This window comes from Pseudoxanthomonas sp. 3HH-4 (genome assembly GCF_006716465.1).
In the GTDB taxonomy this organism is placed as follows: Bacteria; Pseudomonadota; Gammaproteobacteria; order Xanthomonadales; family Xanthomonadaceae; genus Pseudoxanthomonas_A.
In genome coordinates this window covers 1-55,644 of the sequence record NZ_VFPB01000004.1, presented here as the reverse complement: position 1 = coordinate 55,644, position 55,644 = coordinate 1, and the positions used below count along the sequence as shown (strand labels likewise).

Below are 55,644 nucleotides of genomic sequence, written 5' to 3'. Positions count from 1 at the left end.
ATGGCGCCCACGCGCAGCTTCCTGATCAACGACTCCGGCCCGATCTTCCCCACGCTGAAGAACGGCAATCCGGTGGACTATCCCTCGCAACCGCTGATGGCGCTGATCCGCAGCGCCTGGGGCCTGGACCAGCCCAACGGGCCCCTGCCCTACCTCGCCAGCGGCCTGCCACAGTTCGATCTCAACGAACTCGGCACCCTGTACCCGGCCCTCTCCAGCAAGTACGTGAACGACCGCCTGGGCCACACGCACTTCTGGAAAGACCTCAACTACTCGTCCTATTCCTACGAACGGTTCTACCCCGACATCGCGAATGCGCCGGACCAGGCGACCAAGGAGGCGCGCATCCATGCACGCTGGGACGTCGATACCGCACGCCTGCGCGACCGCCTGAACACGTTGAACAACGTCGGTGGCTACTTCCCGCAGTACCGCGCGCTCAACGAGAGCCACTGCACCACCATCGTCGATTTCAAGAACGCCGACGTGCAGGCGCAGAACCTGGAACTGAAGCACTTCATCGACAGCGTGCTCGATGGCCAGGGCAAGGTGATCGATGCCAGCGAACAGGACGACAAGGCCGACAAGGCCAAGCCCTTCAACCTCCTGTACTGGCTGGTGGACCAGTTGATGGGCTGAGGCCGATGTCCGGGGCCGCCCTGCCGCGGCGGCCCCGGCGTGCGAGGGATACTGCATGAAGAAGCTGCTGATACTGCTGGTGCCTTGCCTGGTCTTCGTGGCGGCCGTGCTGTGGTGGAAGCGCGATGCCGCGGGCATGCCGTCGGACGCACGACGCCCGCAGGCCGAAGTGCCTGATGCCTCTTCATCGGCACCGTCGTCGTTGCAAGCCACGCCACAGGCGCAGGCGCACCGCGAACGCCAGCGCTTCGAGGCTGATGCGAAGGATTTCTTCGCGCGCGCCCCTTCGCTGCGGGCGGTGGAGGGCAGCGAGCGTGCCGGCAGGCTGTCGCGACAGATCGACCGCTATGAGGCAGAGGACGGCCTGTCCGCGGGAGAAGCGCTGCTGCTGCGCACTGCGCTTGTGGAAGCGACCGTCGACGACCCGGTGCGTCAGGCGGAAGAAGTCGCGGCCATCGCCGACCGTTACCGCGCTCACGCCGACCAGCGCATGGCCGCTTTCGCCGCGCAGCAGCGCAACGACCCCCGCTTCCAGTCCTACAAGGCGCGCGAAGCGCAGGTCGTCTCCGAGGTCATGGCCGCCACCACGATTCCCGCCGGACTCACCCGCGACCAGTACCTGCGGCAGCGGTTGCAGCAAGAGCGCGAGCGGGCGTATGCGCCGTAGGATTGCGCTTCTGTAGGAGCGACGTGAGTCGCGACCGCACACCGTCAGCGTCATGATCCATGCCGTGCATTTCGTAGCGTCGGAACCACCCTGGTCTTTCGTCTGAGGACCGGGGCTTGTCGCTGCTGCAGTCGCGACTTACGTCGCTCCTACATGAAGTGCGGCGCAATCACCGCACCTGCCACGGCCGCTCGCGGATGCGGTACAGCACCAGGTAAACGCCCGAGACCCAGGCGATGCCTGCAGCCCAGCCGCCGAGGATGTCGGACGGATAATGCACGCCCAGGTAGATGCGTGAGGCGCCGACGGTCAGCGTGAACAGCACGGCCAGCCCGGCCACCAGCCAGCGGAAACGGGTATGCCAGCACAGCAGCACGACCGCCATCGCCAGCGTCGCCGACCCCATCGCGTGGCCGCTGGGGAAGCTGAAGGTGTGCTCCGGCGCGATGGGCTCCCACAGGCTGGGACGGTCACGCTGGAAGAACTGCTTGGTGGCCAGGTTCAGCAGGGCCGAGCCGGCGAAAGACACCCCCGCGAAGGTGGCCTCGCGCCAGCGCCTTGCGATCAGTAGGGCCATGGTCAGCGCGATATCGACGGGCACAACGCCCCATTGGTAACCGATCGCCGACATCAGGACGAAGAACCGGTCCAGCGCAGGGCCGGCCAGCGCGTGCGCACGCCACAGCAGCGGATCATCGAAGTAGAAGGCCTCGAGCTCGTGCACTTCGTCGGCCAGTTCGACGAACAGCCACAACGGCGCCAGCAGGCAGAGGAACAGCAGGACCAGGCGCCCGCCGTGTTCGCGGAACAGGCCGGCGATGAAGCGCCGGCCGTTCGCCAGCGTGTCAGCCGGCAGCACGCGCGTACTTGGCCTCGACATAGTCGTCGATCAGGGCGACGAACTCGTGCGCGATGTTCTCGCCGCGCAGGGTGATCTTCTTCTCGCCATCGACGAAAACCGGCGCCGCCGGTGCTTCGCCCGTACCCGGCAGCGAGATGCCGATGTTGGCGTGGCGCGACTCACCCGGCCCGTTCACCACGCAGCCCATCACCGCCAGCGTCATGTTCTCGGCGCCGGGATGGGTGACCTTCCATTCCGGCATCTTGCCGCGCACGTGCTCCTGCACGACCTTGGCCAGTTCCTGGAAGAATTCGGAGGTGGTGCGGCCGCAGCCGGGGCACGCGGTGACCATCGGCGTGAACGCACGCAGGCCGGTGGTCTGCAGCAGTTCCTGCGCCACGATGACTTCCTGCGTGCGGGACTGCCCGGGTTCCGGCGTCAGCGAGATGCGGATGGTGTCGCCGATGCCTTCCTGCAGTAACACCGCCAGCGCGGCGCTCGAGGCGACGATGCCCTTGCTGCCGATGCCGGCCTCGGTCAGGCCCAGGTGCAGGGCGAAGTCGGTACGGCTGGCCATGTCGCGGTAGACGGCGATCAATTCCTGCACGCCGCTGACCTTGGCCGACAGCACGATGCGGTCGCGCGGCAGGCCGATCTCGACGGCACGTTCGGCCGAATCCACCGCCGAGCGGATCAGCGCCTCGCGCAGCACGCGGCCGGCATCCCATGGCGTCTCGCGCGTGTGGTTCTCGTCCATCAGCTGTGCGGCCAGCGCCTGGTCCAGCGAGCCCCAGTTCGCACCGATGCGCACCGGCTTGCCGTAGCGGATGGCGAATTCGATCAGCTGCGCGAACTGGGTGTCGCGCTTCTTGCCGAACCCGACGTTGCCCGGATTGATGCGGTACTTGGCCAGCGCCTCGGCACAGGCCGGTTCGCCCGCCAGCAGCTGATGGCCGTTGTAGTGGAAGTCGCCGATCAGCGGCACCGACACGCCCATCATCTCAAGCTTGTCGCGGATGCGTGGGATGGCGGCGGCGGACTCGGGATTGTTGACGGTCAGCCGGACCATCTCCGAGCCGGCGCGCCAGAGTTCGGCCACCTGCTTCACGCTGCCGGCGATGTCGGCGGTGTCGGTATTGGTCATCGACTGCACCACCACCGGGCGGCCGCCGCCGACGACGGCGTTGCCGATCTGGACAGCCTGGGTGATGCGGCGCGGCCAGGGCGCGGCGTCGGTGGGGGGCGTGGGGCGGGTGACGGCGTCGTGCATGCGGGCATTGTAGCGTGGGCGCCCGTCCCGCCTGCGACGCGATGCCGCAGGCCGCCCGGACTCGCTTGCACTAGCATGTCGCCATGCCCAATACCCTCTTCATCACCACGCCGTCGTTCCTGCGCACGCTGTGCAACCTGCGCTGGGTGGCCATCGTGGGCCAGGCGGTGACGGTACTGGTGGCGCTGGGCCCGCTCGGCATCGCCCTGCCCCGCTGGCCGTTGTGGGGCGGTATCGGCGCGCTTGCGCTGTTCAACGTCTACGCCACGTGGCGCAGCCATCGCCCCGGAGAGGAGGCGCCGGCCGAGGCTTTCGCCCACATGCTGGTGGACGTGGCGGTGCTGTCCTGGCTCGTCGCCTGGAGCGGCGGCATCGGCAACCCGTTCAGCTCGATGTTCCTGCTTCTGATCGCCGTCTCCGCCCTGGCCCTGCCGTTGCGCTGGGTACTGGCCACCGGGGTGGCCTGCCTGCTCGGCTACATTCTGACGGCGGTGTTCGGACGCCCCTTGCCGCACCTGCATGGCAACAGCTTCAACGTGCATCTGTGGGGCATGGCGGTGAACTTCGTGCTGTCGGCCGGCGTGGTGCTGTACTTCTCCACGCGGTTGGTGGCCGCGCTGCGCTTGCGCGAACAGGAACTGGCCCGTCTGCGCGAGCGCTTTGCGCGCAACGAGGGCATCGTGGCGCTGGCTACGCACGCGGCAGCGGTCGCGCACGAACTCAATACCCCGCTGGCGACGATGACGTTGCTGACCGAGGACATCCGCGAGCATGCGAGCGAACCCGACATCCGCGAGGACGCCGGTACCATGCGCCAACTGATCGACCTGTGCCGCGACCGCGTGCGCGCGCTCGCCGCGTCGGCCGACATGGGCGTGCGCCAGCGCGTCGACCTGGACGAGGTCGCGCAGCGCTGGCAACTGGTCCGCCCCACGGTGGAACTGCAGCGCACCGGCGCGCTGCCGCCATGGCTGGCGACCGACGCCTCCACCGGCCACCTGCTGCAGGCGCTGCTGAACAATGCCGCCGACGCCAGCCGCCAGGCGGGCTCGCAGCGCGTGGACCTGGACCTGCGCTGCGAGGGCAACGAACTGGTGGGCACCGTGCGCGATTACGGCAATGGCTTCCACGAGGCTCTGCCGTTCCAGTCCGAACAGCTTTTCCGCACCAGCAAGCCCGAAGGCATGGGCGTGGGCCTGGCCCTGTCGCATGCCACCATCGAACGGCTGGGTGGGCGCATGACCATGCGCGCCGTGCCGCCGAAGGGCGTGCAGGTGCAGTTCCGCCTGCCGGTGGCGGCCCATGACGAAACTCCTTGACGAGAAACATCCGATGAAAGGCCTGCTAGTCGACGACGACGAACTGTATGCGCGCACACTGCAGCGCAGCCTGGCGCGCAAGGGCATCGAGACCGAAATCGCGCTGGATGCCGCCAGCGCGATTGCGCGGGCACGCGAGTACCAGCCCGACTTCGCCCTGGTCGACTTGAAGCTCGGCAGCGATTCCGGCCTGGCCCTGATCGAGCCATTGCGTGCGCTGCGCGCCGACATGCAGATCCTGCTGGTAACCGGTTACGCCAGCGTCGCCACCGCCGTGGAGTCGATCAAGCGCGGCGCGGACGATTACCTGCCGAAACCGGCGACGGTGCCGACCATCCTGCGTGCGCTTGGGCTGGAAGCGCCCGCCGCTGCGGAAGACACCAGCGCCACCGACGACACCATGACCCCGCTCAGCCGGCTGGAGTGGGAACACATCCAGCAGGCGCTCGCCGAAACCGAAGGCAACATCTCCGCCGCCGCACGCCTGCTGGGCATGCACCGGCGATCGCTGCAGCGCAAGCTGGCCAAACGACCGGGGCCCGAACGGCGCTGGATCGACGAGTAGCCGTCAGCGTGACGGCTCGCGGTCCGGATCGACCGTCGCCCCGACGCCCACGCCTGCGCCGCGCGCACCACCGCCACCACCCTGGCGTCCCCCGCCTTTCGCGCCATCGCCCTTGCCCTTGGCCGCGACCGATCGCGCCGGTCCCTGGCGGGGAACCAGCAGCGACGACGCGATCGGTTCCAGGTCCAGCGCGCGCAGGTCGCGCACGTCAGTGATGCGGCGATGCGCCCGACGCACTGAGCGGCCGGACCTCGAACGTGACGGGTACGCGTCCGGCACGTTCGAAGACCAACGTGGCTTCCACGTGTTCGCCCGCCTGCAGCGGACGCTGCGGCTGGATGAACATCAGGTGGTGACCGCCCGGCTGCAGTTCGACCGTGGCACCGCCAGGCAGCGGCAGGCCGTCGGCCAGTTCGCGCATGCGGGCCACGCCACCCTCGTCCCGCATCGCGTGGATCTCTATCCGCTGCGCCAATGCACTTTCGACCGCCAGCAGCCTGTCGTCGCCCGACGATGGATTCTGCAAGGTGAGGAAGCCGCCCACGACAGGCGCACCGGGCGGCGTCTCGCGCAACCAGGGTGACGCCACGGAGATGCCGCTGGCATGTCCGCCGTCACCGGCAGCACCTTGCGGCGTGGGCTGGCATGCCGCCAGCAGCAGGGCCAGCAGGCTGGCAAGAGGAAGTTTCATGTCGTCGTCTCCATATCGGATGCGGATGAAGGGGTGTCGAACAACGTCAGCGGACGTGCGGCCACGGCCGCCCGTGCGAGCCACTGAAGGCCGAGCGCGGATGCCCACGCGATCAGCCAGCTGCCAACACCGAGGAAGAAGATCGTGCTCATGGGAATCTCCTGGTCGCCGCACTCAAAAGGTCTTGCGCAGCACGACGTCCCAGCTGCGCGGATCGCCAAGGTAGGCCATCGTGCTGCCCAGCGCGTACACCACGTGGGTGCGGTCGCCGAGGTTGCGGCCACGAATGGTCAGCTCCGTGCTGGCGTTCCACTTGAAGCCCAGGTGCGCGCCCCAGGTGGCATAACCGGCGGTCCACAGCGTGTTGGCGGCGTTGGCGTAGCGCGATGAGACGCCGCGGACATCCAGGCCCGCCGACCAGCGCGGGCCGAACGCGTAGTCCACCCACAGGTTGCCCACGCGCGAGGGCGTGTTGGTGGGGCGATTGCCGGCGCGCGACACCGGCACGCCGCCGACGTTTTCGTAGAAATCATCGAGCGTGGCATCCACCCAGGCCAGGTTGCCCTCGACCTTCAGCGCCTCCAGCGGTCGCCAGCCGAACGTCGCTTCGATGCCCCGCGAGGACTGCTGGCCCACCGGCAGCGTCTGCCCCGGATTGGCGGGATCGGTGATGGCGAGGTTCCGCCGTACGATGCGATACGCGGCCAGCGTGGCGAAATGGCGCGCGTCGCGTGACTGGAGCTTCGCGCCAATCTCGCCCTGCCGTCCCGTGGTCAGATCGAAATCGCGCAGCGTGGCGAAGTTGGCGGTGCTGAGGATGCCCGCAGGCGGATCGGCCGCGGTGCTGTACTGCGCATACACGCTCGCCTGCGGCGCGATGGCCCAGTTCAGCGCGACACGTCCCGTGGTGGGCGTGTACTCGCGCTCGAAGCGCGCGGGATTGGTGGCGGTGACCGCGCGGTGGTTCACTACATCCAGCACGATGCGGTCGCGGCGCAGTCCGGTCAGCAGCGACAGCGAAGGCGTCAGCTCGGTCAGGTTCTCCAGGTACAGCGCCTGCGTGTGCAGCCGGTTGGTGCGGTCGGGCGTGTAGACGATCGAGGTGCCGGGCACGTCGAGGAAGTGTCCCGGCGTCACGGCGTCGAGCGGCACGGTGTCCACCGTGGCCGACAGCGACAACGGAAAGCGCGTCTGCCGGTTGTAGCTGACATCCAGACCCGTCGCCCATTGCGTCGGCAGGCCCAACAGCATGCCATCGTGGCTCCACTCCAGCCGGTTGCCGTAGACCTGCTGGTCGTGCCGTTGCAGCAGCGTGCCGGAGCGGATGACGCCATCGTTGTCGACCGTCAGGCGATAGCTCTCGACGTTGCGGTAATCGCGCAGGGCGTCGTAGTGGTAGACCGTGTTGCGCACGGTGTCGTGCTCGCCCGGCGTCCACTCCAGCAGCGAGCGCGCCCATCGTACGTCCTGCCCGTAGTAGCCATCCGCTACGTTGTAGTTGTGACCGATGGTCTGCGGCAGCACCGACAGACGGCCGGTCGCCGGCTGGCGCACGGGCGTGCCCCAGTAGGGACGATGGCTGTCTTCCTGCTGGTATTCGACGGCCAGCGTGTGGCGAAGCGTGGGCGCCCATTGCACCAGCCACGATGCGGCCAGCGTCGACGCCTCGCGTTCCTGGCCATCGATCCAGCTCTCGGCATCGCGCGTGCTGGCGTCGATCCGGATCGCCTGGCGTGCAGCCTCGCCGTCGATGCGAAGATTGGCGCCCATTGCCAGCGTGCCGTCGCGGAATGAGCCCCACGACGCCTGCACCGCGGCTTCGTCGCGATCCAGCCGCGCCAGCCGCGTGACGTAGTTGATCGTGCCGCCGACCGCACCGGCACCGTACAGGAAACTCGACGGACCGCCGATGGCTTCCACCCGCTCGTACTGCCACGCATCGACCGGTCGCGCGGCGATGCTGGCGTACTGCACGTCGATGCCGTTGAACAGCTGGGTGATCTGGCTGCCGGAAAAACCACGGTAGGTCACCGCATTGCCGTTACCGGGCGGCGAAGCCACGGTCAAGCCCGGGATACCGGCCAGGGCTTCCTGCGTGGTACGCACGCCACGGGCGTCCAGCGTGCCGCGGTCGATCACCGTGACGGACGCCGGCGTTTCCATGACGCTGAGTGAAAGCCGCGTGCCGGTGCCGGCCGCCTGTTCGAGGTCGGCCTTGTGGCCTTTGACTTCGATCGTATCGAGCTGGGTGGCGCGGGAACCATCGGGCGGCGCGACGCTGTCTGCCGCATGGGCGGAAAAGGAAAGCGAGAGAGCCGCGGCGACGGCCACGGACAGGCATGACGCACGCGGCGCCACGCAGACAAACAGGGACATGGGAACTCCAAAGCACAAGGACACGGCGCGCGGGCCGCACGATCAACGGAAGGTCTTGTGGTTCAGAGCAGGATGGGCGGCCCTTGCCCGCCAAGACCCCGCAGGCGCAGCCGCCTGGCGTGTGGAAGCGCTACAGCGCGTGTGATGACGTGCCCGGAGAGACGCGGGAACAGCAACGCGATGCAGAGCAGCAGCAACGGCAGCGCAGCGGCCAACGTGCAATACGCGCAATCGGCGCCCATCGGCATGCCGGCAGGCGATGGCGATTTTTCGACCGGAGATTCCGCGCGGGTGTCGACCCACTTGATGCCATCGGTGGTGCACAGCTCGGTCCAGCCGGTCAGCACCTGCGTGCCGGCGCTGGCCACCCAACGCGTGACCGACGGCGCGAACGCCATCAGCAGCGCCGCCAACAGGGCCAGCTGCAGCATCGGTCGGAGGAAGGCGTGCGATCGGATCACGGCTGACATTCTAGTCGCAGCGGCGCGGAGGGGTCAGGTGCGACGGAATGTCGCATCCCTGCGCATCAGCGAAACACCACGCGTGCGCCGCTCAGGCGCGGCGTTTCGCCGGCCACATCGGTCCACGCAAGCCACGCGGCATCGCCGCTCCACTGCAATCGGGGAATCCCACTGGCGCGCCCGCGCGCGGACAAGGTAGCGACCTCGACCCGCTGCAGCGGATGCCACGCGCCGTCGTAGCGCCCGAGGATCAACATCTGGCGCTCATCCGGCGACTGTTCCAGCCAGCTCACCAGCAGGTGGCCGTCGCCGAACGCCAGACCCAGGCGACCCAGCACCTGCTCACCCTTCGCCAGCGTCACCGGCGGACCGAACGTATCACCCGCATCGTCGGAACGTGCGGCGCGAAGCTCCGGCAGACCGTCCGCTTCCGTGTACCAGGCGACCCACACCACGGCACCGTCGGCCACCGTCACCGGCCCGTTGACCGGGCATCCGGCGATCTGCCAGCCATCCGCATGCACATCGCGCGGCGGTGTCCAACGCTCGCCATCGAAGCGCACGATGCGCGTGTCGCGGATCTCGCCGTCACTCCGCCCGCGGTAGACGACCACCACGCCACGATCCGTCACGGCGGACGACGTGGTACAGCAATCGCAGGTCGACGTGTCCAATGGCCACTCTCCGCCCTGCTTCGTCTCTGCGCCGTAGAGCGCGGCGCGCAGCATCATCGGGGCGCCGCCGCTATGGTGACCGTCATCGTGGTGCGCATGCACGCCATCGATGGCTTTCTGCCGACTGTCCAGCCAGGCAATGCCGAGCCGGTCGTGCGCCTGCGGCCAGAACGTCACGAAGCCATGGTCTCCCGGCGTGCCGGACGGATGCACCAGCTGCGGTGCACTCCACGTCGCGCCGCCGTCGCCGGAACGGACCAGGTCGATGCCGTAGTCCATGCGCGAGGGACCCGTGCTGCGCAGCCAGTGCGCCCACAGCGAGCCGTCCGCCAGGGCATAGACATGCGGTGTATCGGCCCAGTTGACGAACCACTTCCTGCCTTCGGCAATCGTGTGCGGTGCCTCCCAGTCCCCGGATGGCGCGGGACGCCGGCTGAAGCGCAGGCGGTGGCCCGCCTCGCCCATCGGCTCCACCCAGCTCAGCAGCAATGCACCGTCGGGAGTCGCCACGAGGTCCGGCTGCGCGGCGCCTGCGGGGGCAGGCGGCTGCCAGGCCTCGACGACAGGAACCACACCGGCCTGCGTCGTCTTCTCCGTGTCGCCCTCCGCTGCGCATGCGGCGATGAGACCCGCCGCGGCCAGCAGGATGGCTCGACGCCAGATGTCAGTGCAGGAGTAGCAGAAACTGGCCATGCGGGAGGTTCCAGGCGACGGGGCCGCCTCATTCCATCATGGAATCCCTCCACCCGGCTGCGACCGGCTGACGCAGGCAGACCGCAGCGTCGATGGCGACCAGCGTTTATCCTTGTCGCATGACCGACACCGCCCGCGACATCCTCACGCCCACCCAGCTCAACACGCTGGCGCGCGACCTGCTGGAAGGCGCGTTCCCGCTGGTGTGGGTGGAAGGAGAACTGGGCAACGTCACCCGCCCTGCCTCCGGCCATCTTTACTTCACCCTGAAGGACGCGCGCGCGCAGGTGCGCTGCGCCATGTTCAAGCCGAAGAGCCAGTGGCTGAAATTCGCACCGCGCGAGGGCCTGCGTGTACTGGCGCGCGGCCGCCTGACGCTGTACGAAGCGCGCGGTGACTACCAGTTGGTGATCGACAGCCTGGAGGAGGCTGGCGAAGGCGCACTGCGGCGCGCGTTCGAAGAACTGAAGGCGAAACTCACCGCGGAGGGCCTGTTCGACGACGCCCGCAAGCGCCCCCTGCCCGCGCACGTGCGACGGCTCGCCGTACTCACTTCGCCCACCGGCGCGGCCGTGCGCGATGTCCTGAGCGTGCTGCAGCGCCGCTTCCCGTTGCTGGACGTGGACGTGCTGCCTGTGCAGGTGCAAGGCGAATCGGCGGCCGCACAGATCGTCGACATGCTGCAGCGCGCCGCGCGCAGCGGCCGTTACGACGTGCTGCTGGTCGCCCGTGGCGGAGGATCGCTGGAAGACCTCTGGGCGTTCAACGATGAACGCCTCGCGCGCGCCATCGCCGCCTCGCCGGTACCCGTCGTGTCCGCGATCGGCCACGAGACCGACTTCACCCTCGCCGATTTCGCCGCCGACCTGCGCGCGCCGACGCCCTCGGTCGCGGCGGAGCTGCTGGTGCCTGACCGGCGCGACCTGCTGGCGCGCGTGCAGGCACTGCAGCGCCGGCTCGCCACCACCCAGGCGCATCGGCTGCGCAACGCCATGCAACGCGTCGACCGCGCCGCCCTGCGCCTCAATGCGCTGCGACCCCAGGCACGGCTGGAGATGCTTCGGCGTCGCCAGGAAGACGCCGCACGTCGCCTGCATGCGCTGTGGCGCGACCAACTGGCACGTCGCCAGGCCGCACTCCGCCATGCCGACGCCGTCCTGCGCGCCCATGCACCCCAGCGTCGCTTGGAACAACTGCGCGTGCGGCTGCTGGCCCTTGCCCCCCGCCCGCAGGCCGCCGTCGCGCGCACGCTGCAACGCGACGCCCTGCGCCTGCGCGGACTCGCGCGCTCGCTGGAGGCGGTCAGCCCCCTCGCGACCGTTGCCCGCGGCTACGCCCTGGTGACCAAGGAGGACGGCACGCTGGTGCGCTCGGTGGCGCAGGTGCAGCCGGGCGAGCGCGTCGATGCGCAGGTCGGCGATGGCCGCTTGAAGCTGCGCGCCGAATCGTAGCCTTGGTGCGGAATCGCGGGCAGGCCATCGGATCAAACTCCATGACACCCCCTTCATCGCGCGGCCGTCCGGTCGCGCGCGCCACATCAGGAGCACGACATGATCACCCACGAACAACTGGTCGAGATGTTCGACAACATGGCCAAGGAGACGCCCTGGGACCTGCGCAAGCCGCTGGTATGGGGCTATTTCTTCACGCATGGCTCACGTCCCGCACTGGAAGCGGTCGTGCCGCTGCTGCAAGAACACGGTTATCGCGTGATCGCGCTGTACCTGGAAGACAAGGACAACCGCAAGGATCCGGACCTGTGGTGGCTGCATGTCGAGAAGACCGAAGTCCACACGCCCGACAGCCTTCATGAGCGCAACCAGGCGCTGTACCGCTTCGCCGAGGAGCACGGGCTGGATGCCTACGACGGCATGGATGTGGGCGCCATCGACTGACGCGACCCGGCCCCGTGCAGGGTCCGGATCCTGAGGTACCACCCCGCTCAACCCCGTTCACCGATCCCGCGCGTTCGACTCCCTGTCCCACACACGGAGTCACGCCATGTCGCACCGTCTGACCGTTACCCTGCTGTCCGTCGCCCTGCTGGCCGCCTGCCAGTCCAGTCCCACCGCGCAGCATTCGCCCGAAGCGGAGGTGGCCGCGGCCGGCTCCGACGCCCGCCTCGCCAACCAGGCTGCGGATGCGGCACGGACTGAGCAGGCCGCGCTGGATAGCGTCGTCGTGACCGGCAACCGCCTGCGCCGCGAGCAGGCCAAGGCCCTCATGCCCACGGGGCACGCCTACGCACCGCCTCCACCGCCGGCTCCGGTGATGGCGATGGAATATCGTGTCGCCCACGCCCCCATCGCCCAGCCCGCCACGCCGGTCAACACGGAAAAGTACGCCGAGCGCGACGACAACCCGGTGCGTCGTACGCTCGATGAACCCGTCTCCACGTTCTCGGTGGACGTGGATACGGGCAGCTACAGCAACGTGCGTCGCATGCTGCGCGAAGGGCAGCGTCCGCCCGCCGATGCGGTGCGCGCGGAGGAATTCATCAACTACTTCCGCTACGGCCACGCTGCACCGACGGACCGCAGTCGTCCTTTCAACGTGACCACCGAACTCGCGCCGGCCCCCTGGAATGCTAAACGCCAGTTGCTGATGGTCGGCATCAAGGGCTACGACGTGCCGAAGGCGACGCTGCCGCCGGCCAACCTGGTGTTCCTGCTGGACACCTCCGGCTCGATGGAGTCGCCGGACAAGCTGCCGCTCTTGAAACAATCCTTCGCCCAGCTGGTCCCGCAACTGCGTGCGCAGGATCGCGTCAGCATCGTCGTGTACGCCGGTTCTGCGGGCCTCGTGCTGCCGCCGACGCCCGGCAACCGGCATGACGAGATCCTGGCGGCGCTCGATCGCCTGCAGGCCGGCGGCAGCACCAACGGCGGTGACGGTATCCGGCTGGCCTATGCGATGGCGAAGCAGGCATTCGTCAAGGAAGGCGTGAATCGCGTGATCCTGGCGACCGATGGCGACTTCAATGTCGGCACGGTCAGCCAGGACGCGTTGGAAACCATGGTCGCCGACCAGCGCACGTCCGGTATCGCGCTGACGACGCTGGGCTTCGGCACTGGCAATTACAACGACGCACTGGCCGAGAAGCTGGCCGATGTGGGTGATGGCAACCATGCCTACATCGACACGCTGCAGGAAGGACGCAAGGTGCTGGTGGATGAAATGCAATCCACCCTGCTGACCATCGCCCGCGACGTGAAGATCCAGGTGGAGTTCAATCCCGCCGTCGTGTCCGAATACCGGCTTGTCGGCTACGAGAACCGCGTGCTGGCCAACGAGGACTTCGCCAACGACAAGGTGGATGCCGGCGACATCGGCGCGGGCCACGAAGTCACTGCCCTGTACGAGATCACGCCGGTCGACAGCGGTGCCGAGCGCCTGCCCGCGCTGCGTTACGGGGGCAAGCAGGTCGCCGCCGGTGCCTCCACCAATGAAGTCGCGCATGTGCGCCTGCGCTACAAGCTGCCGGGCCAGGACAGCAGCCGGCTCATCGAGACGCCGATCGCACGCAGCTCGCTGACCCCGCAACCCAGCGATGCCTTCCGTTTCGCCAGCGCCGTGGCGGCCTATGCCGATCTGCTGCGCGGTGGCCAGCGCATCGACGGATGGACCTGGAATGACGTCGCCCGCACGGCGCGCGCCGCGACGGGCCAAGATCCGCATGGCCTGAAGGCGGAGTTCGTCGGCATGGTCGACCAGGCGCATAGGCTGGTCGGAGCGAAGGCGGATGCGCCGGCGATTGCCGTAGATTGACTCGCGCCGGGCGGGGCCTCTTGATCGGCCCCGTCCAAACAACAGCTGGGAGCACCCTGCCATGCGGATAGGCCAGATAATGTTGTGGGTCGTGCTTGCGAGTCCAGGCACGGCGTTCGCGGACAGCTGCGGGACGGCCGTCACCGTCGTCAACCACAGGTCGTACCCGATCACCGTGACGATGAAGAGCTTCTACATGGATCGCGAACTTCCTGCCCCGGCACCTGATGATTTCGACACCCCCATCATAACGCGCGAAGTGCCGGCCTATTTCTCAAGACTCATCGATGTCGAGATCGCTGCCGGACAATCCACCAGCATTCCCTTCCGACGCCTGTGCACCGGGGACTTCTGGCTGAATTGGCGTGAGTTGCCTACCGACCGGAAACCGGGATCTTCAGGGCAGTTGAGACAACCGAGCTACAACATGTCCATCCATATCGGTGAGTAGCCGCTCGCAGGCGGATGCTCACGCGACGTCAGCGACCACGACGTCCATCTGCGCAGCCGGCCGTCCCAGCAGGTAACCCTGACCCAGGTGGCAACCCAGTTCGATCAGCGACTGGCGCTGCTCCTCGGTCTCCACGCCCTCGGCGATCGTCTCGATCCCCAGCGTGCTGGCGAGCGCGAGGATGGCGCGCACCAGCGCCAGGCTTTCCGGCCGCGCTTCGCTCCCCAGTCCGGAGACGAAGCTGCGGTCGATCTTCAGCACCGAGATCGGGAAGCGGTGCAGGTACGACAACGCGGAGAAGCCCGTGCCGAAGTCATCGAGTTGCGCCAGGATGCCGTGCTGCCGCAGCGTGCGCAGGATGCGCAATGTGCGTGGTGCATCATCCAGCAACGCGACCTCGGTGATCTCCAGCCGCAACCGCGCGGGATCCGCGCCGTGCGCTTCGAACATCGCCAGCAGACGATCGCCGAAATCGGGCGAACGGAAATGCCGTGGCGACACGTTGACCGAGATATAGCCCTCCACGCCCCGCGCGATCTGCCGCACCACCTGCTCGTACAACAGCCAATCGACCTGCTCGATCAGTCCGCTGTCCTCCCCCAACCCGATGAACTCCGCCGGCAGCAACAAGCCGCGTCGTTCGTGCTGCCAGCGCAGCAGCGCTTCATGGCCGATCACACGCCCGTCGTCCATGCGGCGGATGGGCTGGTAGAACGGCAGGAAATCGCGGTGGTTGATCGCGCGCCGCAGGTCCGCTTCCAGGTCCAGGCTCTGCATCGCGGCTTCGCGCATGGCCTCGTCGAACATGGCGCAACGGTCGCGACCCTGCTCCTTGGCGCGATACATCGCAGCGTCCGCGTCGCGCAGCAACTCCTCGCCATTCCGATAACGCGGGTGCCAGACGGCGATGCCCAGGCTGGCGGAGGGAAACAGTTCGCGCCCCGCCACCCACATCGGCCGGCCCAGCAACGCCAACAGGCGCTGGGCAAAGTCGCGTACGTTCTCCACTCCATCCGCGTACTCGACCAGCAGCGCAAATTCGTCACCCCCCAAACGCGAGACCACATCGTCGTCGCGCACGCTCATGATGATGCGTCGGGCGACTTCCACCAGCAGTTCGTCACCGGCCGCGTGCCCCATGCTGTCGTTGACCAGCTTGAACCGGTCGAGATCGAGGAACAGCACCGCGAAGGCCTGGCCATCGCCATGGCGCGCGCGCTCGATGGCCGCCGACAGCCGATCCAGCAGGTGTGGGCGATTGGGCAGTCCGGTGAGGGCGTCGTGCGTCGCCTGGTACGTCAGCTGCTGTTCGGCGCGCAGGCGCTCGCCGATCTGCGCACGCAACTGGTGGTTCGCTTCGGCCAACTCGCGCGTGCGCTCGTCGACCCTGCGCTCCAGTTCCCCATGCGCACTGCGCAGGCGCTCCTGCGCGCGCTGCCGGTCCAGGCCGTTGCCGATATGGTGCGCGACGAAGGTCAACAGGTTCTGGTCGTGCGAAGTGAACTTCACTTCTTCGGTGTAGCTCTGCACCACCACCGTGCCGACCACGTCTTCGCCGCGGAACAGCGGCACGCCGAGCCAGCTGTAGGCGGGTGGTCCATGCTGCAAGAGCTTGCCCTGCTCCGCCAGTTGGCCGATCACCTCGCGATCGGCCAGCAGCGGCCGCCCGGTGGCGATGACGTACTCGGTCAACCCGTTGGTCAAGCGCCGCGACTTGCGCATCGGGTCGCGCTCGTCGATCGAATACGGAAAGGCCAGTTGCTCGCCATCATCCGAAATGAGCGCGATGTAGAAATTGCGTGCATTGATCAATTCATCAACCACCACGTGCACATCGGCGTAGAAGCGCTCCAGGCTCTCCGAGGTGATGGCCAGGTCGGTGATGCGGAACAATGCGCGCTGCAGCTTCTCCGCGCGCTTGCGCTCCATGATCTCGGCCTGCAGCTCGCGGTTGGCGCGCTGCAGTTCGTGCGTGCGCACCGCCACGCGGTGTTCCAGTTCCACGTGCGCGTGCTTGCGGTCCAGCGCGGTCAGGATGTGCTGCGCCACATAGCCGAGCAGCGCGCGGTCCTCGTCGGCATAACTCGCCGGCGCGTCGTAGCTCTGCACGACGATGGCGCCGCAGACCCGGTCGTCCCGGCGCATCGGCACGCCCAGCCAGTCCAGGCTGTCCGGGCCATGCGAGGGGTCGCGCATCACGCCCAGCTTCTGCCGGATGACGGCCGACGGTCCGCGCAGCGGCTGGCCGTGGCGCAGCAGCGCGAAGGTCATGCTGTTGGCCATTTCCTCCTCGCCGAATTCGCGCTCGGGTTCGGCGACATAGGGATCGCGCTGGTCGGCGAAGTAAAGGAAGCGGACTGAGCGGCGCTGGTCGTCGTAAAGCACGATGTAGCAGTTCTCGGCATACATCAGCGAGTTCACCACCGCGTGGATGCGGCGGAGCATCTCCGGCATCTCGAGGTCGGCACCGGCCAGGTCGGCGATTTCGTAGAGCGCCTGCTGCAGCCGCTTGGATTTTTCCAGCGAAACGATGCGTGCCTGCGCGCGCGCCGCATCCAGCGATGTCACCAGCAGCGTGCGGGCCAGCGACAGCCACGCATCCTCCTCGGGCGCCGCCAGCGGGTGCGGCAATGCCAGCGCCAGCGCAACGCGCGCAGTGCCATCGGCGTTGTCCCACGCGTAGGTACGCTGCGCGGGGCCATCGTGCTCCACCTGCGCTTCGGCCAGCGCATGCTCGGCGCGGCGCTTCAGGGCACCGGATGCCCCCGGCGTGGCACCGCTGTCGTTGCCCAGCGCCCAGTCGCGCCAGCTGATGGCCAGTTCAGCACCGGCCGGCAGCAGCCCACGCAGGATCGACGCAATCCGGTCCGCCGGCGAGGCGTCTGCGCTGGCCGGGTTGTCGGCGCTGATCGATGGCGTAGGCATGCCCTTGTCCCGAACGAGTCGGTGCGTGGTGTCTGGAAGTCCCCCGTGGCGAGCATACCGCCTGTGCCCCCCTGAACGGAAACGGCCAGGGCAACCCCTTCAAGGGCCATCGCGCGTTTGAAAACGTGTGCCCCGACCCGCTCCCCCTGTCGCCTTGACCCACCCGACCACGATCCCCGACGGGCGTCGATTACTGAACGTGTCGGCGCCGCAACCACGCCCCGACTTCACGGGCGTGCGTGGACGGCTTACGCTGGTGTCGGTGAACGACCTCGCAGAACCCGCCGACGAGACCCTGATGCTGGCCTATGCCGCCGGCGACGCGTCAGCCTTCGAACAGCTCTACGCGCGCCACCGCGGACCGTTGTACCGGTTCCTGTTGCGCCACCTTCGCGACCCGGCGCTGGCCGACGAGTTCTTCCAGGACACCTGGCAGCGCGTGATCAGCGCGCGCCAGGGTTGGAAACCGGAGGCGGCATTCGGGACGTGGCTGTACCGGATCGCGCACAATCGGTTGAACGACCATTGGCGCGCATCGAAACACCGACCCGCCGCGCCCGTGGACGCGGACGAGCGGACCGCACGCGTTCCGGACCATGACACGCCGGAGCGCCAGCTCTCCGAGTTCGAGCAGCGACGGCAGCTGCAACTGGCCATGGACGAATTGCCGCAGGAGCAGCGCGAGGTCGTGCTGCTTCGGCTGGAGCAGGAACTGACCCTGGAGGAAATCGGCGAAATCACCGGCGTGGGCCGGGAAACCGTGAAATCGCGCCTGCGCTATGCGATGGACCGGTTACGGACGAGATTGAACCCATGAAGACGCCCCACGAGCCCCTGACGCCTGAAGAACGCGCGCTGGCGCAGTCGCTGTCCCGCTTGGGACCGCACGGTGCGCCGTCGCCGGACCTGGATGCGCGCATCCTGGGCGCCGCGCGGGCGGCCGTGCAGGAAACACCGTCGCGGGGCGGCGCTGTGCCGCCAACCCGCCGTCGCTGGCCACTCGGCATGGGGGTGGCGGCATCGGTACTGCTGGCCGCCGGCATTGCCTGGCAGCTGCGCCCCAACCATGGCATCCCGGTGGCCAGCGAGGCCCCGGCACAGGCGCAGCGCTCGGCCCAGCTGATCGGCGAGGACGCCGACGTCGCCACCGCGGCGGCGGCCGCGCCCGCCGTCGAATCGCTCCCTCCTCCGCCCGCGATCGTGGCGACGGAACCTGCCGCCCCGGCAAAGGCTATGCGGTCTCCTTCACCATCCGCCGCCATCGAACGCGACGCCACACCGTCCGGCCCAGCACGCAAGAACGCGGAAGCGGCCGCGCGCCAGGAATCCGTTCCGAAGCGTAGCCCCCTTGCGCTGATTCCCGCTGTTCCGGGCCTGCCTTCGGCCGAGGAGACGCCGCCGCGCGAGCAACCGGCCGCACCCCACGCCTTCCCGGCCGAAATGGACGCGTATGCGCCGCCGGCAGCCATGGCTACGGACGTCCCGGAAGCCATCGCGGGCGCGCAGACGCAACACCGAGCCGCGGCCCAGCAACAAGCGGAACAGCGCATCCGGTACGAAGAAGAGCGCAAACAGGCGGCAGCGAATGAAAGCCGCACCCTTGACACGATCTCCGTGACTGGCAGTCGCGCGAGGACGCGCGAACGTCAGCCCCGTGCACAGGACGGAGCCCCCGCAGCTACGGCTACAGCTGCTGCTGCCGCACCACCACCGCCCCCGCCCGCTCCGGCCGCCAGTGCCGGCAGCGTCCAGCCCAGTGCCGCACGCACCGCCCTTCGGCGGACAGACCTGCAGGTGCCGGTCGACGCTGACACACGGTTGCCCCCGGACGAATGGCTCGACCGCATCCGCCTGCGCCGCGACCTGGGCGACAACGCCAACGCGCTGCGCAGCCTGCAGCTGTTCGTGCAGGAACACCCGTTCCAGCGCGTCCCGGACGACCTGCGCCCGCTGCTCGGCACACCGTGAGCGACACCCTTGCCGCTCGCGCCTCCCAGTTGCTGGAGGTGAAGCACAGCCGTTTCCTCGCACAGGCCGCCCCCGTCAACGATGCCGACGGCGCGCTCGCCTTCCTGCGAGAAGTCGGCGATCCCGGCGCGACGCATAACTGCTGGGCCTACCGGATCGGCGGCGAATACCGCTCCAGCGATGACGGCGAGCCCTCGGGCACAGCGGGCCGACCGATCCTGGCCGCCATCGATGGCCAGGGTTTCGACCTGGTGATGGTGGTGGTGACCCGCTGGTACGGCGGCATCAAGCTGGGCGCGGGCGGGCTGGTGCGGGCCTATGGCGGTGCGGCGGCGGAATGCCTGCGCACCGCCCCGCGGCAGGCGCTGGTGGCCACCACGCACCTGGTGCTGGCCTGTCTGTTCGACGACCTGGGTGCGGTGCATGCCGCGCTTGCACCGCATCTGGCGACCAAACTGCAGGAATCGTTCGACGAGAACGGGGCGCTGCTGACGCTGGAACTCCCTGCGGATCGCGCGGACGCCTTGAAAAACCATCTGCGCGACGCCACCCGTAATCGGGTGCGCGTTGTCGATCCGTTGTAATCGCCCGGGCAGCACAGGTGTTTGTGGAAGGGGCTTCCGGCACGATGGAAGCACAGCGGCCTGGTCGGGGCTGAAGCCCCTTCCACAACCGCTTTGAGAACGGATCCGCGATGAACACCCCGCTCGAGACACCGGACGGCACTTCCTCGTCCAAAACCAAGGCCAAGCTGGGCACCCTGCGCGCCCTGTGGCCCTTCGTGCGTCAGCATGGTGGCCTATTCACCGCATGGCTGCTGGCGCTGGCGCTGGCGTCTGCGGCGACGCTGAGCCTGCCGGTAGCCTTCCGGCAGATGATCGACAACGGCTTTACCGACGGCGCGAACATCAACCGTGCGTTCCTGTTCCTGTTCGTGGTGGCGGTCGTGCTGGCCCTGGCCAGCGCGGCGCGTTTCTACTTCGTGTCGCTGCTGGGCGAAAAGGTCGTCGCCGACCTGCGCGGCCAGTTGTACGGGCACCTGATCGGACTGGATGCCGAATTCCATGACCGCAGCCGCAGCGGCGAGCTCGTATCGCGACTGTCCGCCGACAGCGAACTTCTGCGCACGGTGGTGGCCACCAGCATGTCGGTAGCGCTGCGCAGCAGCGTCACCGTGATCGGCAGCCTGGCGATGCTGTTCGTCACCAGCCCCCGACTGGCGGCCTTCGCACTGATCGGCATCCCCTTGGCGGTGTTGCCCATCGTGCTCGGTGCCCGCCGACTGGAGAAAGCATCGCGCGCCAGCCAGGACCGGGTGGCCGATGCCAACACGCTGGCCAGCGAAACCCTGGGCGCCGTCCGCACCGTGCAGGCGCACGCACGCGAACCATACGAACGCGGCCGCTTCGGTGCCGCCATCGCGACCGCCGTGGAAACCGCCCGCAAGCGCATTCGTGCGCAGGCATGGGTGACCGCAGCGGCCATCACCCTCATCTTCGGCGCGATCACGCTGGTGCTCTGGTCGGGCGCGCATGACGTGATCAACGGCACGATGAGCGCGGGCACGCTGGGCCAGTTCGTGCTGTACGCGCTGATCGGCGGCGGATCGGTCGGTGCACTGGCCGAGGTATGGAACGAACTGCAACGCGCGGCCGGTGGCATGGGCCGCATTGCGGAGTTGCTGGGCGAAACACCTGTCATCCAGGCGCCGACACAACCACGCATGTTGCCGCAGCCGGTCAAAGGCGAGATCCGTTTCGACAACGTCTCGTTCCACTATCCGTCGCGCCCCGACCTGCCCGCGCTGGACGGCTTCGACCTCACCGTCAATCCCGGCGAAACCGTCGCCCTGGTCGGACCATCCGGCGCAGGCAAGAGCACTGTGTTCTCGATGTTGCTGCGCTTCCACGATGCGCAGACCGGCAGCGTGCGCGTCGATGGCGTGGACCTGCGCGAGCTGGATCCTTCCGCCCTGCGAGAACACATCGCGCTGGTGCCACAGCAACCCACCATCTTCGCGGCGAGCGCTGCGGAGAACATCCGCTACGGCAAGCTGGATGCCACGGATGCCGAACTGCAGGCGGCGGCCGAGGCGGCGGAAGCGAACGACTTCCTGCGCGAGTTGCCGGAAGGCTTCGACAGCCAGCTCGGCGAACGTGGCGCACGCCTGTCGGGCGGCCAGCAGCAGCGCATCGCCATCGCCCGCGCCCTGTTAAAGAACGCACCCATCCTGCTGCTGGACGAAGCCACCAGCGCGCTCGACGCACAGAGCGAGCGCGCGGTGCAGCAGGCACTGGAAAGGTTGATGGAGGGCCGCACCACCCTGGTCATCGCACACCGGCTGGCCACGGTATTGAAGGCCGACCGCATCGTGGTGATGGATCGTGGCCGCATCGTCGCGCAGGGCACGCACACGGAACTGCTGGCGCAGGACGGCCTGTACGCCGAGCTTGCGCGGCTTCAGTTCCTGGATTGACCGTGCGCGGATCGCATCCGCCATTCCCTCGTTGCTTGGACTAGGATGCGGCGGACCAGAGCCGGAGCCCGCGCATGATCCATGAGTCACTCCCACCCTTGCTGCGTGGCCTGGGCACCAGTTTGATCCTGTTGACCAGTGCGCTGGTTGTCACGATGGAGCGTCGTGAAGACGCTGATCCCACAGGACACGCGGCGATGGCGCGCCTGGCGTTGCAGGCGGAGGAAGCTGCGCATCCCGGCGAATCCAGCTCGGATGCGCTGGCCACTGAAGTGCGCCTGCTGCGCCTTCAATTGCAGGACAACGACCTGGCCGACGAGGTCTTCGAGAATCCCTGGTTCCAGTGGCTGGGCCTGCTGGGCACCGGCCTGATCGCCGCCTCGTTCTTCGCCGAGTGGCGGCTCAAGCGCGTCATCGCGCGTGCGGCGCGCGCCGCGGCACCACCAGACGGCGCCGCGTAGCCCTTAGGCGACGGCTTCCGCCTGGACCAGCGCCATCGCGCGTCGCGGCCGGCTGGGGAAGGCATGGCGCACGATGCGCCAGCACACCTGCCCGAACTGCGTGAGCAGTGTGCCGGTGTTGTAATGCTGGCCGTAGCGGGCGCAGATCGCGCGCACTTCGCGTGCCATCTCGGCGTAACGGTTGGCGGGGATGTCGGGGAAGAAGTGGTGTTCGATCTGGTGGCTCAGGTTGCCCGACAGCACGTTGATCAGGAATCCGCCACGCAGGTTGGACGAACCACGCAGCTGGCGCAGGTACCAGTGGCCACGCGACTCGTTCTTGATGCATTCCTTGGGGAACGTCTCCGCATTGGCGGTGAAGTGCCCGCAGAAGATGATCACGTAGGTCCACACGTTGCGCAGGCCGTTGGCGACCAGGTTGCCCAGCAGCACCGGCAGGAAGAACGGGCCGGCCAATGCGGGATAGATCACGTAGTCCTTGGCCAGCTGGCGGCCCATCTTGCGCACTACCGGCGCGGACTTGCGGCGCAGCTGCTGGGTGGTCATCTTGCCGTGCCACCAGCGGCCCAGCTTGAGGTCCTGGATGGCGATGCCCCACTGGAACAGCAGCGCGAACACCACCGCGACCACCGGCTGCGCCAGGTAGAAAGGCTTCCACTTCTGCTCCGGGAAGATGCGCAGCAAGCCATAGCCGATGTCGTCGTCCATGCCCCGCACGTTGGTATACGTGTGGTGGCGGAAATTGTGCGTGTGCCGCCAGTTCTCGCTGGTGGCGACGATGTCCCAGTCGTAGGTCTTGCCGTTGAGCTGCGGGTCGCCCAGCCAGTCGTACTGGCCGTGGATGACGTTGTGGCCCAGTTCCATGTTGTCGAGGATCTTGCCCAGGCCCAGCGACAGTGCGCCCAGCGCCCACAGCACCCAGAACAGCCAGCCCACCGCGCTGTCGGCCAGCCAGAGGCCACCGGCGATCGCGGCGGCGAGCAGCAGCACGCGGCCGGTCAGGTTGGCGTACCGCACCGCTTTGACCACGTTGCGGATATAGCGCGCATCACGCTGGCCCAGCGTCGCCACAGTGCGCGCACGCAGGGCGTCCAGCTCCTCGCCGAAGCGATCCAGTTCGTCGGTGGTGAGACTGCGGTTGCGGGGGGAGGAAAGGGTCGTCATTACAGATCCAGCTCGATGTCGGTGGCGGCGCTGTGGATGCACAGCTTCAACGCCTGGGTGGGTTCATGCATCAGGTCGCCACTGGGCAGGTGGCGCGTGCTGCCCGCGGACTTGCCACAGGCGCAGGTATTGCAGATGCCCATGCGGCAGCCGGACGGCGGCTTGAGACCGTGCTGCTCCAGGGCCACCAGCAGGGATTCGCCGCGCGGCACGCGCAGCGTGCGCCCGCTGCGTTGCAGGAGGATGTCCACCTCGCCCTCGTCCACCACGAGTACCGGCGGGGCGGTGAACGCTTCGGCCTGGAACGAGGCCGCGCGCGAGGCCAGCAAGCCACGCGCGGTTTCGACGAACCCGCCCGGCCCGCAGGCGATCACCTGTTGCGTGGCGGGGTCGCCCGCCTGCGCGGAGAGCACCGTGTCATCGATGCGGCCTTCGGCTTCGTCGCCGGCAGATGCGGCTTCGCGCGTGAGCAGCAACCGGAAGCGGAAGCCCGGATGGGCGGCGGCGAGCGTCCGGAGTTCGTCGAGGAAGCAGGCTTCCTCGCGCCGACGCACCCAGTAGAGCAACGTCAGCCCGACCGGCATGCCCTGCCCGGCCAGTTCACGCACCAGCGCCATGAGCGGGGTGATGCCGCTGCCGGCGGCGAGCATCAGATAGGCGCCTGTCGGTGCTGCGGGCAGCGTCATGTCGCCGAACGCCTGCCCCAGCTCGACGATCTCGCCGATGCGGGCCGTCGAGTGCAGGTAGCGGCTGACCTTGCCGCCCTCGATCGCCTTCACCGTCACCGGCAGCAACCCGTCCGCCCGCGGGGGCGACGTCAGGCTGTAGCTTCGGGTAAGCCGTACCCCATCAATCTCGATGCCCAGGTTCACATGCTGGCCAGCGCGATGGCCCGCCCAGTGGCGGTTCGGCTTGAACAGCAGGGTGACCGCGTCCGCGGAGGCGGATTCGCGGGCGACAAGCCGGGCCAGCGGGCGCTCCCAGGTCCAGGTGCGATGCAAGCGAGTGGCCCAGAAATCGAACACATCCGGCTTGACGAGCGGCCGGATCAGCCGTTTCAGGGGACCGGGCCGGCGGGGGGACGGACGAATCTGGGCATTCATGGTCAACACTATACCCCTGTAAGGACGGATGTGTATACAGTTGTATATTAATTTACGAGGCTATGATGCCCCCATCACTCCGCACGTCCGGCCTCCCCGCGTGACTTCATACCCGCAACCGCTGCCCCACGACGACAACGGCCCCGGCCGCAAGGCGTCGATTTCGCGCGAAGACCTGATGGCGGCCGCGCTGAAACTGGTAGGCCCGCATCGCAGCGTGTCCACGCTGAGCCTGCGCGAAGTGGCCCGCGAGGCCGGCATCGCCCCCAACAGCTTCTATCGCCAGTTCCGCGACATGGACGAACTGGCCGTGGCGCTGATCGATCTGGCCGGCCGCTCGTTGCGCAAGATCATCGGCGAGGCCCGCCACCGCGCCTACAGCAGCGACCGCAGCGTGGTGCGCGGCTCGGTGGAGGCATTCATCGAACAACTGCGCGCCGACGACAAGCTGCTGCACGTGCTTTTGCGCGAAGGCAATGTGGGTTCTGACGCGTTCAAGCACGCGGTGGAACTCGAGCTGCAGTTCTTCGAAGAAGAGCTGTGCATGGACCTGGTGCGGCTGGCCACGCGCGACAATGCACCGCTGTACGAACCGGCGCTGGTATCCAAGGCCATCACCCGCCTGGTATTCGCGATGGGCGCCACGGCGATGGATCTGCCGCCGGAGAAGGATCAGGAACTGATCGAGCAACTTTCCGAGATGGTCCGCATGATCATCACTGGCTCGCGCGCCCTGGCCTCCCGCGGGGGCGGCCAACGCTGACGGACCGGCAATGCGCCCGTCAGGGTTCGATGCTGATCGGCGTACCCACCGGCACGCGCTGCCAGATCGCTTCCATTTCCGTGTTGGTCACGGCGATGCAGCCCTCCGTCCAGTCCACGCGCGAGCCCGGCGGCGTGGCGCCATGGATCATGATGTCGCCGCCCGGATCGACGCCACGTGCAAGCGCCTGTCGACGGTCGGCCGCATCCGGATAGGAAATGCGCAACGACAGATGGAAGCGGCTGCGTCCGTTGCGGTAGGTGATGCGGTAATCGCCTTCCGGCGTGCGCTGGTCGCCCTGCTCGCGCTTGTGCCCCACCGGTGCGCCCCCCAGGACGATGCGATACGTGGCGATGGTGCGCCCACCGCGCAACAGCGCCATGCGGCGCTGCGCCTTGTGGACACGGATCGCGTCGGCCTGCTGCGCAGCGGGCAGCAAGGGCGGCGGCCAATCCCCGTGTTCGCGCGCCTGAGACGACGGGCCCAACACAGCCAGCAACGCGAACATCCAGCGCCAGGCGCTCATGCCGGCAATGCCCGCGCCAGCAAAGGCGTTGCGTCCACCTCCGCCGGAAGCGTGCCGAACGCCAGGCCATGCTCCCCGCCCAACCGGCTGCGGATGAACAGGGGCGCGGCCGGACTGCCCGCCCGCAGCAGCACCGACGCCTGCAGCGCAAGCGCCAGACGCTCCACCAGCAGGCGTGCACCGGCTTCGCGGGCGGCCGCCAGGTCGACACGCAGGCGATCAACGAACGCATCGAACGTCGCATCATGCCCGGACGCGGCGGCCAGTTCGTCGCCCACCGCCTGCACGGTCTCGGGTTCGCGTGCGAAGGCGCGCAGTACGTCGAGGCACTGGATGTTGCCGCTGCCTTCCCAGATCGAGTTCAACGGCGCCTGCCGGTACAGCCGCGGCAGGATCGATTCCTCCACATAGCCGGCACCGCCCAGGCATTCCTGCGCCTCGTTGACGAACGCGGGCGCGCGCTTGCAGAGCCAGTATTTTCCGGCGGCCGTGGCAATGCGCGCGAAGGCAGCCTCGCGTGGATCGCGCGACGCCGCATCCACCGCGCGCGCCACCCGCAGCGCGAAGGTGGTCGCCGCCTCGGACTCCAGCGCGAGGTCGGCCAGCACGTTGCGCATCAGGGCGTGTTCCACAAGCGGCTTGCCGAACGTGCGGCGATGGCGCGCATGATGCACTGCCTGCGCCAGCGCCATCCGCATCTCGGCGGACGACCCCAGCATGCAGTCGAGCCGGGTCAGCATCACCATCTCGATGATGGTGGCCACACCGCGTCCTTCGTCGCCGACACGCCATGCCCGCGCGCCGGTGAATTCCACTTCGCTCGACGCATTCGCCCAGTCGCCCAGCTTGTCCTTCAGCCGCATCAGTCGGAATGCGTTCTTCGCACTGTCTTCCCGTCGGCGCGGCATCAGGAAGCACGTCAGCCCATCCGGCGCCTGTGCCAGCACCAGGAAGCCATCGCACATCGGCGCGGAGAAGAACCACTTGTGCCCGACCAGCGTGTAGGTGCCGTCGGCGTCCGGCGTGGCGGTGGTGGCGTTCGCCCGCACGTCGGAACCACCCTGCTTTTCGGTCATGCCCATGCCCAGCGTGATGCCGGCCTTGCCGGCAATGGGCACGTCGCGCGGATCGTAGTGCGGCGCGGCCGCCTTCGCCGCCCATTCGCGCAGCGCAGGCTCGCGCTGCAGGACGGGGACGGCCGCATGCGTCATCGTCAGGGGACAGCTGGTGCCCGCTTCCGCCTGGTGATGCAGATAACTCAACGCAGCGCGCGCGACGTGTGCGCCGGGCAACGGCTCGTGCCACGACAGGCCGGCGACACCGTGCGTCTTCGCCGCCTCCATCAGCTGGTGATAGGCGGGGTGGAATTCCACCATGTCGATGCGATGGCCATGCTGGTCATGGGTGCGCAAGCGGGGCCGGTCCCGGTTCGCATCGAAGCCAAGACGGTAGAGCGCGTCGCCCGCCAGCGCGCCATAGGTCGCCAGCCGTGGAGCGAACGCTCCCGCGCCATCACGCATCACGCACTCGCGCAACACGATGTCGTCCGCCCACAGGTCGCGAGGCGCGAAGGGAGGTGGCTGGTTTTCCACGGAATGCGTTTCGAACGGAGAAAGTTCGCTCATCGTAGGTTCCCGTTGCACGCCACGATTCTCGCGCAATTCAGCGTGGCGCGTGGATGCGTTGCGGGCCCTGCCACTGATTGCGATGCCCCTACACTGAGGGGGAGAGGTCGCGAAGTGTCTCGAGGAACGCCGGCTGCAGCTCCAGCTTGCGGAAGAAGCCGTGCTGCGTGCCGCTCAGCACCCGCAGCATGTGCCCGCGCCCACCCGGCAGCCGGCCCATCGGGAGGAATGCCAGATCGCGGGCATGCGCGATGAGGTCGCGGTCGGACTGGAAGATCGGGGTCAGCCAGCGGCTCCAGAACTGGTAGACGCCGACATGCGCCACGCGTTCGCGCTGATACGCCTCCAGCGCCGCCGGGACATCGCCCTGCACGCGCAGCGCGTCGCGCAGGGTCATCGCGTCCATCAGTGCCATGTTGACGCCCTGGCCCAACTGCGGACTCATGCCATGCGCGGCGTCCCCGATCACGACGAGGCGGTCCCGGTACCACTGCCGCAGGGTTACGTCGCGATAGCTGGCGCGCGCGAGTTGGTCGGCGTCCACGGTGTCGGCCAGGCAGGCGTCGGCCTCGGGCCACAGGCCTGCCACTTCCTCGCGCCATGCCGGCAGACCGCGCGCGCGCCAGGCATCGAAGTCGCTGACGGGCAGACTCCAGAAGAAGCTCAACCGCGGCGTTCCATCACCGGGCCGCGTGCCCACCGGCAGCAACCCGATCATCTTGCGTGCAGCCACGTAACGCTGGCGCAGCTCGTCGTTCCAGCGCCAATCGCCCTGTGGCACCAGTCGCCACAACGCGCCCCACGGATAGACGGCCTCGCGCTTCACGGCTCCGGTGGCCACGCGAAGCCGCGAAGCCGAACCGTCGGCGCTCACCACCAGGTCGAACGGGCCATGCCAGCGACCATGCTGGTCGCGCACGCGGCGCGTATCGTCGCTGACGGCCTCGATGGCGTGACCACGATGGATCTCGCCCTGCCCCGCCCATGCCTCCGCCAGCAGCGTGAACAACGCTCCGCGCTGCATGCCCAGCCCGAACAAGCGCGCGTCCAGCCCGGCATAGCGCATGTCCATCACCGCGCGACCGCAGGGCGTTTCGCCATACAGGCGATTGACCCGCCGGCCATGCGCCAGCACATCGGGCAGCAGGCCCAATTCCCACAGCACCTGCAGTCCGGTCGGTTGCAGCAGGAAGCCCGCGCCGACCGGCCCCAGTGTTTCCGCCTGTTCGAAGACCTCCACGCGGTGGCCGTCGCGCGACAGCAGCAGCGCCGCGGCCTGGCCGGCGGTGCCGTAACCGACGATGGCGATATGCAGGGAGTTCATCGAATGCGGCGTCTCTTTCCTGCCGGAGCGCGATGGGCCGGAATGCAGGCGTTAAAAAACCCCGCCGGAGCGGGGTTCAAGAAAATCGTCTTGGATCAGGCTGCCGGCGTGATGTTGGACGCCTGTGCACCCTTCGGGCCCTGGGTCAGCTCGTAACTGACGCGCTGGCCTTCCTGCAGGCTGCGGAAGCCCTTGCTGTTGATGGCGGTGTGGTGCGCAAAGACATCGGCGCTGCCATCTTCTGGCGCGATGAATCCGAAGCCCTTGGCATCGTTGAACCATTTCACGGTACCGTACGGCATAGCGCTTGTATTTCCTTTTCTGGATGCGGGTGGAATGTGTGGCGGTGACGCCGCACACGCCGAGTATGCAAAGGCCGGCGCGCGTTGACAATCACCCTCGCGCCAACGCGGCCACCAGGGCCGGGATCCCGGCCGATGCAGCAGCCACGTTCGCCAGCACCTCGTCCATCGTGATTTCCTCGTCGGTGCCGCAACCCGCCGCCCAGTTGGCGACGATGGCCAGACAGGCGTATTCCAGGCCCATTTCCCGTGCCAGACCGGCTTCGGGCATGCCGGTCATGCCGACCAGATCGCAGCCATCGTGGCGCATCCGGCGTATCTCGGCGCGGGTCTCCAGACGCGGTCCCTGCGTGGCCCCGTAACAGCCGCCATCCACCAGATCCACGCCGGCCTCGCGGGCCGCGGAAAGGATCTGCTGGCGAAGTAAATGCGTGTACGGATCACCGAAGTCGACGTGCAGCACCTCGCTGCCGGGCTCCTCGCAGATCGTCGAGATCCGGCCCCAGGTGTAGTCGATCAGCTGGTCGGGGCACGCCAGTACACGCGGACCGCAGGCATCGGTGATGCCGCCGACGGTATTCAGCGCCAGCACCCGGGTGGCGCCAAGGTCCTTCAGCACCTGCAGGTTGGCGCGGTAGTTGACCCGATGCGGCGGCACCGAATGGCCCTCGCCGTGGCGGGCGAGGAACGCCACGCGCCGCCCGTCCAGCGTGCCGATGCGGACAGGACCCGATGGCGCGCCGAAGCGCGTATGCAGCTCTTTCGTCTCCACGTCATGCAGGTCGGCGAGCCTGTAGACGCCGGTGCCGCCGATGACGGCAAGCGCGATGTCGGCCATGGTCAGTCCTTCAGCGCGTAGATGCCCGGCAGGTTGCGCCCCTGCTCGTGGTAGTCCATGCCGAAGCCGAACACATAGCGGTCCGCGACCTCCAGGCCCACATAGTCCGCGCAGATGCCCGGCACGCAACGATCATGCTGCTTGGTGGTCAGCGCAGCGATCCGCACGTCGGTGGCGCCCTGCTCCAGGCACCACTGTTTCACTGCCAGCAGCGTATGGCCTTCGTCGAGGATGTCGTCCACCAGCAGCACACGGCGACCGTAGAGCGCAGTCGCGGGGCGGTGCTTCCATACCAGTTCCCCGCCCGTGGTCTCGCCGCGATAACGGGTGGCGTGCAGGTAGTCGAACTCCAGGTCCAGCCCCAGCGCGCCCAGTTCCAGCGACAGCTGCCCGGCGAAGGGAAGCGCGCCATGCATGATGGTCAGGTAGACCGGTACCTCGCCCGCGTAGTCGCGCGCGATCGGCGCGGCCATCGTGGTGATGGCGCGGTCTATCGTCGCGCGGTCGACCAGCAGGTCGGCATTGGCCAGTGCGTCGGCCAGCTTCGGCGTCGGATTGCCCAGCGATTCCATCATGCAACTCCCTTGAGACTGTCGAGCACGCGCGCCTGGGTGTCGCCATAGCGTGCATCCGCGATCAGGCCGTCCCACCCCAGTGCGCCACGGCCCAGTACGCCGAGCACGGCGGCGGTATTCAGTGCGCGGCCTTCCACCGCCTTCAGCGACTCGTCCACCAGCTTGGGCGAACACACCAGCACCACGTCGCATCCCGCGTCCAGGTGATCATGGATGCGTTGTTTCACGCCGCCCGCCGAGAATGCCGCGGCCATGCCGATGTCGTCCGAGAACACCACACCTCGGAAACCCATCTCGTCGCGCAGGATCTTCTGGATCCAGAACGGCGAGTAGCCCGCCGGTTCCGGTGCCACCGCCGGATACTTCACGTGCCCCATCATCACCGCGTCGGCCTTGGCCTCGATGCCGGCGACGAACGGAACCAGGTCCTCAGCCCGCAGCACGTCCAGACTGCGCGGATCGACGGCGTCATCGAAGTGGGTGTCTTCCAGCACCGTGCCATGGCCTGGGAAGTGCTTCAGCGTGGCCGCCATGCCGGCCGCGTGCATGCCGCGGATGTACGCGCGCGTGAACTCGGCCACGATCTGCGGATCGGCGTCGAAAGCGCGATTGCCGATGGCGCGGTTGCCACGCGCAAGGTCCACCACGGGCGCAAAGCTCAGGTCCACGCCACTGGCGAGGATCTCGCTGGCCATCAGCCACGCATGTTCCTCGGCTCGCTGCAGGGCCAGTTGCGGTTCCCGCGCATAGAGTTTGCCGAAGCCTTCCAGCGCCGGCAGATCGCTGTAGCCGTCGCGGAAGCGCTGCACGCGCCCGCCTTCCTGGTCCACGCAGACCAGTTGCGGACGAGGCGCGGCGGCACGGATGGCCTGCGACAGTTCCGCCACCTGCGCACGCGAGGCGAAGTTGCGGGTGAACAGGATGACGCCTGCGACGGCGTCGTGTTGCAGCCAATCGCGTTCCTGAGCGGTGAGTTCTGTGCCGGCGATGCCGATGACGAGCATTGGGTGTTCCTCAGGGAATATCGGTGGCGGCGCGTTCTTCGTCGGACCATTGCCCGTATGGACGCGACGCCAGGGCGAGATTGTAATAGCGGGCGGTGTCGGTGACCTGTTTGCCGGTCCAGGCAGGTTTCACGAAGTCTTCATCGGCACGGTCGAGTTCGATTTCCGCAACCACCAGCCCCGCGTTGTCGCCCACGAACTCGTCGACTTCCCACAGGTGGCCTTCGTGTCGCACGTAGTGCCGGCGCTTGTCGATCACGCCACCCACGCACAGCGCCAGCAGCGCGCGGGCGTCGGCAACGGGGATGGCGTAGTCGAATTCCTGCCGGGTGGCGCCCAGCTCGCGCGATTTCAGATTGAGGAAGGCGGCCTCGCCCTGGATGCGCACGCGTACCGAGGCCTTCTGTTCGCCGCGATCCATCGCCGCCATGTCGTTGATGTAGCCCTGCGCCATCGGCACGACCTCGTGCGCGGCATCGCGCCAGACATCGCCGGTGACCAGGAATTTGCGTTCGATTTCGAGAGGCATGTGGTTGGTGATTCGTGATTGGATTCAGGATGGCGGCGAGCTTTTGGATTCGGAACAGTGCAGGATCGGCTCTTGCGAGTCACCAATCACGAATCACCGCCTTTCAAACAGCGCGATGCTCTCCACATGCGCCGTGTGCGGGAACATGTCCATCACGCCGGCCGACACCAGCGTGTAGCCCTGCTCATTGACCAGGTAACCCGCGTCGCGTGCCAGCGAGCCGGGATGGCAGCTGACGTAGACGATGCGGTCGAACTGCCTGAGTGGCAACTGCTGCAGCACCTCGATGGCACCGGAACGCGGCGGATCGAGCAGCAGCTTGTCGAAGCCCTGGCGCATCCACGGCGTGCCGCGCTGGTCCTGGGTGAGGTCAGCGGCGTGGAAATGTGCGTTGTCCAGCCCGTTGCGGGCGGCATTGTCGCGCGCACGCACGACAAGACCCGCCTCGCCTTCCACGCCCACGACCTCGCCCACCAGGCGCGCCATCGGCAGGGTGAAGTTGCCAAGCCCGCAGAACAGGTCGAGCACACGGTCCTGCGGCTGCGGGTCGAGCAGTTCGAAGGTCCGCGCGATCATCTTCTCGTTGAGCGCCGCGTTCACCTGGATGAAATCCAGCGGGCGGAATGCCAGCGATACGTCCCAGGGCGCCAGCGCAAACGCCAGTTGCGGCGCCTCAGGCCACAAGGCATGCACGCTCTCCAGTCCGCCCGGCTGCAGGAAGATCGCGAAACGGGTGGCCTGGCCGAACGCTGCCAGCTTCCCGCGGTCGCCCTCGCTCAGCGGCAACAGGTGGCGGAACACCAGCGCGATGCCACTGAAGTCCGCACCGGCGTCGCCCGCGATGAACTCGATCTGCGGGATGTGCTCGCGTGCGTCGAGGCTTTCGACCAGCCCGGCCAGTGCGGTGATCTTCGTGCCGATCCCCGGGATGACGGTGTGGCATTCGGACAGGTCGGCGACAAAGCGCGGATCCTGTTCGCGGAACCCCACCAGCGTCTTGTCTTTCTTGTTGACCCGGCGCACTGAGAAGCGGCCCTTGCGGCGGTAACCCCAGGCGGCACCGGTCAGTGGCGGCAGCACCGCCCGTGGCGTGACGTGGCCGATGCGCTCCAGGTTCTCCAGCAGCACGCGCTGCTTGGCCTGGATCTGCCGGGCCTCGTCCAGGTGCTGCAATACGCAGCCACCGCACGTCCCGAAATGAGGACAGCGCGGCGTGACGCGGTCGGGCGACGCTTCCAGCACATCGAGTGCTTTCGCTTCGTCGAAATGGCGGTTCTTCGCCGTCTGTTCGGCCATCACCCGCTCGCCCGGCAATGCGCCGGAGACGAACACGGCCTTGCCATCGCGGCGGGCGACGCCCCGTCCGTCGTGGGTCAGGTCGGTGATGGTGGCTTCGAAGGGGGTCTTGTCGATGCGGGGGGAGCGGGTGCGTGCCACGTGGCGTCAGGCTGCGTGTGTTGGCGGGGCCGCATTGTCGCATGGGCGCCGCCCGCCCCCGCCGACGCTAAGATGGGACCAGTCCGCAGGATGCCCGACCATGACCCTCACCGACGGCACGATGCCGACGCTCCTGCTGGTGGAAGACGACCCCATCAGTGCCGAGTTCCTGTCGGCCGCCCTGTCCGCGCTGCCCGCACGCGTGGAGCGCGCGGCGGACTGCGCGCAGGCGCTGGCATTTCCGCTCGCCTTCGACGCGTGGCTGATCGACGCCAACCTGCCCGATGGCACCGGAGCGACGCTGCTGCAACGCCTGCGCGCGGGCCATCCGTCCACGCCCGCTCTCGCGCATACGGCCGATGCGACGCCTGAGACACGCGAACGGCTGGTCCAGGCCGGATTTGCCGATGTGCTGGTCAAGCCGCTCTCGGCACAGGCGCTGCAACGCGCGGTGCGCAATGCGCTGGCAGGCGGCACCGGCATCCCGTCGACACAGGCGCTTCCCGACTGGGACGAAGCCGCCGCACTCGCAGCACTCGCAGGCAATCGCGAACATGCCACGCTGCTCCGGGAATTGTTCCTGTCCGAGTTGCCCACGGCGACCGCTGCCTGCCTGGAGGCATTCACCCACGCGGATGAAGCAGCGTTGCGTGCCCAGTTGCACAGGTTGCAGGCCAGCTGCGGCTTCGCCGGTGCCTGTGCGCTGGCCGGCATCGCAGGCCGCTGGCACGCCGCTCCGAGCAATGCGGCGCTGCGCGACGCCTTTGCAGACGCGAGCAGGCGCCTGCTGTCGCCGACGGATTGACGCCGTCAGTCCGTCGTGGCGCCGCGTTGTTTCAGCCGCCCCAGGTCACCGATCATTTCCCAGGATTTCAGCCCCCTCGGACCGAGGTGGTGCGCCAGTACCGAACGCATCGGCAACCGCAGGCTGGCGAGGTCCTCGGGCGAAGGCGTTGCATCCTCGGCCAAGGCGAGCAACGCGCGGCCGGTGGCCGCCTGGCTTCTCTCCCCGTGACCACGGTCGCTGAGCAGGCGACGCGGGCCGTGCTCCGGATCGAGCAGGTAGCGCGCCGCCGGGTCCACAGGCTCGCCATCGCCATCCACATCCAGCGCGAAGCCGACACCCAGTGCGTCCAGCAGGTCGCGTTCGAACCGTCGCAGCGACCACGCCAGTCCGTCACGCAACCGCAGCCGTTCGCGGGCCTGTGCATAGGCGTCGAAGAGCTCGGGCAGCGGGTCGTGTCGCGGCACCAGCCGCAGTACGAGTTCACTGAGATAGAACGCGGCCAGCATGGCGTCACCGGCGGGCTGTGGTGCCGCGTCCAGCGCCTCCGCGCTCACCAGCCGCGCCAATTCGCCGCGCAGGTCGCAATCGAGCCGGATGTGTTGCAGCGGCTGCAGCGCGGCACGCAGGACATGCTTCTTCGGCCCCTGCACGCCCCGCGCGACCAAGCCCAGGCGTCCCTGATCCCGGCCCAGCACTTCGACCAGCAGGCTGGTCTCGCGCCAGGGACGCGCATGCAGGACGAAGGCGTTCTCGCCGGTGATGCGCATTCAGGCCCGCGCGGGCTCACTCATACCCGAAGGCCTTGAGTGCCTTCTCGTCGTCCGACCAGCCCTCGCGCACACGCACCCAGGTTTCAAGGAACACCTTGCGGCCGAACAGATGCTCCATCTGCTGGCGCGACTTGCTGCCGATCTCCTTCAGGCGCGCGCCGCCCTTGCCGATCACGATGGCCTTCTGGCTTTCGCGCTCCACCCAGATCACCGCACCGATGCGGGCCAGCTCGCCTTTGGGTGAATCTTCGGTGGTGAAGTTCTCGATTTCGACGGTGGTGGCGTACGGCAGCTCTGCACCCAGCTGGCGCATCAACTGCTCGCGCACCAGTTCGGCCGCGAGGAAACGCTCGCTGCGGTCGGTGATCTCGTCTTCGCCGAACATCGGTGGCTGCTCCGGCAGTAGCGCCAGGATGTCCTTCACCAACGCGTCCAGGCCATTGCGTTTCAGCGCGGATACCGGATGCACCGCCGCGAACTCGCGGCCCTGCCCGACCTCGGCCAGGAATGGCAGCATCGCCGCCTTTTCCTTGATCCGGTCGACCTTGTTGACCACCAGCACCACAGGAATGCCCGCATCACGCAACACGTTGTAAGCGAGGGTGTCCTCCTCGTCCCAGCGGCCCGCTTCGACCACCATCAAGGCCGCCTCGACCTCTTCCAGCGCGCCACGGGCGGCCCGGTTCATCACTCGGCTCATCGCTGACGCCGAGAACTTGCCCTGCTGCTTGTGCAGGCCGGGGGTATCGACCAGCGCGATCTGGCCTGCGGGCCGGTCCTTGCCCGCCGCGAAGGTCGCAATGCCGAGCAGCCGGTGCCGCGTGGTCTGCGGACGGTTGGAGGTGATGCTGACCTTGGCACCGACCAGCGCATTGGTCAGCGTGGACTTGCCCACGTTGGGACGACCGATGACGGCAACACTGCCGCTGCGGTAGGAGGAGGAATCGCTCACCGGGGGGTACTCACTTCGAAATGTCGAGCTTGTCGAGCAGTGCCGCCGCGGCGACCTGCTCGGCGTTGCGGCGCGAGGTGCCCTCGCCGTCCGCCGCAAGGGGCGGGTCCAGCGTGGTGCAACGCGCGAGGAAGAGTTTGGCGTGGTCGTCGCCGCTTTCCGAGACCAGTTCGTAGACCGGCAGCGGACGCTGGCGCCCCTGCAGCCATTCCTGCAGCCGCGTCTTGGCGTCCTTCTCCGGTCGGCCGACCGGCAGCGCCGCCAGCGATTCCTCGAACCACGGCAGCACCACGGCCCGGCAGGCATCGAATCCGGCATCGAGATAGACCGCCGCCACGACCGCCTCCAGCGCGTCGGCGAGGATGGAATCGCGACGATGACCACCGGACTTCATTTCACCCGGTCCCATGGTCAGGCGCTCGCCCAGTTGCAGGTGCCGCGCGATGGTGGCCAACGAAGCCTCGCGCACCAGTTCGGCGCGCGCGCGGGTCAGCGCGCCTTCGTCCGCCTTGGGCCAGCGCAGGAACAGGGTTTCCGCCACCAGCAGATTGACCACGCTGTCGCCCAGGAACTCCAGCCGCTCGTTGTGGGGAGCTCCCGCGCTGCGATGCGTCAGGGCCTGCGCAAGCAGGCCCTGGTCGGCGAACGCATGGCCGATGCGATCAACCGCCAAATCCCTATTCCGCGCCGCGACGCGTCATCGCCTGCTCGGCGGCGAAGTTGCCGACCACATCGAGGTTGCCGACCAGCGGGCGGCGCACTTCATAAGCGACCTTCATATTCCAGCCGCCCTCCATCCGCTCGATCTTCACGTGCGAAGGCTTGATGTTGGTCGCGTAGTTGATGTCGAGGCGACGGAAGAACAGTTCATGGATCCGGGCCGGATCCATGTCCGCCACGCCCGCCTCGTTGGCCAGTCCCTTCATCGAGGACTTGACCGCGTAGTACTCCTGGTACATCGGGAACAGTCGCATGGCGATGTAGGCGGCGAAGCCCACCACGGCCAGCACCATCAGAAAGCTCATCAATGTCATGCCGCTTTGCTTGCGCTTCATTGCCATTCCCCCGTGCTTCCCCGTTAGCGTTGAAAGATCACTCGATGCCGTTGCCGATACGCGAGGCATCGAAGCCATTCTTGCAGAACCAGCCCTCGCAGTTCAGCCAGACCAGGAAGGCCTTGCCGCGCAGGTTCTGTTCCGGCAGGAAATGGGTCTGCGTCCAGAACCGGCTGTCCTCGCTATTATCACGATTGTCGCCCATGACGAAATAATGCCCGGGCGGAACCACCCATTCGCCCTGCCCCTCCGGACGCGCGCTGTCCAGCCATTCCAGCACCGTATGGGGCCGTCCCGGCAGCTTTTCCTTCAATAGTGCGGCCCCGGTCTCACCGGCACCGCTGCCCTTGCCCACGTAATCGCCCAGCTTCTCGTAGGTCAGCGGCTGGCCGTTGATCGACACGGTGTCCCCATGGAACCCGATCTTGTCGCCCGGCAGGCCGATCACGCGCTTGATCCAATTGTTCTGGGGGTCGTGCGGCGGCTTGAACACCACCACGTCGCCGCGGGCCGGTTCGCCGAGGGCCAGGAACTTCTGGTTGGTGATGGGCAGGCGCAGGCCGTAGGAGAACTTGTTGACCAGGATGAAGTCGCCGATCAGCAGGTTCGGCATCATCGAACTGGACGGGATCTTGTACGGCTCGGCGATGAAGCTGCGCAGCACCAGCACCACGGCCAGCACCGGGAAGAACGCACGCGAGTAGTCCACCAGCACCGGCTCTTCGTCCAGCAATCCGCTCCGGGCGCGCCGGCGCTTGGCCAGGAACAGCTTGTCCGCCAGCCATACCAGGCCGGTCAGCAGCGTCAGTACCACGAGGATCGTTTCAAACCAGACCATACACACTCCGTTGGATGACCCCTCTCCCACCGGGAGAGGGGTTGGGATAAGGGTACGGCGAAGTCCACGCCCACGGCTTCGCGGACTTCGCCGTACCCTCATCCGGCGCTACGCGCCACCTTCTCCCGCGGGGAGAAGGAAAACGCTACTTGCTGTCCACCTGCAGCACGGCGAGGAAGGCTTCCTGCGGAATCTCCACGCGCCCCACCTGCTTCATCCGCTTCTTGCCCTCTTTCTGCTTCTCGAGGAGCTTCTTCTTGCGGGTGATGTCGCCACCATAGCATTTGGCCAGCACGTTCTTGCGCATGGCCTTGACCGTGCTGCGCGCGATGATCTGCGAGCCCACGGCGGCCTGGATGGCCACATCGAACATCTGCCGCGGGATCAGCTCCTTCATCTTCTCGCACAGCTCGCGACCCCGGCGATCCGCATGGCTGCGATGCACGATCAGGCTGAGCGCATCGACCTTGTCGCCGTTGATCAGCGTATCGAGGCGCACGAACGGACCGGGCTGGAAACGCAGGAATGCATAATCCAGCGAGGCATAGCCACGGCTCACTGATTTGAGCTTGTCGAAGAAGTCCAGCACCACTTCGGCCATCGGCAGCTCGTAGCTGATCTGCACCTGGCTGGCCAGGTACTGGATGCCGATCTGCGCGCCCCGCTTTTCTTCGCACAGCTTGATGATGGCGCCGATGTAGGCTTCCGGGGTGAGGATGTTGGCGCGGATGATGGGCTCGCGCACCTCTTCGATCAGGTTGGACTGCGGCAGTTTGGCCGGATTGTCCAGCGAGAGCACCGTGCCATCGGTCCTGAGGACTTCATACACCACCGTCGGCGCAGTGCTGATCAGGTCGAGGTCGTACTCGCGCTCCAGGCGCTCCTGCACGATCTCCATGTGCAGCATGCCGAGGAAGCCGCAACGGAAGCCGAAGCCCATGGCCTCGGAGCTCTCCGGCTCGAAGCGCAGCGCCGCGTCGTTGAGGCGCAGCTTTTCCAGCGCCTCGCGCAGCGCCGGATAGTCCTCGGCGTTGACCGGGAACAAGCCAGCGAACACGCGCGGCTGCATTTCCTGGAAGCCGGGCAGCGGGCCCGGGGCCGGGTCGGACGCGAGGGTGAGGGTGTCGCCGACCGGCGCACCGTGCACGTCCTTGATCGACGCGGTGATCCAGCCCACCTCGCCGGCGCCGAGCTTCTTCAGCTCCTTGCGCTTGGGGGTGAACACGCCGACCTTGTCCACTTCATGGGTGCGGCCGGTGGACATGACCAGGATCTTGCTCTTCGGCCCGATCTCGCCCTGCATCACGCGCACCAGCGAGACCACGCCCAGGTAGTTGTCGAACCACGAGTCGATGATCAGCGCCTGCAGCTTGTCGGTGTCGCGCGGCTTCGGCGGCGGGATGCGCTGGACGATGGCTTCCAGCACCAGGTCGACATTGAGGCCGGTCTTGGCGCTGACCGGCACGGCGTCATCTGCATCGATGCCGATGACGGCCTCGATTTCCCGCTTGGCGCGCTCGATGTCGGCCGTCGGCAGGTCAATCTTGTTGAGCACGGGCACTACTTCCAGGCCCTGCTCCACTGCGGTGTAACAGTTGGCTACCGACTGGGCTTCCACGCCCTGGGCGGCGTCCACCACCAGCAGCGCGCCTTCGCAGGCCGCCAGCGAGCGGCTGACTTCGTAGCTGAAGTCGACATGGCCGGGGGTGTCGATGAAGTTCAGCTGGTAGACCTGCCCGTCCTTGGCCTTGTACGGCAGGGACACGGACTGGGCCTTGATGGTGATCCCGCGCTCGCGCTCGATGGGATTGGAGTCGAGCACCTGCGCTTCCATCTCGCGGGCCTCGAGGCCGCCACAGAGCTGGATGATGCGGTCGGCCAGGGTCGACTTGCCGTGGTCGACGTGCGCGATGATGGAGAAGTTGCGGATATTCCGCATCGAATCAGAAGACATGGGGAGTGCGCGGCGGCCTGTGCGGTCGTCAGGAATAACGGGACATTATCGCACGGACGCTGGCCGGTCTTGCCGATCCGCGTCCCGGCGGCCGGAAACGCCGTCGCCCCGCGGAAGCGGGGCGACGGGGATCACCTGCGCTCACGAGTGTTGTTCAGCCTTTTTCCACGGTTACGGCGATGAAGCGGGTCACCCCGCGATGGCGCACCAGCAGCATCACCGTGTCACCCGCCTTTGCAGCGGCCAGTTCCCGGTCCAGTGCCGCAGGGATGTCGACCTTGGTGCGGCCTACCTGCAGGATCACCATGCCCGGCGCAAGGCCCGCCTCGCGGGCGGCGGCACTGTCCACGCGCGCCACCAGCACGCCGTCGCTGCCCTCGACGCCCAGTTGCTTGCGGCTGTTCGCGTCAAGCGGCTGGGTCTGGATGCCAAGCGCATTGCGTCCGGCCGGAGCTGCCGGCCTGTCGGGCGAGGCCGGGGGGACACTCGTTCCCGCCTCGCCTTCGTCCAGTTCGCTGAGCGTCACGGTCAGGTCACGCGGCTTCCCATCGCGCAGGACACCCAAGGTGACCTTGGTCCCGGGGGCCATCGCGCCGATGATCGGCGGCAGATCGCTCGAATCGTTGATCGCCCGGCCATTGACCGAGCGGATGACGTCGCCAGGACCGATGCCAGCCTTCGCGGCGGGACTGCCGCCCACCACGTCATTGACCAGCGCACCCCGGTTATCGGGAAGCCCGAAGCCCTTCACGGCATCGGAGGTCACCGCGCCCACCTGCACGCCCAGCTGCCCACGACTGACCTTGCCGGTGCTCTTGAGCTGCTCCACCGCGCCCATCGCCAGATCGATCGGGATGGCGAAGCTGATGCCCATGTAGCCGCCGGACACCGAGAAGATCTGCGAGTTGATACCTACCACCTCGCCGCGGGTATTGAGCAGCGGACCGCCGGAATTGCCCTGGTTGATCGCCACGTCGGTCTGGATGAAGGGCACGTAGCGCTGCTCGGCCGACGCGCTGCGCCCCACGGCGCTGACGATGCCGGCGGTGACGGAGTGATCCAGCCCCAGCGGCGAACCGATCGCCACCACCCACTGGCCCGGCTTCAGCGTGGCCGAGTTGCCGATGCGCACGGTCGGCAGGCCCTTGGCCTCGACCTTCAGCAGTGCCACGTCGTATTGCTGGTCGCTGCCGACCACCTTGGCGGTCAGCTCGCGGCGGTCCGGCAGGGTGACCTTCACCTCGTCGGCGCCATCCACCACATGATGATTGGTCAGCACGTAGCCGTCGGCTGAAATGATGAAGCCCGATCCCATCGAGGTGCCGCGCCGCTGTGGCCCCTGCTGGCCTGGGCCCGGCATCGGGAAGCCCGGTGGCAGCATGCGCCGGAAGATTTCGGGTATCTCGGCCTCTTCGGCCTGCGCACTGCGACGCGACCCTACCGTCGCCTCCACGTTCACCACGCCCGGACCGACCTGCTCCACCAACTGGGTGAAGTCGGGAAGGCCAGTCACCAATTGTGGAGCCGCCGACTGTGCGACGACAGGCGCCGTCGCCGTCGTGGGCACAGGCGCCTCCGGCTGCTGTGCGCAGGCGGCGAGAGGGGTGGTGAGCATCAGCACGGCCAACAGGCCGGAACGGGCGTGAGGAGTCATCGAACGCATGCCTCGATCAGGAAAAGATGGGGATTTCAGGCGGGTTCCGGCGTTCTGCCGGAACCCGGGGTTATTCGCGCGGCGCGTCGATCGGCGGTGTCGCCGGCGGCCCGGACTGCAGGCGCGGCTCGAACGGATAGAAGGTCCGGGCAGCCGAATCCGAGCTGTAGCCCGTCGTCAGGCCACCGTTGGCTGATGGATATCCCGACAGCGCAGATCGTGGCCACGGCCGGGGGGATGCGTTGCCTGCATCTTCTGCACGGTGCGCGAAGGGATTGGCGGCGAGTTGCGACGGTGCGGCCGCCACCAGCGTACCGACACTGTCCATCGGCGCGGTGTGCGCGGTGCCCGTCGCGCGGACCGGCGCTTCGGCGCGCGCCACGCGCTGCGCGCTGCGCGCTGCCTGCTGGCTGCGCGTAGCACTGCGGCGGGCGGCATTGTCCTGCCGACGGGGCACGCTGGCCACGGCAGCAACAGCGGCCACCGCGTAGGCCTCGGCGTCCGGCGCGGGCGCCGAAGGTGCCTCCGCCGGAACGGTGGGGGATGTCGTCTGTGTGGATGCCATCTGGGTTCCCTCACCCACCGGCACGTCCTGCGGCGACTGCTGGCGCGCCATGAACAGCGCAACCAGAGCCACGGAGGCGGCAAGCGCGCCCCCACCCCAGCGCGCAAGCAGGTTGCGCGAGCGCGGGCCCTGCATCTGCGATGCGGCGGAGGCGGGAACGGATTCGGCCGCGATCGCCCGCGCCACGCGCTCGGCGAAGCCCGCGGGCGCCGGCGCACGGCCTTCACCGCGCAGCACGTCGCCGCACAACTGCCAGCGTTCCCAGCAGCCAGCCAGGTCCTGGTCGTGCTGCAGTCGCCGCAGCAGGAAGCGCGCTTCATCCGCAGGCAGATGGCCGTCCATCAGGGCGGACAGTTGCTGGCGGTGATGGGTTTCTAGCTTGTCGATGATCGGAGTCTCGTTGCGGGCGGTCATGAGCGGGCACGCTCCCGGGTTGCACTGTCGTTGTCCAGCAAGGGACGCAATTGTTCGTCGATGGCCTCGCGCGCGCGGAAGATCCGGGAACGCACGGTGCCGATCGGGCAGTCCATCTTCTGCGCGATCTCCTCGTAGCTGAGGCCGTCCACCTCGCGCAAGGTGATCGCGGTTCGCAGCTCCTCGGGCAGACCGTCCACGGCCTTCATCACCGTCGCCTCCATCTCCTGGCGCATCAGCTCGCGCTCGGGCGTGTCGGTGTCGCGCAGCCGGGCGCCGATGTCGTACTGCTCAGCGTCGGCGGCATCCACATCCGCCGTCGGGGGGCGGCGATTGTGTGCGACCAGGTGATTCTTGGCAGTGTTCACGGCGATACGGTGCAGCCACGTATAGAACTGGGAATCGCCCCGGAAATTCCCCAGCGCGCGGTAAGCACGCAGGAAGGTCTCCTGGGCCACGTCCTGGCACTCGCTCCAGTCATGGATGTACCGCCCGATCAGCGCCACCACGCGATGCTGGTACTTGCGCACCAACAGGTCGAAGGCCGCGCTGTCGCCGCGTTGCACGCGCCTGACCAGCTCGAGGTCCAGCTCCTGGGTTGGATCTGTTTCGGCCATGCCGGGCCGCACTCCTGTCGGCTCGGCGTTGGCCGTGCCCTGTGACCGCGCTAGCGGAGGAAAGTTCAACGCCTTGTCCAAACCGTTGCCCTATCAAGAATTTAACCGGCGCAGCGGGAACATCCCCCTGCCGCCGGTCACGCCCGTGACGACGTTCTCGTTGATATGTGGATTTGACGGGGATGAAACAACCTCGGGATGATAGCGGCCTTCTCCATACGTGAACGGATGGTCCCTGCATGGCCGCAAACTTCGATGGGCTGCGATTCAGTCACTGGCAGACCGAGCTGCGCGCCGACGGCATCGTCGTGCTGGCCGTCGATCGCCAGGGCGCGAGTGTCAATGCGTTCTCGCAGGACGTGCTGATCGAACTGGCCGACATCATCGAACGGCTGGCCATCGAGCCACCCAAGGGCTTGGTGCTGCGTTCGGCGAAGGCGTCGGGCTTCATCGCCGGTGCGGACCTGAAGGAGTTCCAGGAGTTCGACCGCAAGGGCACCGTCAACGACGCGATCCGCCGTGGCCAGGCGGTGTTCCAGAAGCTGGCCGAACTGCCCTGCCCCACGGTGTCGGCGATCCACGGCTTCTGCATGGGGGGCGGCACCGAGATCTCGTTGGCCTGCGATTACCGCGTGGCCAGCAGTGATCCCTCCACCCGCATCGGCTTGCCCGAAGTGAAGCTTGGCATCTTCCCCGGCTGGGGTGGCAGTGCGCGCCTGCCGCGACTGGTGGGATCGCCGAAGGCGATGGACATGATGCTGACCGGCCGCACGCTGTCGGCCAGTTCGGCGAAGGCAATGGGCCTGGTCGACAAGATCGCCGAACCGGCCGTGTTGATCGATGCCGCCGTCGCGCTCATCGGCTCTCGCCCGCAGCGCGCGTTCAAGCAACGCTTCACCGGCTGGATCAGCAACAGCTGGGCGGCACGACAGATCCTGGCGCCGCAGATGACCAAGCAGGTCGCGCGCAAAGCGCCGAAGGCGCACTACCCCGCGCCGTACGCCCTCATCAACGTGTGGAAGACTGCCGGCGGCAAGAGCATCCAGACGCGCCTGGACGCCGAGCGCAAGGCGGTGGTGAAGCTCGCGGGCACGCCGACGGCGCGCAACCTGATCCGCATCTTCTTCCTCACCGAGCGCCTCAAGGGTCTCGGCGGGAAAGACCATGGCATCGCGAACGTGCACGTCGTCGGCGCCGGCGTGATGGGCGGCGATATCGCGGCGTGGTCGGCCTACAAGGGCTTCAACGTCACCCTGCAGGACCGCGAGCAGCGCTTCATCGACGGCGCGCTGGCGTGTGCACAGGAACTGTTCGCGAAGAAGGTGAAGGACGAGAGCAAGCGTCCCGCCGTGGCTGCGCGCCTGAAGGGCGACCTGGCCGGCGACGGCGTGCCGCAGGCCGACCTGGTGATCGAAGCGATCATCGAGAACCCCGAGGCCAAGCGCGATCTCTACCAGACCGTCGAGCCGCGCCTGAAGGCCGACACGCTGCTGACCACCAACACCTCGTCGATCCCGCTGACCGAACTGCGCGAGCACATCCAGCGCCCGGCGCAGTTCGCCGGCCTGCACTACTTCAACCCGGTGGCGCTGATGCCGCTGGTGGAGATCGTGCAGCACGACGCGCTCGACGACGCCAACGTCAAGCGCCTGGCTGCGTTCTGCAAGGCGCTGGACAAGTTCCCGGTGCCTGTCGCCGGCACGCCGGGCTTCCTGGTCAACCGCGTGCTGTTCCCGTACATGCTGGAAGCCGCGACCGCCTACGCTGAAGGCATTCCCGGCCCGGTGATCGACAAGGCGGCGGTGAAATTCGGCATGCCGATGGGTCCGATCGAACTGATCGACACCGTAGGCCTGGACGTGGCCCAGGGCGTGGGTGCGGAACTGTCGCCGTTCCTCGGCCTGACGTTGCCAGCGGCGCTGGCGACGGTCGAACCCGGCAAGCGCGGCAAGAAGGACGGCCAGGGCCTGTACACGTGGGAGAACGGCAAACCCGTGAAGCCGCAGGTCCCGCAGGACTACAAGACACCCGATGATCTCGAGGACCGCCTGATCCTGCCGCTGCTCAACGAAGCCGTGGCCTGTCTGCATGACGGCGTGGTGGCCGATGCGGACCTGCTCGATGCAGGCGTGATCTTCGGCACCGGCTTCGCCCCGTTCCGCGGCGGCCCGATCGAACACGTCAAGGCGGTCGGCCCCGACGTGCTGCTGGAAAAGCTCAAGGCGCTGCAGGCCCGCCACGGTGACCGCTTCGCGCCGCGCCCCGGTTGGGACAACCCGGCATTGCGGCAGCCCACGGCCTAGCGCCCGACAGGTCGCAGCAATTACAGCGTGTGGGGCGGGTCGGCGTTGACCACCTGCACGCGGGCACCCGTCGTCTGCGGCACCAGGCCGGCGTCGGTCGCCACCAGTACCGTCCCGGGTACCAGCAGCGGGTAGACGTTCGCGGCGAACGCAGCGGGGATCACGACGTTGTCGATGGCGTCGCGGTCCAGTACGCGGCCGGCGTCGTCTTCATGGCCGGGGATCGCGATGGCCATCCATTGCGGCGCGCGGCCTTGGGGAAACTGCGCGAACGTGCCCTGCATGTAACCACTGCCCATCACGTAGGCATGCGTGCCAAGCACCAGGCCCGGCCTGCGCAGCTGCACGCGCGTACGACCGATCTCCACCCCGTTGCGCAACACGACCAGACGCTGGTCGCTGCGGCTCAGCACCAGCGATACAGGCCCCTGCGGCGCAGCGTCCGGCGTCCATCGGAAAGGTTCGTCTGCGGCCAACGGCACAGGCGCGGCATCCGCCCCCGAGGCCGCGACCGGCGACAGCAGCAGCGGATGCACCATGTCCGAGTGCGACACCCCGTCCTTGGCGATCACCACCGTCATCCCCATCGTGGTGGCTCCGAACAGGCGACGCGCGAACTCCGACGGCAGATGCACGCACCCGTGCGATTCGGGGAATCCAGGCAAGCCGCCGGCGTGCAGCGCCACGCCGTCCCACGTCAACCGTTCCTGGTATGGCATCGGCGCATTGTTGTACTTGCTGGAATGGTGGTCCTTGTCCTTCTGCAGGATGGTGAACACACCCGTCGGGGTCTCGTGCCCAGGCTTGCCCGTGCTGACGGTGCTCACCGCCTCCAGCACGCCATTGCGATACACATAGGCACGCTGCTCGGTCAGGCTGACCAGCATCACCATCGGTCCCATGGCCTTGTCGTCGCCGCCCCAGATCCACTCGCCGGGCGCGAGCGCCGACGGCATCGTGTCCGCCGATCGACTTTCCTTCGCGCCCCAGAACGGCACCGCCTGTGCCGCCGCCGCAAGCCCGAACGCCGCGGCCATGCCTGCCAGCCGCTTCCAGCCCGTTCCACGCATCACCGTGCTCCATCGCATGCCCGGCGGAAGCCTAACGCAGTCCGTCGCCCGGCAAGGTGACCGGGCGCGCGGATGAAGGCTCCCGGCGTCAGCCCGCCGGCAGCACCTGCGTCATCACCCAGTCTTCCTTGGGATCATCGCCCACGTGGAAGAGGGAGCGGCCAACGATCTCGAAGCCATGCTTGCGCCAGAACCGGATGGCCTGTGGGGCCTCCTGCCAGACCGTCAGCCACACCGAGCGCGACCCGCGCAGCCGTGCCGCCGCCAGCAGGTGCGACACCAGCACGGCGGCGATGCCCTGCCCGTGGAAGGCTTCGTCCAGGTAGATGCGCGCCAGTTCCACCGTCGGCCGCAGTCCCACTTCGGCTGGCGGCACCGTGCCCCAGCGCAGTTGCGCGAAGCCGGCCCACACGCCGTCCTGTTCGACGATCAGCGTGAGCGTGTCGGGATCGCGGATTTCCTGGGCCTGCCGCTCGGCCGTATAGGCCTGCGCGACGAAGGCCGAGACGTTTTCCGGTGTACTGCAATGGCCATTCGCGGCGAGGAAGGTACGCCGCATCATCGCGGCCAGTTCAGCGGCTTCGGACAGCCGTGCGGGGCGGATTTCGGTTTTCATGCAATGCGCATGTTACGTGCTTCCATGCCTTGCAGAACGCAGGTGCCCTGCGAATGAGGTCAGTGTGAGTCGTCCGCCCCCCTGATCGCCTACCATGGCGCCCCCCCCACGCAATGGAAGTACCGCATGCCCCGCTGGCTGATCCTGTGCCTGCTGTTCGTCCCGTTCTTCAGCGCCCACGCAGCCGACGACGAAACTGCCGTGCGCGCCGCGTTCGCGGCGTACAAGTCCGCCGTGCTCGCCCGGCAGGGCGAACGCGCCGCCGATCAGGTCACCACCGGCACGCTGCGCGAGTACGCGCGCTATCGCGAACTGGCGTTGACGGCGCAGCGCACCACGCTGGAATCACTACGGATGACCGAGCGCCTGCAGGTGCTGATCATCCGCGCACGCGTCCCGGCCCGTGACCTGCGTGCGATGGACGGGCGCACGGTGTTCACGCATGCCGTGGACCGCGGCTGGATCGGACGCGAAGGCGTCGAGCGCAGCGAACTGGGCACCTTGCAGGTGGACGGCGACCGCGCGGCGGCACGGCTGAAGATCGGCACCGTCGAGATGCCCTTCGATTTCGAATTCGAACGCGAGCAGGGCCGCTGGCGCTTCAACCTGATCCCGCTCGTCACGATGAGCGAGGACGTGTTCACGCAGCTGGCGCGGCAGAACGGCGTCAGCGAGAACGAGATGGTGATGACGCTGGTGCGCGGACTGTCCGAGGCGCCCGTGGACGACAGCCTCTGGGACCCGCCGGCTCAGTGAGCGCCGCTACCGCCGCACGAACACCTCGGGCGGCGCGCGCACCGGACTGCGGTGCGTGGGCAGGTCGCCCATCAGGCCCAGTTGCGCGGAGAAGTCCGCCAGCCGCGCCCACACGTAGGGTTGCAGATCGTCGGGGGCGGCGTCGTAGACCTGGCGCCACAGCTGGTCCATGAACACGCGCGGGTCCTCGCGCAACGCATCGCGTTCGATGCGTTCCCCGGCGACGGCCAGTGCGGCCCGGATGGTGGCCAACGTATCCATGCCCGCAGCGTAAGGGGCGCGCATGCCGGTTGTGTGACATGGCGGCGGTATTTCCGACGATCGGCAGCGTTCTGTGAACGCGATTACGGTCGGGTGGACGCTCAGCGGGTGGGTGCCGGCGGATCGTTCCCCTCGCGGAACAGCCACAGCATCGCGCGCCGGTAGGTTTCCCCGATGCTGGCCGCGTGCGTGCCGTCGGCGATCTCGAAGAAGCCGATCCGCCACGGCGCATCCGCGCGGGACGTCCACCCATCGACCCACTCCCTCGCCACCCGCCGGCGTTCGACCGTGTCGCGCGTGCCGCTGGCCACCGCCACGCGCAGGTCGTCGCGCGCATGCGGCAGCGCCCCGGAGAACAGCGCGTCACGCGCCGGACCGGGCGCCGGATTGCTGGCGATGCGGCCCCAGAACAGGTCCGGCGCCTCCCGTGCCGACCACAGCACGAAGTAGCCCGCGCGCGACTGCCCCACCAGGACGCGTCGCGCCGGATCGGTGGCATAACGACGCTCCACTTCGGGCACCACTTGCCCGCGCAGGAAGGCCAGGAACCCGGGCGCCCCGCCCTGCTCCGGCGTGGCGTCCGCACCCGGCGCAGTGAAGTCGATGTGGCGCTTGTTGATGGCCGGGTCGAAGCCGCCATAGGCGATGCCCACCAGGATGGCCTCCGGCAGCTTCTCGTCGTAATGCAGGAACAGATGCGTGGGCGCCAGCAGCGGGAACAGGCTGTCGCCATCCAGCAGGTACACCACCGGATAACGTGTCGACGCCGACGCGTCGTAGCCTTCGGGATAGCGCACGTAGACGTGGTGCACGCGCCCGGATCCACGGTCGGTCAACGGGAAGTAATCCCCCTTCAGCGCAGGCAGATACTCCAGCGGTACGCGCGGGACGCTGCCGTCTTCCGTACTCGGCGAAGGCGGTGCCGCCTGGGCCGTCGGCATCGCGGTCACCAGCAGCCACGCCAGGATGGCCATCATGCAGCGAATCATGCCGTTCCCTCCCATGCCCGCGCGCACTGCGGGCCTGGCCGCATTCTCGCAGGATCGGCGGGCGGCCGACCCGGACTATTTCGCGGCGGACTTCAGTGCCTGCGCATGCTCCCAGACATCCTTGAACAGCTCCGCGTAGACCTTGCCGTCGCGTTCTGCCAGCGAGGTATTGGTGAACAGCACCACGGCCACGTCACCCGCCGGCGTGGCGAGCATCTCGGTCCGCACGCCGGGGTCGGAACCGCCGTGGCCGACGAAGCGGCCATCGTACTTGGTGGCCCAGAACAGGCCGGAGTTCTTCTCCGCCAGTACGATGTTGTCCGGCTTGTTCGCCGCGGTGTACTGCAGCCTCATCATCTCCGCGGCCGAGGCAGGCTGCAGGATGCGCGCGCCCTCGTACTGGCCGCCGCCAAGCAGCGCGATGAAGAACCGGGACAGTTCCGCCACCGACGTCCGCACGCCACCATCGGGATAGGTGGTCAGGCCGTAGGGCGGGAGGGGAATGCTGAAGCCGTCCTGCGCCACGTACAGCGTGGCATGCGCATCGGCCGGCACCTCCGACAGCAACCAGCCGCTGCGGGCCATCCGCAATGGCGCAAAGATGGTGCGGCGCGTGTAGGTGTTCAGCGGTTCGCCAACCGCACGCTCCACGATGTAGCCCGCCAGTGCCGCCCCGATGTTGGAGTACTCGCGGTGCGTGCCCGGCGCGTGCGGCACGAAGTTTTCCGGCGCATAGTCCTTGCCGCCCGCCGCCAGATAGCCCGGCAGGAAATCACCCAGCGTTTCCGGCGCGTCACCGCCCCAGTGGTACTGGCGCTCGTATACCGCCCACCGATCCGTGATGCCCGAGGTGTGCGTGGCCAACTGGCGCAGCGTGATGCGCGCCTCCGGGAACGCGGGATGCACCACCTTGAAAGGCAGATAGCGGTTGATGTCCTCGTCCAGCGACAGGCTGCCCTCCTGCACCGCCTGCATCATCGCCACGCCGGTGAAGGTCTTGCTGATCGAGCCGATCGCCATCACCGTGTCGGGCGTGAACGGCACGCCGCGCTGCTTGTCGGCGAAGCCGTAGCCCTTCGACCACGCCAACTTCCGGTCGATGATCACCGCCACGCCCACACCCACCAGGCCGGACTCGGCCATGCGTACCTGGAGGCGGGCATCGATGCCCTCGCCCGCCGCGCCCGCGGGCGCATCCACGGCCCCCGCCCAGCCCGATACCAGCATCGCGACCAGCATCGCGGCCACCCGCCATGACGTCCTGAAACGCATCTGTCCTCTCATGCCGGTACCGGCGTGTCGTGATGGCCATGCCAGGCGAAGGAGGAGACCCGCGCCTGTCCAGCCTGGAAGGATGCACGCAGACCGCGCTGCAGGCCAACAGGATGCGACGAAGCCGCGATGGGACCGACGAATCACCCCGCCCCCCTGCGCAAGCCCTACTCCGGCCAGCGCACCACGCTCATGCCCGCGGGCATGGAGGCCCGGACCTCCTGCTGCGCGCTGGCGGGCGTCCACATGCCGCGGCCGATCCGCGAGACGTCGTCGAACGAGCCCAGCAGGCGGTAGCGCGCAAACGTGTACGCGATGCCTTCGCTGGCCAGTTCATCCGGGCCGTCGGTGAGGGCGAAGTGGAGTTGCGGATTGGAGGCGCTGCCACTGAACCCGACCTGCGCGATCCTGTCGCCCGCCCTGACGCGCATGCCCGGCACGACCGTCGCACTGCCGGGGCGCAGGTGGCCGTAGTGCGCGTAGTAGCCGTTGTCGAGCTGCAGGACCACGTGATTGCCTTCGGTGCCGGTGATGTCTTCCGAAAGCCGCGTACGCTCCGGTGACCGGTCGTGCACGCGGCTCACCACGCCATCGGCTACGGCGTACACAGGCTGTCCATGGCTGTAGGTGCGTGCGGCAAGATCGTTGCCCTCCGGCGCCTTGCGCCCGGATGCATCCAGCTTCACCCAGTCGGCCGCATGGCGACCGGGGGTACGCAGGGCACCGTTGAAGGCATAGCCCACGCGGCGATGCCCGCGCGCCCAGCGGGGATCATGGATGGCGACCCACGGACCGCCGTCGAGCGGCGGCGCCAGCACCGGGGTCTTGCCGTCGATCACCGGTGTCGAACCGCCTTCGATCGTGTCGATGTCCGCACCGGCATCCGCATGCGCATCCGCGAAACCGACACGATGGCGCAATGCGGCGGGCAACACGCCCTTCAATGGCAGTTCGATGAACACTACGCCGCGCCTCCCCGACGGGATCGCATCGAACGTCTCGGCCTTCCACTGCACGCCCGAACGGTCCAGTCGTTGCTCCAGCGTCGCGCCTTCGTAGGCGACCAGCACGCGCCCATCGGCCGCATCCAGCACGTCAACGCGCACGGGCCGCAGATCGCGGCGGGCATGGTTGTCCAGGTGCAGTTCGTAGACCAGTTCCTGGCCTCCCTGCATCGCGCGCGCCATGGGCGCGACGGGTACGCGCAGGGCGAAGGACTCCCTGGATTGCGCTGACCACGCGAGGGGCGCACTGCAGGCCAGCATCGCGATCACGGACCAACAGCCAAGGTGGAACCGCATGCGTGATTCTCCGGGATGAACATGGTGGGCGGATGCCGCAACGGCTTCGATGCTCCACACCCGCGCAGGCCGCCGCACTGTGCCATGGAACGGTGCCACCCGGCCCGCTGCCTGCCCTCGATGTGATCGCCACTACCGCGGCGGTTCAGCCGCCGACATCCGCCAGGTGCGGCGCCTGTTCGAAACATTCGATCAGCAACTCGGTGAGCGCCCGCACCTTGAGTGAAGGATGCTGGCCGGGCGGCCGGATGACATAGATGCCGGCCGGCGGCGGCGGATAGCGGGTCATGACCGGCACCAGCGCGCCGGAGGCCACGTAGTCGCGGGTGAGGCCATCGGGGAGCCACGCGATGCCGAGCCCGGCGACGGCGGCGGCGATCAGCGCGGTGCCGTTGTCGGCCTTGAAGCGCCCGCGCGGATGCACGGTGATGATCCCGTCGCCGTCCATGAACTGCCACGCTTCGGTTCCCTGCATCAGCGCTTCATGCGCGGCGAGGTCACCCGGCACCTCGGGGACGCCATGCGCGTCGAGATAATCCGGGCTCGCGACGAGCTTCCCATACAGCGGCCCCACGCAGCGCGCGACCAGCGTGGAATCCTGAAGATAGCCCACACGGATCGCGCAATCGAACCCCTCCGCGACCAGGTCGACGAAGCGATCGCTGTAGGCGGTATGCACGTGCAGCTGCGGGTGGCGCCGCGCCATTTCCGCGAGCACGGAAGCGAAGTGGGTCGGCCCGAAGGACAGCGGCGCCGCTATGCGCAGGCGGCCACGCAGGTCACCGCTGGGCAGGATGGTTTCCCGGGCCGCGTCGATCTCGGCGCAGGCCCGGGCGGCGTGCTCGCGGAACGTGGCGCCGGCCTCGGTGAGCGCGGCGCCGCGCGTGGTGCGTGCGAGCAGTTGCACGCCCAGTTCCGCCTCGATCCGGCCCAGCCGCCGGCTGACGACGGACTTGGCAACGCCGAGCCGGCGCGCAGCGGGGGAAACGCCGCCGGCATCGGCCACTTCCACGAATGTCCGCAGGTCTTCGATATCCAACGTGGTCTCCCGGATGCGCGCCATAGCCTGCCACAGCCCTCGCGAATCCCGTGTTCCCGATTCCGCGACACAGCTTGGCACGAACGGGCGCTACCGCCCCGCGCAGGAGGATGACAAGGTTTGCGCCGGGACGATGCAGCCACCGCTGCGTCCATCTCTGCACCTTCCCCTCACCACAGGATGTATCCATGACTTTTCGTAACGGCCTCGCGTCGCTGCTTCGTCCGGAAGACTCGGTCCTCGTTCTGATCGACCACCAGCCGTACCAGCTCGCCAACCTCAACAGCCACGACCCGCACATGGTGGTCAACAATGCGACCGCGCTGGCGAAATCCGCCAAGGCGTTCGGTGTGCCCACCATCCTGACCAGCGTCATCGCCGAACGCGGCGGCCTCATCTTTCCGCAGATCACCGACGTGTTTCCGGGCCAGGAAGTGATCGACCGGACGTTCATCAACACCTGGGAAGACCGCAAGGTGGTGGACGCGGTCAAGGCGACGGGCCGCAAGCAGCTGGTCATCGCCGGCCTGTGGACCGAGATCTGCGTCGCCATGCCGGTGATCCAGGCATTGGGCGAAGGCTGGGACGTGACCGTCGTCACCGATGCATCCGGCGCGGTGTCGGTCGAGGCGCACCAGGTGGCCATCCAGCGCATGATCGCGGCGGGCGCGAACATGATGACCTGGCTGGCAGTCGCGGCCGAATGGCAGCGCGACTGGGCCCGGACCGACCACGCCGCCGAACTGACGGAGGTGCTCAAGCAGCATGCTGCAGGCAGCGGGATCGCGTACTTGTGGGAGCAGCAACTGCTCAACACGCCGGTGCCGCGCAGCGCGGGCTGATCCGCGCGGGATGACGCGGAACCGGATCGTCGCAACGGGAAAATCCCGCGACACATTCGCTGGATCCCGGTGAAGCGACACACCGCATCCAGTCGGGTACGGTCTGAGCACCTGGCCGTGCCCGGCCTTCACCACGCGGATGTTCAGCGCGGAATGCGCGCGATGACCTTGATCTCGAAGTCGAAGCCCGCGAGCCAGGTAACGCCGATCGCGGTCCAGGCCGGATAGGGCGCTTGCGGAAAGATCTCGTCCTTCATGGCCAAGACCGTGTCGAACTGGCGTGCGGGATCGGTGTGGAAGGTGGTGACGTCGACGATGTCGTCGAATCCGCATCCGGCTGCGCGCAGGGTCGCTTCCAGATTGGCGAACGCCAGGCGGACCTGGGCCTCGAAATCCGGCTCGGGCGAACCGTCGTCGCGGCTGCCGACCTGACCGGACACGAACAGCAGGTCATCCGACTTGATCGCGGCGGAATAGCGGTGGGCTGCGTAAAGCGCATGCCGACCTGCGGGGAAAACAGCATCACGGGGACTCACGGGGTATCTCCTTGGGGCCGGGGATTCCGGCGCGCGGGAGCCACTCTAGGCAGTCGCACCCGTGCGATAAACACGCCGACCCGGGGAGCACTGTTTGTAGAATCCAAACAATCCCGTTGGGCCCTCTGGAGACCACATGGACCGTATCGACGCGATGCAGGCCTTCATCCGCGTGGTGGAAACCGGCAGCTTCACCAAGGCCGCCGACACGCTGCAGACCAGCAGGACGCGCGTGACCCAACTCGTGCAGCAATTGGAAACCCACCTGCGCGTGAAGCTGCTCCACCGCACCACGCGCAGGGTCAACGCCACCGCCGACGGGACCGCCTACTACGAGCGCGTCGTGCGCCTGCTGGCCGACCTGGACGATGCCGAGACCAGTCTGTCGGCAGCCTCCGCCTCGCCGCGCGGCCGCCTGCGCGTGGACGTGCCCGCGCCCTTGGCCACCCTGGTCGTGGTGCCAGCCCTGCCCACCTTCCACGCGCGGTATCCGGACATCCAGCTGGACCTGGGCGCCAGCGACCGCAAGGTGGACCTGATCGACGAGAACGTGGACTGCGTGGTGCGTGGCGGTGAACTCACCGAGCCGTCACTGCGCGCGCGCCACGTCGCCGACCTGGCGCTGGGGGTGTACGCCGCGCCGGACTATCTGGCGCGTGCGGGTGAGCCGCTGCATCCGCAGGCACTGGAAGACAGCAACCACCGCATCATCGGCTATCGCGGTTCGCGCACCGGCACGCCACTGGCGTATGCGATGCGGCGCGGCGACGAGCAGTTGCGTGTGCACGGCCGGCATGTGCTGTCGGTGGACGATGGCAATGCCTACCTGGCTGCGGGCTTAGCCGGCCTGGGCGTGTTGTGGCTACCGCAGTACATGGCGCGCGCACCGCTGGCGCGCGGCGAACTGGTGCCGCTGTTCGAGGACTGGCACCTCGACCCGATGCCGTTGTACGTGGCCTTCCCGCCAAGCCGCCATGTCAGCCGCAAGCTGCGCGTGTTCATCGACTGGATTGTGGAGCTGATGGCGCAGCATGCACCGGCCATCCTGCCTCCGCGTTGAGCGGGCGTGCTCACTTCGCCTGCTTGAGCGTGAGCACATGGCTTGCCATCACGCCGAACCCGAAGCCGCAATCCGAGCCGGAGCCGAGCTGCTTGATCTCCACCTCATCACCGACGAACGCGAAGGCCAACGCGCACCCCGGGAGTTCGTAGGGCTGGTAGATACCCAGATGGTGCTCCAGGGGGAACTGCCCGGATGCCACGCCGATGTTGTACGACGGTTCCCCCCGGTTCAATTCGAGGCTGAAGCTGACCGTGCTTCCGCGCTTCTCCGTCTACAGCCACGCACCCGCTTCACCGGGGCCGCGCCATTCCCATTCCTTGCGCTCCGTCGTTTCCGTTGCGATAGCGGTTGAACACATGAGGAGAAGCAGCAAGGCAACTGGGGGCTTCATCCGGGGCCTGTCGTTTGTCGTTGGTGGGACTGCGGAGTGTCGATGATTCATCCGGATTCTTGTCGCCATCGACGTCCCCCCGCTTTCAGTAGCGGTTGGATCTAGAGTCCGGGATTGATGATATCGGCTTTGGCAGCAAGCTGTTTTGCGTACGCTGACGGCGT

The 55,644-nt window shown here is 67.7% G+C and carries 57 protein-coding genes (1 of these 57 only partly in view); 19 read left to right on the top strand and 38 right to left on the bottom strand.

The genetic code is table 11. The features are described 5' to 3' along the window. On the top strand, positions 1 to 639 hold the end of the coding sequence (locus FB548_RS12435) for a pectin acetylesterase-family hydrolase (RefSeq protein WP_142125112.1). Its footprint begins 777 nt before the window's first position; 639 of the gene's 1,416 nt are visible here — the last part of the coding sequence; its start codon lies off the left edge, out of view; it ends in the stop codon at positions 637 to 639. 55 nt (positions 640 to 694) lie between these two features. Next, a complete protein-coding gene (locus tag FB548_RS12430) occupies positions 695 to 1,306 on the top strand; it encodes a hypothetical protein (protein ID WP_142125111.1) in 612 nt (203 codons plus the stop codon). Between the two features lie 169 nt (positions 1,307 to 1,475). Here the strand turns inward: FB548_RS12430 and FB548_RS12425 are convergent, their stop codons facing one another. Both FB548_RS12425 and ispG read right to left on the bottom strand, forming a co-directional pair. Further along, a complete protein-coding gene (locus FB548_RS12425; RefSeq protein WP_255470567.1) occupies positions 1,476 to 2,147 on the bottom strand; it encodes a phosphatase PAP2 family protein in 672 nt (223 codons plus the stop codon). Between the two features lie 4 nt (positions 2,148 to 2,151). Further along, complete coding sequence (gene ispG, locus FB548_RS12420) at positions 2,152 to 3,417, bottom strand: flavodoxin-dependent (E)-4-hydroxy-3-methylbut-2-enyl-diphosphate synthase (protein WP_142125109.1); 1,266 nt, start codon at positions 3,415 to 3,417, stop codon at positions 2,152 to 2,154. 83 nt (positions 3,418 to 3,500) lie between these two features. On the opposite strand from ispG, the gene FB548_RS12415 reads away from it, so the two are divergent. Together FB548_RS12415 and FB548_RS12410 are read left to right on the top strand one after the other, a co-directional pair. After that, positions 3,501 to 4,736 (top strand): ATP-binding protein, encoded by a 1,236-nt coding sequence (locus tag FB548_RS12415; protein ID WP_142125108.1) that lies wholly within the window; start codon positions 3,501 to 3,503, stop codon positions 4,734 to 4,736. Continuing rightward, the gene (locus FB548_RS12410; RefSeq protein WP_142125107.1) at positions 4,720 to 5,301 is read left to right on the top strand and encodes a response regulator transcription factor; all 582 of its coding nucleotides are present in this window, start codon (positions 4,720 to 4,722) and stop codon (positions 5,299 to 5,301) included. Before FB548_RS12415 ends, FB548_RS12410 begins: the two co-directional genes overlap by 17 nt. 3 nt (positions 5,302 to 5,304) lie before the next feature. On the opposite strand, the gene FB548_RS12405 is transcribed toward FB548_RS12410, so the two are convergent. From FB548_RS12405 to FB548_RS12385, 6 genes are all read right to left on the bottom strand, one after another. After that, positions 5,305 to 5,538 (bottom strand): hypothetical protein, encoded by a 234-nt coding sequence (locus FB548_RS12405; RefSeq protein WP_221625955.1) that lies wholly within the window; start codon positions 5,536 to 5,538, stop codon positions 5,305 to 5,307. Next, on the bottom strand, positions 5,510 to 5,992 hold the full coding sequence (locus tag FB548_RS12400) for a copper chaperone PCu(A)C (RefSeq protein WP_142125105.1): 483 nt from the start codon (positions 5,990 to 5,992) through the stop codon (positions 5,510 to 5,512). Before FB548_RS12400 ends, FB548_RS12405 begins: the two co-directional genes overlap by 29 nt. Next, the gene (locus tag FB548_RS18800) at positions 5,989 to 6,144 is read right to left on the bottom strand and encodes a hypothetical protein (protein WP_185742100.1); all 156 of its coding nucleotides are present in this window, start codon (positions 6,142 to 6,144) and stop codon (positions 5,989 to 5,991) included. Before FB548_RS18800 ends, FB548_RS12400 begins: the two co-directional genes overlap by 4 nt. A 22-nt stretch (positions 6,145 to 6,166) precedes the next feature. Further along, positions 6,167 to 8,368, bottom strand: coding sequence for a TonB-dependent receptor (locus tag FB548_RS12395; protein WP_142125104.1), 2,202 nt, complete (start codon positions 8,366 to 8,368; stop codon positions 6,167 to 6,169). 62 nt (positions 8,369 to 8,430) lie between these two features. Continuing rightward, positions 8,431 to 8,829: a DUF2946 family protein gene (locus FB548_RS12390; protein ID WP_185742099.1), complete on the bottom strand. Its 399-nt coding sequence runs from the start codon at positions 8,827 to 8,829 to the stop codon at positions 8,431 to 8,433. A gap of 65 nt (positions 8,830 to 8,894) precedes the next feature. Beyond that, on the bottom strand, positions 8,895 to 10,196 hold the full coding sequence (locus tag FB548_RS12385; protein ID WP_142125102.1) for a sialidase family protein: 1,302 nt from the start codon (positions 10,194 to 10,196) through the stop codon (positions 8,895 to 8,897). 119 nt (positions 10,197 to 10,315) lie between these two features. On the opposite strand from FB548_RS12385, the gene xseA reads away from it, so the two are divergent. From xseA to FB548_RS12365, 4 genes are all read left to right on the top strand, one after another. Further along, positions 10,316 to 11,647: an exodeoxyribonuclease VII large subunit gene (gene xseA / locus FB548_RS12380; protein WP_142125101.1), complete on the top strand. Its 1,332-nt coding sequence runs from the start codon at positions 10,316 to 10,318 to the stop codon at positions 11,645 to 11,647. A gap of 99 nt (positions 11,648 to 11,746) precedes the next feature. After that, on the top strand, positions 11,747 to 12,091 hold the full coding sequence (locus FB548_RS12375) for a ribonuclease E inhibitor RraB (RefSeq protein ID WP_142125100.1): 345 nt from the start codon (positions 11,747 to 11,749) through the stop codon (positions 12,089 to 12,091). 106 nt (positions 12,092 to 12,197) lie between these two features. Continuing rightward, the gene (locus FB548_RS12370; RefSeq protein ID WP_142125099.1) at positions 12,198 to 13,964 is read left to right on the top strand and encodes a VWA domain-containing protein; all 1,767 of its coding nucleotides are present in this window, start codon (positions 12,198 to 12,200) and stop codon (positions 13,962 to 13,964) included. 79 nt (positions 13,965 to 14,043) lie between these two features. Further along, a complete protein-coding gene (locus tag FB548_RS12365) occupies positions 14,044 to 14,415 on the top strand; it encodes a hypothetical protein (protein ID WP_221625954.1) in 372 nt (123 codons plus the stop codon). Positions 14,416 to 14,433: 18 nt separating this feature from the next. On the opposite strand, the gene FB548_RS12360 is transcribed toward FB548_RS12365, so the two are convergent. Continuing rightward, positions 14,434 to 17,340: an EAL domain-containing protein gene (locus tag FB548_RS12360; RefSeq protein ID WP_142125097.1), complete on the bottom strand. Its 2,907-nt coding sequence runs from the start codon at positions 17,338 to 17,340 to the stop codon at positions 14,434 to 14,436. Between the two features lie 262 nt (positions 17,341 to 17,602). Between FB548_RS12360 and FB548_RS12355 the strand changes: the two genes are divergently transcribed. The 5 genes from FB548_RS12355 (at position 17,603) to FB548_RS12340 (ending at position 22,245) form a co-directional block, all read left to right on the top strand. Next, on the top strand, positions 17,603 to 18,157 hold the full coding sequence (locus FB548_RS12355) for an RNA polymerase sigma factor (RefSeq protein ID WP_142125458.1): 555 nt from the start codon (positions 17,603 to 17,605) through the stop codon (positions 18,155 to 18,157). After that, positions 18,154 to 19,308, top strand: a complete 1,155-nt coding sequence (locus tag FB548_RS19015; RefSeq protein ID WP_255470540.1) for a hypothetical protein — start codon at positions 18,154 to 18,156, stop codon at positions 19,306 to 19,308. The genes FB548_RS12355 and FB548_RS19015 overlap by 4 nt, the downstream gene beginning before the upstream one ends. After that, positions 19,305 to 19,892 (top strand): YigZ family protein, encoded by a 588-nt coding sequence (locus tag FB548_RS12350; RefSeq protein WP_255470538.1) that lies wholly within the window; start codon positions 19,305 to 19,307, stop codon positions 19,890 to 19,892. The genes FB548_RS19015 and FB548_RS12350 overlap by 4 nt, the downstream gene beginning before the upstream one ends. A 110-nt stretch (positions 19,893 to 20,002) precedes the next feature. Continuing rightward, positions 20,003 to 21,784 carry an ABC transporter transmembrane domain-containing protein gene (locus FB548_RS12345; RefSeq protein ID WP_142125095.1) on the top strand — a complete coding sequence of 594 codons (1,782 nt, stop codon included), beginning with the start codon at positions 20,003 to 20,005 and terminating at the stop codon, positions 21,782 to 21,784. A 74-nt stretch (positions 21,785 to 21,858) separates the two neighbouring features. Next, entirely contained in the window at positions 21,859 to 22,245 is a 387-nt protein-coding gene (locus tag FB548_RS12340; RefSeq protein ID WP_142125094.1) for a hypothetical protein, read from the top strand. Between the two features lie 3 nt (positions 22,246 to 22,248). Here the strand turns inward: FB548_RS12340 and FB548_RS12335 are convergent, their stop codons facing one another. Beyond that, the gene (locus tag FB548_RS12335) at positions 22,249 to 23,409 is read right to left on the bottom strand and encodes an acyl-CoA desaturase (protein ID WP_142125093.1); all 1,161 of its coding nucleotides are present in this window, start codon (positions 23,407 to 23,409) and stop codon (positions 22,249 to 22,251) included. After that, positions 23,409 to 24,512 carry a ferredoxin reductase gene (locus tag FB548_RS12330; protein WP_142125092.1) on the bottom strand — a complete coding sequence of 368 codons (1,104 nt, stop codon included), beginning with the start codon at positions 24,510 to 24,512 and terminating at the stop codon, positions 23,409 to 23,411. The genes FB548_RS12335 and FB548_RS12330 overlap by 1 nt, the downstream gene beginning before the upstream one ends. A 121-nt stretch (positions 24,513 to 24,633) precedes the next feature. Between FB548_RS12330 and fabR the strand changes: the two genes are divergently transcribed. After that, positions 24,634 to 25,275 (top strand): HTH-type transcriptional repressor FabR, encoded by a 642-nt coding sequence (fabR, locus tag FB548_RS12325; RefSeq protein ID WP_225590959.1) that lies wholly within the window; start codon positions 24,634 to 24,636, stop codon positions 25,273 to 25,275. Between the two features lie 19 nt (positions 25,276 to 25,294). Here fabR and FB548_RS12320 read toward each other — a convergent pair whose 3' ends face one another. From FB548_RS12320 to rlmD, 9 genes are all read right to left on the bottom strand, one after another. Further along, complete coding sequence (locus tag FB548_RS12320; protein WP_142125090.1) at positions 25,295 to 25,801, bottom strand: L,D-transpeptidase family protein; 507 nt, start codon at positions 25,799 to 25,801, stop codon at positions 25,295 to 25,297. Next, a complete protein-coding gene (locus FB548_RS12315) occupies positions 25,798 to 27,426 on the bottom strand; it encodes an acyl-CoA dehydrogenase family protein (RefSeq protein WP_142125089.1) in 1,629 nt (542 codons plus the stop codon). Before FB548_RS12315 ends, FB548_RS12320 begins: the two co-directional genes overlap by 4 nt. 88 nt (positions 27,427 to 27,514) lie before the next feature. Continuing rightward, complete coding sequence (locus tag FB548_RS12310) at positions 27,515 to 28,750, bottom strand: NAD(P)/FAD-dependent oxidoreductase (RefSeq protein WP_142125088.1); 1,236 nt, start codon at positions 28,748 to 28,750, stop codon at positions 27,515 to 27,517. A 95-nt stretch (positions 28,751 to 28,845) separates the two neighbouring features. Further along, positions 28,846 to 29,052 (bottom strand): cold-shock protein, encoded by a 207-nt coding sequence (locus tag FB548_RS12305; protein WP_055942196.1) that lies wholly within the window; start codon positions 29,050 to 29,052, stop codon positions 28,846 to 28,848. Positions 29,053 to 29,143: 91 nt separating this feature from the next. Continuing rightward, positions 29,144 to 29,890, bottom strand: coding sequence for an S-methyl-5'-thioinosine phosphorylase (locus FB548_RS12300; protein WP_142125087.1), 747 nt, complete (start codon positions 29,888 to 29,890; stop codon positions 29,144 to 29,146). A gap of 2 nt (positions 29,891 to 29,892) precedes the next feature. Further along, a complete protein-coding gene (locus FB548_RS12295) occupies positions 29,893 to 30,462 on the bottom strand; it encodes a hypoxanthine-guanine phosphoribosyltransferase (RefSeq protein WP_142125457.1) in 570 nt (189 codons plus the stop codon). After that, positions 30,462 to 31,469, bottom strand: a complete 1,008-nt coding sequence (nagZ, locus tag FB548_RS12290) for a beta-N-acetylhexosaminidase (protein ID WP_142125086.1) — start codon at positions 31,467 to 31,469, stop codon at positions 30,462 to 30,464. The genes FB548_RS12295 and nagZ overlap by 1 nt, the downstream gene beginning before the upstream one ends. A gap of 10 nt (positions 31,470 to 31,479) precedes the next feature. Beyond that, a complete protein-coding gene (locus FB548_RS12285; RefSeq protein ID WP_142125085.1) occupies positions 31,480 to 31,998 on the bottom strand; it encodes a CYTH domain-containing protein in 519 nt (172 codons plus the stop codon). Positions 31,999 to 32,091: 93 nt separating this feature from the next. Then, positions 32,092 to 33,435, bottom strand: coding sequence for a 23S rRNA (uracil(1939)-C(5))-methyltransferase RlmD (gene rlmD / locus FB548_RS12280; protein WP_142125084.1), 1,344 nt, complete (start codon positions 33,433 to 33,435; stop codon positions 32,092 to 32,094). Between the two features lie 100 nt (positions 33,436 to 33,535). Between rlmD and FB548_RS12275 the strand changes: the two genes are divergently transcribed. Beyond that, on the top strand, positions 33,536 to 34,240 hold the full coding sequence (locus FB548_RS12275; protein ID WP_142125083.1) for a response regulator: 705 nt from the start codon (positions 33,536 to 33,538) through the stop codon (positions 34,238 to 34,240). 5 nt (positions 34,241 to 34,245) lie between these two features. Here the strand turns inward: FB548_RS12275 and recO are convergent, their stop codons facing one another. From recO to rpoE, 9 genes are all read right to left on the bottom strand, one after another. Then, a complete protein-coding gene (gene recO / locus FB548_RS12270; protein ID WP_142125082.1) occupies positions 34,246 to 34,989 on the bottom strand; it encodes a DNA repair protein RecO in 744 nt (247 codons plus the stop codon). 16 nt (positions 34,990 to 35,005) lie between these two features. Next, entirely contained in the window at positions 35,006 to 35,944 is a 939-nt protein-coding gene (gene era, locus FB548_RS12265) for a GTPase Era (RefSeq protein ID WP_142125081.1), read from the bottom strand. A gap of 10 nt (positions 35,945 to 35,954) precedes the next feature. Beyond that, positions 35,955 to 36,617, bottom strand: a complete 663-nt coding sequence (rnc, locus tag FB548_RS12260) for a ribonuclease III (protein WP_142125080.1) — start codon at positions 36,615 to 36,617, stop codon at positions 35,955 to 35,957. Positions 36,618 to 36,621: 4 nt separating this feature from the next. Further along, positions 36,622 to 36,999 (bottom strand): DUF4845 domain-containing protein, encoded by a 378-nt coding sequence (locus tag FB548_RS12255; protein ID WP_142125079.1) that lies wholly within the window; start codon positions 36,997 to 36,999, stop codon positions 36,622 to 36,624. A gap of 37 nt (positions 37,000 to 37,036) precedes the next feature. Then, positions 37,037 to 37,837 (bottom strand): signal peptidase I, encoded by an 801-nt coding sequence (gene lepB, locus FB548_RS12250; protein WP_142125078.1) that lies wholly within the window; start codon positions 37,835 to 37,837, stop codon positions 37,037 to 37,039. Between the two features lie 145 nt (positions 37,838 to 37,982). Beyond that, the gene (gene lepA / locus FB548_RS12245; protein ID WP_185742119.1) at positions 37,983 to 39,776 is read right to left on the bottom strand and encodes a translation elongation factor 4; all 1,794 of its coding nucleotides are present in this window, start codon (positions 39,774 to 39,776) and stop codon (positions 37,983 to 37,985) included. A 169-nt stretch (positions 39,777 to 39,945) separates the two neighbouring features. Further along, positions 39,946 to 41,445, bottom strand: coding sequence for a DegQ family serine endoprotease (locus tag FB548_RS12240; protein WP_142125456.1), 1,500 nt, complete (start codon positions 41,443 to 41,445; stop codon positions 39,946 to 39,948). A gap of 70 nt (positions 41,446 to 41,515) precedes the next feature. Beyond that, positions 41,516 to 42,424, bottom strand: a complete 909-nt coding sequence (locus FB548_RS12235) for a sigma-E factor negative regulatory protein (RefSeq protein ID WP_142125076.1) — start codon at positions 42,422 to 42,424, stop codon at positions 41,516 to 41,518. Then, entirely contained in the window at positions 42,421 to 43,041 is a 621-nt protein-coding gene (gene rpoE / locus FB548_RS12230; RefSeq protein WP_142125075.1) for an RNA polymerase sigma factor RpoE, read from the bottom strand. The genes FB548_RS12235 and rpoE overlap by 4 nt, the downstream gene beginning before the upstream one ends. A gap of 239 nt (positions 43,042 to 43,280) precedes the next feature. On the opposite strand from rpoE, the gene FB548_RS12225 reads away from it, so the two are divergent. Beyond that, positions 43,281 to 45,344, top strand: coding sequence for a 3-hydroxyacyl-CoA dehydrogenase NAD-binding domain-containing protein (locus FB548_RS12225; protein WP_142125074.1), 2,064 nt, complete (start codon positions 43,281 to 43,283; stop codon positions 45,342 to 45,344). 20 nt (positions 45,345 to 45,364) lie between these two features. On the opposite strand, the gene FB548_RS12220 is transcribed toward FB548_RS12225, so the two are convergent. Both FB548_RS12220 and FB548_RS12215 read right to left on the bottom strand, forming a co-directional pair. Continuing rightward, positions 45,365 to 46,414, bottom strand: coding sequence for a L,D-transpeptidase (locus tag FB548_RS12220; protein ID WP_255470536.1), 1,050 nt, complete (start codon positions 46,412 to 46,414; stop codon positions 45,365 to 45,367). Between the two features lie 88 nt (positions 46,415 to 46,502). Then, the gene (locus FB548_RS12215) at positions 46,503 to 47,030 is read right to left on the bottom strand and encodes a GNAT family N-acetyltransferase (protein WP_142125073.1); all 528 of its coding nucleotides are present in this window, start codon (positions 47,028 to 47,030) and stop codon (positions 46,503 to 46,505) included. A gap of 126 nt (positions 47,031 to 47,156) precedes the next feature. Between FB548_RS12215 and FB548_RS12210 the strand changes: the two genes are divergently transcribed. After that, positions 47,157 to 47,786, top strand: a complete 630-nt coding sequence (locus FB548_RS12210; RefSeq protein WP_142125072.1) for a hypothetical protein — start codon at positions 47,157 to 47,159, stop codon at positions 47,784 to 47,786. Positions 47,787 to 47,792: 6 nt separating this feature from the next. Here the strand turns inward: FB548_RS12210 and FB548_RS12205 are convergent, their stop codons facing one another. From FB548_RS12205 to FB548_RS12185, 5 genes are all read right to left on the bottom strand, one after another. Further along, the gene (locus tag FB548_RS12205; RefSeq protein WP_142125071.1) at positions 47,793 to 48,071 is read right to left on the bottom strand and encodes a hypothetical protein; all 279 of its coding nucleotides are present in this window, start codon (positions 48,069 to 48,071) and stop codon (positions 47,793 to 47,795) included. A gap of 77 nt (positions 48,072 to 48,148) precedes the next feature. After that, complete coding sequence (locus tag FB548_RS12200; protein WP_185742098.1) at positions 48,149 to 49,024, bottom strand: alpha/beta hydrolase-fold protein; 876 nt, start codon at positions 49,022 to 49,024, stop codon at positions 48,149 to 48,151. Positions 49,025 to 49,111: 87 nt separating this feature from the next. Next, complete coding sequence (locus FB548_RS12195) at positions 49,112 to 50,308, bottom strand: serine hydrolase domain-containing protein (protein WP_255470535.1); 1,197 nt, start codon at positions 50,306 to 50,308, stop codon at positions 49,112 to 49,114. A 167-nt stretch (positions 50,309 to 50,475) separates the two neighbouring features. Next, a complete protein-coding gene (locus tag FB548_RS12190; RefSeq protein WP_142125069.1) occupies positions 50,476 to 51,609 on the bottom strand; it encodes a M23 family metallopeptidase in 1,134 nt (377 codons plus the stop codon). Between the two features lie 145 nt (positions 51,610 to 51,754). After that, a complete protein-coding gene (locus tag FB548_RS12185) occupies positions 51,755 to 52,648 on the bottom strand; it encodes a LysR family transcriptional regulator (protein WP_142125068.1) in 894 nt (297 codons plus the stop codon). 188 nt (positions 52,649 to 52,836) lie between these two features. Here FB548_RS12185 and FB548_RS12180 point away from each other — a divergent pair, with 188 nt between their 5' ends. Next, entirely contained in the window at positions 52,837 to 53,490 is a 654-nt protein-coding gene (locus FB548_RS12180; protein WP_142125067.1) for a hydrolase, read from the top strand. Between the two features lie 143 nt (positions 53,491 to 53,633). Here the strand turns inward: FB548_RS12180 and FB548_RS12175 are convergent, their stop codons facing one another. Further along, positions 53,634 to 54,026 carry a RidA family protein gene (locus FB548_RS12175; protein ID WP_142125066.1) on the bottom strand — a complete coding sequence of 131 codons (393 nt, stop codon included), beginning with the start codon at positions 54,024 to 54,026 and terminating at the stop codon, positions 53,634 to 53,636. 136 nt (positions 54,027 to 54,162) lie between these two features. Here FB548_RS12175 and FB548_RS12170 point away from each other — a divergent pair, with 136 nt between their 5' ends. Then, a complete protein-coding gene (locus tag FB548_RS12170) occupies positions 54,163 to 55,086 on the top strand; it encodes a LysR family transcriptional regulator (protein ID WP_142125065.1) in 924 nt (307 codons plus the stop codon). Between the two features lie 10 nt (positions 55,087 to 55,096). Here the strand turns inward: FB548_RS12170 and FB548_RS12165 are convergent, their stop codons facing one another. Beyond that, positions 55,097 to 55,321: a hypothetical protein gene (locus FB548_RS12165; protein ID WP_142125064.1), complete on the bottom strand. Its 225-nt coding sequence runs from the start codon at positions 55,319 to 55,321 to the stop codon at positions 55,097 to 55,099. Positions 55,322 to 55,644 lie beyond the last annotated feature (323 nt).

What these genes read in the sequence shown, in the direction of transcription:
- FB548_RS12430 (WP_142125111.1), top strand. Translation starts at nt 695, where the DNA reads ATGAAGAAGCTGCTGATACTGCTGGTGCCTTGCCTGGTCTTCGTGGCG.
- ispG (WP_142125109.1), bottom strand. Translation starts at nt 3,417, where the DNA reads ATGCACGACGCCGTCACCCGCCCCACGCCCCCCACCGACGCCGCGCCC.
- FB548_RS12415 (WP_142125108.1), top strand. Translation starts at nt 3,501, where the DNA reads ATGCCCAATACCCTCTTCATCACCACGCCGTCGTTCCTGCGCACGCTG.
- FB548_RS12410 (WP_142125107.1), top strand. Translation starts at nt 4,720, where the DNA reads ATGACGAAACTCCTTGACGAGAAACATCCGATGAAAGGCCTGCTAGTC.
- FB548_RS12400 (WP_142125105.1), bottom strand. Translation starts at nt 5,992, where the DNA reads ATGAAACTTCCTCTTGCCAGCCTGCTGGCCCTGCTGCTGGCGGCATGC.
- FB548_RS18800 (WP_185742100.1), bottom strand. Translation starts at nt 6,144, where the DNA reads ATGAGCACGATCTTCTTCCTCGGTGTTGGCAGCTGGCTGATCGCGTGG.
- FB548_RS12395 (WP_142125104.1), bottom strand. Translation starts at nt 8,368, where the DNA reads ATGTCCCTGTTTGTCTGCGTGGCGCCGCGTGCGTCATGCCTGTCCGTG.
- FB548_RS12385 (WP_142125102.1), bottom strand. Translation starts at nt 10,196, where the DNA reads ATGGCCAGTTTCTGCTACTCCTGCACTGACATCTGGCGTCGAGCCATC.
- xseA (WP_142125101.1), top strand. Translation starts at nt 10,316, where the DNA reads ATGACCGACACCGCCCGCGACATCCTCACGCCCACCCAGCTCAACACG.
- FB548_RS12375 (WP_142125100.1), top strand. Translation starts at nt 11,747, where the DNA reads ATGATCACCCACGAACAACTGGTCGAGATGTTCGACAACATGGCCAAG.
- FB548_RS12370 (WP_142125099.1), top strand. Translation starts at nt 12,198, where the DNA reads ATGTCGCACCGTCTGACCGTTACCCTGCTGTCCGTCGCCCTGCTGGCC.
- FB548_RS12365 (WP_221625954.1), top strand. Translation starts at nt 14,044, where the DNA reads ATGTTGTGGGTCGTGCTTGCGAGTCCAGGCACGGCGTTCGCGGACAGC.
- FB548_RS12360 (WP_142125097.1), bottom strand. Translation starts at nt 17,340, where the DNA reads ATGCCTACGCCATCGATCAGCGCCGACAACCCGGCCAGCGCAGACGCC.
- FB548_RS19015 (WP_255470540.1), top strand. Translation starts at nt 18,154, where the DNA reads ATGAAGACGCCCCACGAGCCCCTGACGCCTGAAGAACGCGCGCTGGCG.
- FB548_RS12345 (WP_142125095.1), top strand. Translation starts at nt 20,003, where the DNA reads ATGAACACCCCGCTCGAGACACCGGACGGCACTTCCTCGTCCAAAACC.
- FB548_RS12340 (WP_142125094.1), top strand. Translation starts at nt 21,859, where the DNA reads ATGATCCATGAGTCACTCCCACCCTTGCTGCGTGGCCTGGGCACCAGT.
- FB548_RS12335 (WP_142125093.1), bottom strand. Translation starts at nt 23,409, where the DNA reads ATGACGACCCTTTCCTCCCCCCGCAACCGCAGTCTCACCACCGACGAA.
- FB548_RS12330 (WP_142125092.1), bottom strand. Translation starts at nt 24,512, where the DNA reads ATGAATGCCCAGATTCGTCCGTCCCCCCGCCGGCCCGGTCCCCTGAAA.
- FB548_RS12320 (WP_142125090.1), bottom strand. Translation starts at nt 25,801, where the DNA reads ATGAGCGCCTGGCGCTGGATGTTCGCGTTGCTGGCTGTGTTGGGCCCG.
- FB548_RS12315 (WP_142125089.1), bottom strand. Translation starts at nt 27,426, where the DNA reads ATGAGCGAACTTTCTCCGTTCGAAACGCATTCCGTGGAAAACCAGCCA.
- FB548_RS12310 (WP_142125088.1), bottom strand. Translation starts at nt 28,750, where the DNA reads ATGAACTCCCTGCATATCGCCATCGTCGGTTACGGCACCGCCGGCCAG.
- FB548_RS12305 (WP_055942196.1), bottom strand. Translation starts at nt 29,052, where the DNA reads ATGCCGTACGGTACCGTGAAATGGTTCAACGATGCCAAGGGCTTCGGA.
- FB548_RS12300 (WP_142125087.1), bottom strand. Translation starts at nt 29,890, where the DNA reads ATGGCCGACATCGCGCTTGCCGTCATCGGCGGCACCGGCGTCTACAGG.
- FB548_RS12295 (WP_142125457.1), bottom strand. Translation starts at nt 30,462, where the DNA reads ATGGAATCGCTGGGCAATCCGACGCCGAAGCTGGCCGACGCACTGGCC.
- nagZ (WP_142125086.1), bottom strand. Translation starts at nt 31,469, where the DNA reads ATGCTCGTCATCGGCATCGCCGGCACAGAACTCACCGCTCAGGAACGC.
- FB548_RS12285 (WP_142125085.1), bottom strand. Translation starts at nt 31,998, where the DNA reads ATGCCTCTCGAAATCGAACGCAAATTCCTGGTCACCGGCGATGTCTGG.
- FB548_RS12275 (WP_142125083.1), top strand. Translation starts at nt 33,536, where the DNA reads ATGACCCTCACCGACGGCACGATGCCGACGCTCCTGCTGGTGGAAGAC.
- recO (WP_142125082.1), bottom strand. Translation starts at nt 34,989, where the DNA reads ATGCGCATCACCGGCGAGAACGCCTTCGTCCTGCATGCGCGTCCCTGG.
- FB548_RS12255 (WP_142125079.1), bottom strand. Translation starts at nt 36,999, where the DNA reads ATGAAGCGCAAGCAAAGCGGCATGACATTGATGAGCTTTCTGATGGTG.
- lepB (WP_142125078.1), bottom strand. Translation starts at nt 37,837, where the DNA reads ATGGTCTGGTTTGAAACGATCCTCGTGGTACTGACGCTGCTGACCGGC.
- lepA (WP_185742119.1), bottom strand. Translation starts at nt 39,776, where the DNA reads ATGCGGAATATCCGCAACTTCTCCATCATCGCGCACGTCGACCACGGC.
- FB548_RS12240 (WP_142125456.1), bottom strand. Translation starts at nt 41,445, where the DNA reads ATGACTCCTCACGCCCGTTCCGGCCTGTTGGCCGTGCTGATGCTCACC.
- FB548_RS12235 (WP_142125076.1), bottom strand. Translation starts at nt 42,424, where the DNA reads ATGACCGCCCGCAACGAGACTCCGATCATCGACAAGCTAGAAACCCAT.
- rpoE (WP_142125075.1), bottom strand. Translation starts at nt 43,041, where the DNA reads ATGGCCGAAACAGATCCAACCCAGGAGCTGGACCTCGAGCTGGTCAGG.
- FB548_RS12225 (WP_142125074.1), top strand. Translation starts at nt 43,281, where the DNA reads ATGGCCGCAAACTTCGATGGGCTGCGATTCAGTCACTGGCAGACCGAG.
- FB548_RS12220 (WP_255470536.1), bottom strand. Translation starts at nt 46,414, where the DNA reads ATGCGTGGAACGGGCTGGAAGCGGCTGGCAGGCATGGCCGCGGCGTTC.
- FB548_RS12215 (WP_142125073.1), bottom strand. Translation starts at nt 47,030, where the DNA reads ATGAAAACCGAAATCCGCCCCGCACGGCTGTCCGAAGCCGCTGAACTG.
- FB548_RS12210 (WP_142125072.1), top strand. Translation starts at nt 47,157, where the DNA reads ATGCCCCGCTGGCTGATCCTGTGCCTGCTGTTCGTCCCGTTCTTCAGC.
- FB548_RS12205 (WP_142125071.1), bottom strand. Translation starts at nt 48,071, where the DNA reads ATGCGCGCCCCTTACGCTGCGGGCATGGATACGTTGGCCACCATCCGG.
- FB548_RS12200 (WP_185742098.1), bottom strand. Translation starts at nt 49,024, where the DNA reads ATGATGGCCATCCTGGCGTGGCTGCTGGTGACCGCGATGCCGACGGCC.
- FB548_RS12195 (WP_255470535.1), bottom strand. Translation starts at nt 50,308, where the DNA reads ATGCGTTTCAGGACGTCATGGCGGGTGGCCGCGATGCTGGTCGCGATG.
- FB548_RS12190 (WP_142125069.1), bottom strand. Translation starts at nt 51,609, where the DNA reads ATGCGGTTCCACCTTGGCTGTTGGTCCGTGATCGCGATGCTGGCCTGC.
- FB548_RS12180 (WP_142125067.1), top strand. Translation starts at nt 52,837, where the DNA reads ATGACTTTTCGTAACGGCCTCGCGTCGCTGCTTCGTCCGGAAGACTCG.
- FB548_RS12170 (WP_142125065.1), top strand. Translation starts at nt 54,163, where the DNA reads ATGGACCGTATCGACGCGATGCAGGCCTTCATCCGCGTGGTGGAAACC.